52 protein-coding genes and 1 pseudogene (2 of these 53 cut by a window edge) are annotated in these 57,671 nt (G+C 70.9%); 39 read left to right on the top strand and 14 right to left on the bottom strand.

Annotation, left to right across the window (positions count from 1 at the left end):
• The 4 genes from HCK04_RS11660 to HCK04_RS11645 all read left to right on the top strand — a co-directional run.
• Positions 1-1,040, top strand: partial view of a hypothetical protein gene (locus HCK04_RS11660; protein WP_142647186.1) — the 3' portion only. The gene continues 37 nt to the left of window position 1, outside the view; 1,040 of the gene's 1,077 nt are visible here — the last part of the coding sequence; the start codon falls outside the window, past its left edge; it ends in the stop codon at positions 1,038-1,040.
• An 89-nt stretch (positions 1,041-1,129) separates the two neighbouring features.
• Positions 1,130-1,312 carry a hypothetical protein gene (locus HCK04_RS11655; RefSeq protein ID WP_142647185.1) on the top strand — a complete coding sequence of 61 codons (183 nt, stop codon included), beginning with the start codon at positions 1,130-1,132 and terminating at the stop codon, positions 1,310-1,312.
• A gap of 58 nt (positions 1,313-1,370) precedes the next feature.
• The gene (locus HCK04_RS11650) at positions 1,371-2,312 is read left to right on the top strand and encodes a hypothetical protein (protein ID WP_142647184.1); all 942 of its coding nucleotides are present in this window, start codon (positions 1,371-1,373) and stop codon (positions 2,310-2,312) included.
• Between the two features lie 419 nt (positions 2,313-2,731).
• Positions 2,732-3,274: an MOSC domain-containing protein gene (locus HCK04_RS11645; RefSeq protein WP_142647182.1), complete on the top strand. Its 543-nt coding sequence runs from the start codon at positions 2,732-2,734 to the stop codon at positions 3,272-3,274.
• A 421-nt stretch (positions 3,275-3,695) separates the two neighbouring features.
• Here the strand turns inward: HCK04_RS11645 and HCK04_RS11640 are convergent, their stop codons facing one another.
• The 6 genes from HCK04_RS11640 to HCK04_RS11615 form a co-directional block, all read right to left on the bottom strand.
• Positions 3,696-4,040 carry a hypothetical protein gene (locus HCK04_RS11640; protein WP_142647181.1) on the bottom strand — a complete coding sequence of 115 codons (345 nt, stop codon included), beginning with the start codon at positions 4,038-4,040 and terminating at the stop codon, positions 3,696-3,698.
• A 24-nt stretch (positions 4,041-4,064) separates the two neighbouring features.
• Positions 4,065-4,745 carry a uracil-DNA glycosylase gene (locus HCK04_RS11635; RefSeq protein WP_142647180.1) on the bottom strand — a complete coding sequence of 227 codons (681 nt, stop codon included), beginning with the start codon at positions 4,743-4,745 and terminating at the stop codon, positions 4,065-4,067.
• Between the two features lie 184 nt (positions 4,746-4,929).
• Complete coding sequence (locus HCK04_RS11630) at positions 4,930-5,817, bottom strand: carbohydrate ABC transporter permease (protein WP_142647179.1); 888 nt, start codon at positions 5,815-5,817, stop codon at positions 4,930-4,932.
• On the bottom strand, positions 5,814-7,442 hold the full coding sequence (locus HCK04_RS11625) for an ABC transporter permease subunit (RefSeq protein ID WP_312845731.1): 1,629 nt from the start codon (positions 7,440-7,442) through the stop codon (positions 5,814-5,816). Before HCK04_RS11625 ends, HCK04_RS11630 begins: the two co-directional genes overlap by 4 nt.
• Positions 7,443-7,455: 13 nt before the next feature.
• Positions 7,456-8,781, bottom strand: coding sequence for an ABC transporter substrate-binding protein (locus HCK04_RS11620; protein ID WP_142647177.1), 1,326 nt, complete (start codon positions 8,779-8,781; stop codon positions 7,456-7,458).
• Positions 8,782-8,783: 2 nt separating this feature from the next.
• Positions 8,784-10,046, bottom strand: coding sequence for an ABC transporter substrate-binding protein (locus HCK04_RS11615; protein WP_142647176.1), 1,263 nt, complete (start codon positions 10,044-10,046; stop codon positions 8,784-8,786).
• A 136-nt stretch (positions 10,047-10,182) separates the two neighbouring features.
• Here HCK04_RS11615 and HCK04_RS11610 point away from each other — a divergent pair, with 136 nt between their 5' ends.
• The 3 genes from HCK04_RS11610 (at position 10,183) to HCK04_RS11600 (ending at position 13,945) form a co-directional block, all read left to right on the top strand.
• The gene (locus HCK04_RS11610; RefSeq protein ID WP_142647175.1) at positions 10,183-10,689 is read left to right on the top strand and encodes a PadR family transcriptional regulator; all 507 of its coding nucleotides are present in this window, start codon (positions 10,183-10,185) and stop codon (positions 10,687-10,689) included.
• A 147-nt stretch (positions 10,690-10,836) separates the two neighbouring features.
• Entirely contained in the window at positions 10,837-11,586 is a 750-nt protein-coding gene (locus HCK04_RS11605; protein ID WP_142647174.1) for an ABC transporter ATP-binding protein, read from the top strand.
• A gap of 85 nt (positions 11,587-11,671) precedes the next feature.
• Complete coding sequence (locus HCK04_RS11600; protein WP_142647173.1) at positions 11,672-13,945, top strand: FtsX-like permease family protein; 2,274 nt, start codon at positions 11,672-11,674, stop codon at positions 13,943-13,945.
• A 169-nt stretch (positions 13,946-14,114) separates the two neighbouring features.
• On the opposite strand, the gene HCK04_RS11595 is transcribed toward HCK04_RS11600, so the two are convergent.
• From HCK04_RS11595 to HCK04_RS11585, 3 genes are all read right to left on the bottom strand, one after another.
• Positions 14,115-14,696 carry a superoxide dismutase family protein gene (locus tag HCK04_RS11595; protein WP_142647172.1) on the bottom strand — a complete coding sequence of 194 codons (582 nt, stop codon included), beginning with the start codon at positions 14,694-14,696 and terminating at the stop codon, positions 14,115-14,117.
• 169 nt (positions 14,697-14,865) lie between these two features.
• A complete protein-coding gene (gene treS / locus HCK04_RS11590; protein ID WP_142647171.1) occupies positions 14,866-16,596 on the bottom strand; it encodes a maltose alpha-D-glucosyltransferase in 1,731 nt (576 codons plus the stop codon).
• A 217-nt stretch (positions 16,597-16,813) separates the two neighbouring features.
• Positions 16,814-18,493, bottom strand: a complete 1,680-nt coding sequence (locus tag HCK04_RS11585) for an asparagine synthetase B family protein (RefSeq protein ID WP_142647170.1) — start codon at positions 18,491-18,493, stop codon at positions 16,814-16,816.
• 459 nt (positions 18,494-18,952) lie between these two features.
• Here HCK04_RS11585 and HCK04_RS11580 point away from each other — a divergent pair, with 459 nt between their 5' ends.
• Complete coding sequence (locus HCK04_RS11580) at positions 18,953-19,465, top strand: hypothetical protein (protein WP_142647169.1); 513 nt, start codon at positions 18,953-18,955, stop codon at positions 19,463-19,465.
• A gap of 100 nt (positions 19,466-19,565) precedes the next feature.
• Here the strand turns inward: HCK04_RS11580 and HCK04_RS41000 are convergent, their stop codons facing one another.
• Positions 19,566-19,874, bottom strand: a complete 309-nt coding sequence (locus HCK04_RS41000) for a DUF4143 domain-containing protein (protein WP_205830109.1) — start codon at positions 19,872-19,874, stop codon at positions 19,566-19,568.
• Positions 19,875-20,098: 224 nt separating this feature from the next.
• Between HCK04_RS41000 and HCK04_RS40995 the strand changes: the two genes are divergently transcribed.
• From HCK04_RS40995 to HCK04_RS11545, 7 genes are all read left to right on the top strand, one after another.
• Positions 20,099-20,320 (top strand): hypothetical protein, encoded by a 222-nt coding sequence (locus HCK04_RS40995; protein WP_205830108.1) that lies wholly within the window; start codon positions 20,099-20,101, stop codon positions 20,318-20,320.
• 307 nt (positions 20,321-20,627) lie between these two features.
• Positions 20,628-22,649 carry a glycosyltransferase family A protein gene (locus tag HCK04_RS11570; protein ID WP_142647168.1) on the top strand — a complete coding sequence of 674 codons (2,022 nt, stop codon included), beginning with the start codon at positions 20,628-20,630 and terminating at the stop codon, positions 22,647-22,649.
• Positions 22,650-22,711: 62 nt separating this feature from the next.
• Positions 22,712-23,596 (top strand): DALR anticodon-binding domain-containing protein, encoded by an 885-nt coding sequence (locus HCK04_RS11565; RefSeq protein ID WP_142647294.1) that lies wholly within the window; start codon positions 22,712-22,714, stop codon positions 23,594-23,596.
• A gap of 176 nt (positions 23,597-23,772) precedes the next feature.
• Positions 23,773-25,131 (top strand): diaminopimelate decarboxylase, encoded by a 1,359-nt coding sequence (lysA, locus tag HCK04_RS11560; RefSeq protein ID WP_260617217.1) that lies wholly within the window; start codon positions 23,773-23,775, stop codon positions 25,129-25,131.
• Positions 25,132-25,173: 42 nt separating this feature from the next.
• Positions 25,174-26,481 carry a homoserine dehydrogenase gene (locus HCK04_RS11555; protein WP_142647167.1) on the top strand — a complete coding sequence of 436 codons (1,308 nt, stop codon included), beginning with the start codon at positions 25,174-25,176 and terminating at the stop codon, positions 26,479-26,481.
• Positions 26,482-26,811: 330 nt separating this feature from the next.
• Positions 26,812-27,408, top strand: coding sequence for a hypothetical protein (locus tag HCK04_RS11550; RefSeq protein ID WP_142647166.1), 597 nt, complete (start codon positions 26,812-26,814; stop codon positions 27,406-27,408).
• The gene (locus HCK04_RS11545; protein ID WP_142647165.1) at positions 27,401-28,417 is read left to right on the top strand and encodes a peptidase; all 1,017 of its coding nucleotides are present in this window, start codon (positions 27,401-27,403) and stop codon (positions 28,415-28,417) included. The genes HCK04_RS11550 and HCK04_RS11545 overlap by 8 nt, the downstream gene beginning before the upstream one ends.
• A 155-nt stretch (positions 28,418-28,572) precedes the next feature.
• Here the strand turns inward: HCK04_RS11545 and HCK04_RS42200 are convergent, their stop codons facing one another.
• The 3 genes from HCK04_RS42200 to HCK04_RS42190 are packed head-to-tail and all read right to left on the bottom strand — an operon-like array spanning position 28,573 to position 29,474.
• Positions 28,573-28,935, bottom strand: a complete 363-nt coding sequence (locus tag HCK04_RS42200) for a GntR family transcriptional regulator (RefSeq protein ID WP_142647164.1) — start codon at positions 28,933-28,935, stop codon at positions 28,573-28,575.
• Positions 28,929-29,264 carry a hypothetical protein gene (locus HCK04_RS42195; RefSeq protein ID WP_142647163.1) on the bottom strand — a complete coding sequence of 112 codons (336 nt, stop codon included), beginning with the start codon at positions 29,262-29,264 and terminating at the stop codon, positions 28,929-28,931. The genes HCK04_RS42200 and HCK04_RS42195 overlap by 7 nt, the downstream gene beginning before the upstream one ends.
• 12 nt (positions 29,265-29,276) lie before the next feature.
• On the bottom strand, positions 29,277-29,474 hold the full coding sequence (locus HCK04_RS42190) for a hypothetical protein (RefSeq protein ID WP_142647162.1): 198 nt from the start codon (positions 29,472-29,474) through the stop codon (positions 29,277-29,279).
• A gap of 215 nt (positions 29,475-29,689) precedes the next feature.
• On the opposite strand from HCK04_RS42190, the gene HCK04_RS11525 reads away from it, so the two are divergent.
• The 4 genes from HCK04_RS11525 (at position 29,690) to HCK04_RS11510 (ending at position 34,987) form a co-directional block, all read left to right on the top strand.
• Positions 29,690-31,171, top strand: coding sequence for a glycosyltransferase family 39 protein (locus HCK04_RS11525; RefSeq protein WP_260617206.1), 1,482 nt, complete (start codon positions 29,690-29,692; stop codon positions 31,169-31,171).
• Between the two features lie 216 nt (positions 31,172-31,387).
• Entirely contained in the window at positions 31,388-32,098 is a 711-nt protein-coding gene (locus tag HCK04_RS11520; protein WP_168065840.1) for a polysaccharide deacetylase family protein, read from the top strand.
• 115 nt (positions 32,099-32,213) lie between these two features.
• A complete protein-coding gene (locus tag HCK04_RS11515) occupies positions 32,214-33,329 on the top strand; it encodes a family 2 glycosyl transferase (RefSeq protein WP_205830106.1) in 1,116 nt (371 codons plus the stop codon).
• Positions 33,326-34,987 (top strand): glycosyltransferase family 2 protein, encoded by a 1,662-nt coding sequence (locus HCK04_RS11510; protein ID WP_142647159.1) that lies wholly within the window; start codon positions 33,326-33,328, stop codon positions 34,985-34,987. The genes HCK04_RS11515 and HCK04_RS11510 overlap by 4 nt, the downstream gene beginning before the upstream one ends.
• 51 nt (positions 34,988-35,038) lie before the next feature.
• Here the strand turns inward: HCK04_RS11510 and HCK04_RS11505 are convergent, their stop codons facing one another.
• Positions 35,039-36,607 carry a glycosyltransferase gene (locus HCK04_RS11505; RefSeq protein ID WP_240971310.1) on the bottom strand — a complete coding sequence of 523 codons (1,569 nt, stop codon included), beginning with the start codon at positions 36,605-36,607 and terminating at the stop codon, positions 35,039-35,041.
• Between the two features lie 187 nt (positions 36,608-36,794).
• On the opposite strand from HCK04_RS11505, the gene thrC reads away from it, so the two are divergent.
• The 20 genes and pseudogenes from thrC to HCK04_RS11410 form a co-directional block, all read left to right on the top strand.
• Entirely contained in the window at positions 36,795-37,853 is a 1,059-nt protein-coding gene (gene thrC / locus HCK04_RS11500) for a threonine synthase (RefSeq protein WP_142647158.1), read from the top strand.
• Positions 37,854-37,894: 41 nt separating this feature from the next.
• Positions 37,895-38,821 carry a homoserine kinase gene (gene thrB / locus HCK04_RS11495; RefSeq protein ID WP_142647157.1) on the top strand — a complete coding sequence of 309 codons (927 nt, stop codon included), beginning with the start codon at positions 37,895-37,897 and terminating at the stop codon, positions 38,819-38,821.
• A 413-nt stretch (positions 38,822-39,234) separates the two neighbouring features.
• Positions 39,235-41,208, top strand: a complete 1,974-nt coding sequence (gene rho, locus HCK04_RS11490; protein ID WP_142647156.1) for a transcription termination factor Rho — start codon at positions 39,235-39,237, stop codon at positions 41,206-41,208.
• Between the two features lie 298 nt (positions 41,209-41,506).
• On the top strand, positions 41,507-41,725 hold the full coding sequence (rpmE, locus tag HCK04_RS11485) for a 50S ribosomal protein L31 (protein ID WP_079317149.1): 219 nt from the start codon (positions 41,507-41,509) through the stop codon (positions 41,723-41,725).
• A 107-nt stretch (positions 41,726-41,832) separates the two neighbouring features.
• On the top strand, positions 41,833-42,879 hold the full coding sequence (prfA, locus tag HCK04_RS11480; protein WP_221889899.1) for a peptide chain release factor 1: 1,047 nt from the start codon (positions 41,833-41,835) through the stop codon (positions 42,877-42,879).
• Positions 42,880-43,062: 183 nt separating this feature from the next.
• A complete protein-coding gene (gene prmC / locus HCK04_RS11475) occupies positions 43,063-43,917 on the top strand; it encodes a peptide chain release factor N(5)-glutamine methyltransferase (protein WP_142647155.1) in 855 nt (284 codons plus the stop codon).
• Between the two features lie 88 nt (positions 43,918-44,005).
• Positions 44,006-44,653 carry an L-threonylcarbamoyladenylate synthase gene (locus HCK04_RS11470; protein WP_142647154.1) on the top strand — a complete coding sequence of 216 codons (648 nt, stop codon included), beginning with the start codon at positions 44,006-44,008 and terminating at the stop codon, positions 44,651-44,653.
• Positions 44,654-44,797: 144 nt separating this feature from the next.
• Positions 44,798-48,352: a hypothetical protein gene (locus HCK04_RS11465; protein WP_142647153.1), complete on the top strand. Its 3,555-nt coding sequence runs from the start codon at positions 44,798-44,800 to the stop codon at positions 48,350-48,352.
• 227 nt (positions 48,353-48,579) lie between these two features.
• Positions 48,580-48,969: a hypothetical protein gene (locus HCK04_RS11460; protein WP_142618972.1), complete on the top strand. Its 390-nt coding sequence runs from the start codon at positions 48,580-48,582 to the stop codon at positions 48,967-48,969.
• Positions 48,970-49,010: 41 nt separating this feature from the next.
• Positions 49,011-49,514 (top strand): annotated as a pseudogene (locus HCK04_RS42185) (hypothetical protein); the annotation flags it as partial.
• 199 nt (positions 49,515-49,713) lie between these two features.
• Positions 49,714-49,803, top strand: a complete 90-nt coding sequence (locus HCK04_RS44145) for a hypothetical protein (RefSeq protein ID WP_312845730.1) — start codon at positions 49,714-49,716, stop codon at positions 49,801-49,803.
• Between the two features lie 327 nt (positions 49,804-50,130).
• Positions 50,131-51,609, top strand: a complete 1,479-nt coding sequence (locus HCK04_RS11450; RefSeq protein ID WP_260617205.1) for an MraY family glycosyltransferase — start codon at positions 50,131-50,133, stop codon at positions 51,607-51,609.
• Between the two features lie 275 nt (positions 51,610-51,884).
• Positions 51,885-52,307, top strand: a complete 423-nt coding sequence (locus tag HCK04_RS11445; protein WP_142647151.1) for a hypothetical protein — start codon at positions 51,885-51,887, stop codon at positions 52,305-52,307.
• A gap of 62 nt (positions 52,308-52,369) precedes the next feature.
• The gene (locus HCK04_RS11440; RefSeq protein WP_079320510.1) at positions 52,370-52,585 is read left to right on the top strand and encodes a hypothetical protein; all 216 of its coding nucleotides are present in this window, start codon (positions 52,370-52,372) and stop codon (positions 52,583-52,585) included.
• A gap of 132 nt (positions 52,586-52,717) precedes the next feature.
• The gene (gene atpB / locus HCK04_RS11435; RefSeq protein ID WP_260617204.1) at positions 52,718-53,506 is read left to right on the top strand and encodes a F0F1 ATP synthase subunit A; all 789 of its coding nucleotides are present in this window, start codon (positions 52,718-52,720) and stop codon (positions 53,504-53,506) included.
• A gap of 84 nt (positions 53,507-53,590) precedes the next feature.
• Positions 53,591-53,812, top strand: a complete 222-nt coding sequence (gene atpE / locus HCK04_RS11430) for an ATP synthase F0 subunit C (RefSeq protein ID WP_030510489.1) — start codon at positions 53,591-53,593, stop codon at positions 53,810-53,812.
• 29 nt (positions 53,813-53,841) lie between these two features.
• Complete coding sequence (locus tag HCK04_RS11425) at positions 53,842-54,387, top strand: F0F1 ATP synthase subunit B (protein WP_142618976.1); 546 nt, start codon at positions 53,842-53,844, stop codon at positions 54,385-54,387.
• Complete coding sequence (locus tag HCK04_RS11420; protein WP_142647150.1) at positions 54,387-55,196, top strand: F0F1 ATP synthase subunit delta; 810 nt, start codon at positions 54,387-54,389, stop codon at positions 55,194-55,196. The genes HCK04_RS11425 and HCK04_RS11420 overlap by 1 nt, the downstream gene beginning before the upstream one ends.
• 24 nt (positions 55,197-55,220) lie before the next feature.
• The gene (gene atpA / locus HCK04_RS11415; protein WP_142647149.1) at positions 55,221-56,870 is read left to right on the top strand and encodes a F0F1 ATP synthase subunit alpha; all 1,650 of its coding nucleotides are present in this window, start codon (positions 55,221-55,223) and stop codon (positions 56,868-56,870) included.
• 3 nt (positions 56,871-56,873) lie between these two features.
• Positions 56,874-57,671: the 5' portion of a F0F1 ATP synthase subunit gamma gene (locus tag HCK04_RS11410; RefSeq protein WP_142647148.1), read on the top strand. 102 nt of this gene lie beyond the right edge of the window; the window shows 798 of its 900 coding nt (coding positions 1-798); the start codon lies at positions 56,874-56,876; the stop codon falls past the right edge of the window.

Here is a 57,671-nt window from a genome sequence, read left to right as displayed (position 1 = left end):
CGGTCTTCGTCGTCGTCACGGACCGCACGCCGACCGATCTCACGTCGATCGTCCCCTGGCGGATGGGGCCGTCACACCGGCGCGCCGCCAGGGACGCGCTCGGCACGCCACGGCTGAGGCTGGAGGCGTTCCGGTCGACGCGCTCCCCGTGGCGGCGCATGGACCTGAGCACCGAGGACCTCAAACGGGTGAGACGGGCCCGCCACCATGTGGTGGTGACGAGCACCGCACCCGTCGAGGAACAACCCGAGGCCGCCCAGGTCGCCCGGGCGGCCGCGCGCGGCATCGCGGAGGCCTACCACGGCGTGTTGTACGACCCGCTCACCGGAGCGGCCGTCTACCACTGCGCCGAGTGCCCGGGGGAACGGCGCGACTTCGACCTCGGCGACGACTGGCTGGGCTGGAGGGTGTCGTGCGCCGACGAGGAGCACGCCTGTGTCCTCGGCCTCGGTACTGCCGCACCCGTGGGAGCCGATGCCGGCGGGGGTTGCTCGTGCCTGGTCACGATCTCGCGCGGCCTGCGGCGTTTCGGCCTGCCGGAGATCGCGTTGACCGGCCTCGCCTGCGCGCACAGCCTGTGTGCGGTGACCGTCCTGCGGGCCGTGGCAGAGTCGCTGCTCGCGGGTCACTTCGCCTGGCTGTCCTCCGGCTCCCGGTGGCAGACCGAAACGCCGCCGCCCTGCCGCGCCGTCGCCCGCCGCCTCCGGATGGCGGGCATCGACTACGCCGTGCTGTCCGGCGGAGCGGGGCCAGACAGCTCCGCCCAGGTCCCCGGCACCGAGCACGGGGCTGAGCCCGGCATGTCCGAGGGGTTGCGTGGGCGGCTCGTTGTGTGGGCGGGTCGGCCGGATCGGGAGAGCGGCCGCATGGCGAACGCCGAGCACGAGGCCGAGCCCGGCACCGTGCACGAGGAGAACGGGCTCCTGCGCGTGCGTCTCACACCGGCCGCCGCCGCGCGCTCGTGCCTCAAGCTCGGCCTGCCGGGCGGTCACGGCGGGAACCCTCACCCGCACCACACCGCGGGGCTGCTGGTCGCCTGAACCGCCTGCCCGGGCGGCGTGCCGGGGGCAGGGGGCGTGGCGTCCAGCGCACAAGTCAGGCGTACGGCACACGAGCCGGGGGAGGGGGCGTGGGATCACCGGCACCGATGGGGCTGGAGGCCGGCAGGACCATCGGCACGATGGGGGCTGGGGCAGGGCCGCGCGGGACCATCGGCACGATGGGGGCTGGGGCAGGGCCGCGCGGGACCATCGGCACGATGGGGCTGGGCAGGGCCGCGCGGGACCACTGGAACGATCGGCTGGTCCCCTGACCAGGTGATCAGGCGGCGGCGCGGGAACGTTTGGACCACCATGGGACGTCTGTAAGGTGTGACCCTTTTCGCTGCCATAGATGACGAGATACGGGACGCGCGGGATCGTGCCCGACGCCGCGACCAGCTCACCCGGCAGCGTGCCACTCTCCTGACGCAGATCGAGGAGGTGCGTGGCATGCTCGCCGATCTGGAGCGGCAGCTCGCCAAGGAGGATCGCGACGTCGCCAAGCTGGAACAGGGCGGCTTCGCCGCCTTCCTGGCGGGACTGACCGGCGACAAGGAAGAACGCCTGGCACGAGAACGGGCCGAGGCGGCGGCGGCCCGCCAGCGGGTCACCGGTCAGCGCACCCGCCTGGAGTGGCTCGCCGGCGATTTGCGGACCACCGACCAGGCCCTCGCGGAGCTCGGCAACCCGCATCAGGAGCTGGAGGTGCTGCTCGCCCGCAAGGAACGGATGCTGGTCGAGTCCGGGGACCCGCGCGGGCGGGAGCTGGCCGACATCGCCGCCCGGCTGGCGAACGTCAGCGCCGACCTGCGCGAGCACCAGGAGGCGCAGCAGGCCGGAGCCGCCGCGGGCCAGGCGGTCGGCTACGTCCTGCGGCACCTGAGCGGCGCCCGCGGCGCCTCGACATGGGACATGTTCAGCAGCGGCGGCTTCGCCGACATGGTCGAGCACGGACACCTGCGTCAGGCCGACGAGGCGGCGTGGCACGCGCAGGGCGCTCTCGATCGGTTCTCCCGCGAGCTGGCCGACATCGGCGTCGTCGCCGCACCCCGGTTGCCGAAGGTGGACACCCGCTGGTTCGCCGACGTCTTCTTCGACAACATCATCACCGACGCCATCAAGCACCAGCGGATCGCCCGTACGGCGGAGGCCGTCCGCGAGGTGGCCGAGTGGGTCGCGGCCATGGTCGCCCAGGTGTCCGTTCGCTGCGGTGAGCTCACCCGTCAGCAGGACTCCCTCGCCCGGCGGCGTGAGGAGGTCCTGAGCTCCTGACCCGTTCCGCCCGGCCAGGCTGTCGAAGAAGTCTTCGGCGGAGGTGCGCGTCCTCGGGCGGCGCCGCACGCTTCGCGCCGTGGCCGACATGAGCGGATCCGGGTCTGCCGGGCTGTTCGCGCTGATGCTGCTCGCCGACGCCCGACGCCCGACGCCCGACGTTCGACGTTCGACGTTCGACGCCCGACGTTCGACGCCCGACGCCCGGCGTCTGACGTCCGGGGCGCCACGCGTACCGCTCCTGACGGCACGCGCGTGCACGGGACGGCGGGGTGCCCGGCGCTATAGAGATCGCCGGCCTCTTTCCGCTGGTCAACGCGTCGCGCGGGTCGGCGAGCAGGCCCCGTGTGACGAATATCCACTTGCCGTCTTCTCACCTTCGTGCACGGAATGGAGCCGTTGCCCTAAGAGGAGAAGACATGACGAGCAGAGTGATAGCGGTAAGCCGCAGCGCCACCCACACCTTCAGCAAGACCCCTCTGGAGTCGATCCGGCTGCTGGCCGGCCTCGGTGTCGAGGGCGACGCCCACGCCGGAGTGACCGTGAAGCACCGGTCGCGGGTCGCCCGTGATCCCAGCCAGCCGAACCTGCGCCAGGTGCACCTGGTGCACGCGGAGTTGCACGACGAACTGCGCGAGGCGGGCTTCGCCGTACGGGAGGGGGACATGGGGGAGAACGTCACCACCAGGGGTGTCGATCTGCTCGCGTTGCCCACGGGGACACGGCTGCGCCTCGGCGAGACCGCCGTCGTCGAGGTGACGGGCCTGCGCAACCCGTGCGCGCAGCTCAACGGTTTCCAGGACGGGTTGATGAAGGCCGTGCTGGATCGGGATGAAGAGGGCAATCTGGTGCGCAAGGCGGGGGTCATGGGCATCGTCATCGAGGGCGGCGAGGTCCGGCCCGGCGACCCTATCTACGTGGAGCCTCCGGCCGGACCGCACGAGCCTCTTCGGCCGGTGTGAGCGGCGCTGGCGCCTGCCCGCGGTCCCCTGACGCCTGCCCGCGGCCGTGTGGCACTTACCTCGATCCCGTCACGCATGGCCGCGACGATGTGGCTTACCCGCGGTCCTGTGATGGTTTTCGCCGTTTCATCCCGAATGCCTGAGGCTTTGTGACGCTTACCCGTGGTCGTCATTCGGCCGGGTAAGGGGCCGGCGCGGAAGCGTCGGCCCGGCAGGCGGCCGGCCCGACGCCCTCCCATGGGCCGGTCTCAGCAGATCTGGACCGGCCGCAGCGGACGGGTCTCAGTGGGCGGGTATCAGTGGGTGTGGCCCGGCCTCAGCAGACCCGGCTTGAGGTGGATGCGGCCGGCCACAGCAGACCGGCCTCAGCAGACCGGCCTCAGCAGACCGGCCGCAGCAGACCGGCCTCAGCGGACGGGAATCAGTGGGTGTGGCCCGGCTCGTCGTGGTCGTGGTCGTCCTCGTCCTCCAGGACGCCCTCCGACGGCTCCACGCCGAGCATCGCCTCGCGCGGCTCGACCTCGGCGACGTGCTCGACCAGGCCCAGCACGTGGTCGGGCTCGATCAGCCACTGCAGGGCGGCCGCGCCCGTCTCGTCGGAGTTGACCAGCTCGATCTGTTCCTGCCGCTCGGCGTCGTTCAGCTCGGCCTGGGGGTCGCGGATCTCGGCGAGCGCCGCTGCCTGCAGCGCGTCGACATCGAGGACCTCGACCACCAGGTCGACGGTGAGCCGCAGGTAGCGACCGGTGTCCGTTCCATCGCTCATGGTGGTGATCCTATCGGCTAGCCGTTACGGCAGTTTCCACTCGACCGGCGCCGCGCCCTGCTGCTCCAGCAGGGCGTTTGCCCGGCTGAACGGACGGGAGCCGAAGAACCCGCTGCGCGCCGACAGCGGGCTGGGGTGGGCCGACTCGATGCACGGCACGTCGCCCAGCATCGGCCGCAGGTTGCGGGCGTCGCGGCCCCACAGGATCGCAACGAGCGGCCCGCCCCGCGCGACCAGCGCCTTGATGGCCTGCTCGGTCACCTCTTCCCAGCCCTTGCCCCGGTGGGAGGCGGGCTTGCCCGGCATCACCGTGAGCACCCTGTTGAGCAGGAGCACGCCCTGCTCGGTCCACGGGGTGAGGTCGCCGTTCGAGGGCGGGGTGGGGTGGCCGAGATCGGCCATGTACTCCTTGAAGATGTTGACCAGGCTGCCCGGAAGCGGCCGTACGTCGGGGGCCACGGAGAAGCTCAGCCCGACGGGGTGTCCGGGGGTGGGGTACGGATCCTGACCGACGATCAGCACCCGGACCTCGCTCAGCGGCTGCTGGAACGCGCGGAGGACGTTGTTCCCCGCCGGGAGGTACTGGCGGCCTTCCGCGATCTCCTGCCTGAGGAAGTCGCCCATGGCGGCGATCCGCCCGGCCACGGGTGCGAGGGCCTCGGCCCACCCGGCTTCCACGAGTTCGTGCAACGGACGTCCTGACATGTCCGCGCACTCTATCGGCTTTTCGGCCCCCGTACGGCCCGGCAGCGGAAAGATCGGATGCCCGCTTACCCCCGTAAAGCGGGCATCCGACCCCCTTTCTGTACGGTGCACCACACACGGGACATTTCCCGTGGTGACCGCGGTGATGCCGGAGGCCCCGGGACGATCCGGGGCCTCCGGCCGGTCACTTGACCGAGCCCGCGAGCATGCCCTGCACGAAATACCGCTGGAAGGCGAAGAACAGCACCAGCGGGATGATGAGCGACAGGAACGCGCCCGGCGCGAGGATGTCCACGTTCGTGCCGAACTGCCGCATCTGGGATTGCAGTGCCTTCGTCATCGGCTGGTTCTCGGTGTCGGCGAACACCAGCGCGACGAGCAGGTCGTTCCACACCCACAGGAACTGGAAGATGCCGAGCGACGCGATCGCGGGCTTGGCCAGCGGGAACACCACGGTGGCGAAGATCCGCCACTCCGGCGCGCCGTCCATCCTCGCCGCTTCGAGCAGCTCGCGCGGAATGCCCACGAAGAAGTTGCGCAGCAGGAAGATGGCGAACGGCAGACCGAACGCCACATGGAACAGCACGACCCCGAGGATCGAGCCGAAGATCCCGAGGGCTCCGTACAGCTTGGCGATGGGGATCAGCGCGATCTGCACCGGGACGACCAGCAGGGCGATGACCACGAGGAACACCAGGTCCCTGCCGGGGAACTCGATCCAGGCGAACGCGTACGCCGCCATGGCCGCGATGCCGATCACCAGCAGCGTCGCCGGCACCGTGATGAGCACGGTGTTCCAGAACGACGAGCCGAAGCCCGACGCGAGCAGGCTCGAGTAGTTGTCGAACGTGAGCTGCGCGGGCTTGGTGAACAGCGTCCACCAGCCGGAGGAGTTGTTGTCGGTCTCGCCGCGCAGCGAGACCACGAGGAGCCCCAGGGTGGGGAGCAGCCAGAAGAGCGCGACCAGGATCATGAAGACCTGGACCAGGCCGCCGCCGAGGCGGTCGACCACCCGTGCGACCACGTTGCGCTGGATCGGCTGCGCGTGCCGGGGTTCGGCCAGGGTCGTCATCCCTCGTCCCTCCTGAACCGGCGGATGTTGAAGATCATGAACGGCACCACCAGCACGAGCAGGAAGATCGACAGCGCGCTTCCCAGGCCCTGGTTGCCGCCGCCGCCGAACGACACGCGCCACATCTCCAGCGCGATCACGTTGGCCTGCGGCTGCACCGAGCCGGGGGCGATGATGAACACCAGGTCGAAGACCTTCAGCACATTGATGATCATGGTGACGAAGACGACGAGCAGCACCGGCGACAGCAGCGGCACGGTGATCCGGCGGAACACCTGCCACTCGGTCGCGCCGTCGATCCTGGCCGCCTCCAGGGCGTCACGGGGGATCGCCGACAACCCGGCCGCGATCAGCACCATCGCGAATCCGGCCCACACCCAGATGTACGCGCCGATGATCGCGGGAGTGATCAGCGACGGCCCCAGCCAGGTGAGCCCGTTGAAGGGCGCCGTGAAGTTCGACTGCGGCAGCCGTACGACATAGGAACCGGCCTGGAGACCGGAGAAGCGGAACGTGCCGTCGGCGGCCGTCTCGGTCGTCGCCTTGACCGCGCCGCCGGAGACCGCCTCGACCGTGATGCCGCCGAGGCCCTTCTCCTGCGGGTCGATCTGGTTCAGCGTGCCTCCGCCGCCGCGGACGACGTCGAGCCAGACGGTGCCGCTCAGGCCGTCGCCGCCGGGGGCGGCCTTGGCCGGTGCGGCGTCCTTCACGGCGTCCTGGGTCAGGCCGACGAGCGGGATCAGCACCGGGGTGCCCGCCTGCGCCTCCTGCCTTGTCACCACGGCGCCGTCCTGCACGACCGCGGGCGCCTGGTCGTTCTCCCGCGGCCGGGCTCCGGGGTAGCTCGCGCTGGTGGAGAAGGCGTCGTGGACGGTCGTGATGATGGCGTTGGCGACGCCCTTGTCGGGGTCCTGCTCGTACACGAGGCGGAAGATGACCCCGGCGGCGAGCAGCGAGACGGCCATCGGCATGAACAGCACGAGCTTGAACGCCGTCGACCACTTGATGCGCTCGGTGAGCACCGCGAAGACCAGGCCGAGCGCGGTGACGATGATCGGGGCCACCACGACCCAGATGATGTTGTTCCTGATCGTGGTGAGCGTCGAGGAGTCGGTGAAGATCGAGACGTAGTTGCCCAGTCCGACGAAGCGGTCGCCGGTGGCGTCGAAGAGGCTGCGCCAGATGGAGTAGACGACCGGATAGATCATCCACGCGGCGAGCAGCAGCGCCGCCGGCAGCAGGAACATCACCGCGAGTCTCGGCGGCGGGCCGAGGCGCGGGGACGCCTGCGCCGTGCCCGCCGCCGTGCCCGCCGTGGCGACCGCGCCGGGCGGGGCCGCCGTCGCGGACCCCGCCGCGGCCGGACCCGCCGCCGGCTCACCGGAACCGGCAGCGGAAACGGGCTCGGCACCGGAACCGGCACTGGAGCCGGAATCGGCAGGGGACTCGGAAACGGTCAGGGATTCCGAGGCGGCCGGGGTGTCGGCCCCGGCATCGGAGTGGGCCGCTCCCGCCTGGGGGGAGTCGGAGGAAGGATCTGCGAGGGGTTCGCGCGGGCCGGAGGAGGCCCCGGCGACGGCTTCTCCGTCGCCGGTGGCCTGCTGGCCGTCCAACCGATCGGTCACGGCCGTACTTCCTTTACTTGAAGGCCTTGGCGGCGTCCGCCTCGAGCTTCTCCTGTGCGCCCTTCACGTCGGAGGGGTTGCGGAGGAAGTCCTGCAGGTCCTTCCACTCGCCCTTGCCGTCGGTGCCGCCGAAGGCGCTGGGGGCGAGGTCGGACATGTCATACCGCACCGACTCGCCAGCCGAGATGATCGTCTGGGCGAGCTGCTTGGTCAGCTCGTCGGGGTAGTTGTCGGGGGAGACGTTGCGGTTGGGGGACAGGTAGCCGGGCTGCTTGGCCCAGACCTCGCCGCCCTCCTTGGACGCGAGATACTCCACCAGCGCCTGCGCGCCCTTGTTGTCCTTCATCACGACCGCGACGTCACCGCCGAGGACGACCGGAGCGGTGTCGCCGGCCTTCGGGAACGGCATGATGTTGGCTTCCTCGCCGACCTTGGCGCCCGACTGGCCGAGGGAGGCGGCGACGAAGTCGGCCTCGATGACCATCGCGGCCTTCTTCTGGGCGTACACCTGGGTGACGCAGGTCGGGAAGTCGGTCTGCAGCGCACCGGACGAGCCGCCGAGCATGAACTCCTTCTTGCCGAAGATCTGCGCCATCTTCTCAAGGGCGGTCGCGACCGTGGCGTCGGTCCACGGGATCTCGTGCTTGGCGAGCTTGTCGTAGTTCTCCGGGCCCGCGGTGGACAGGTAGACGTTCTCGAACAGGTCGGTCAGCGTCCAGCCGGAGGCGGCGCACAGCGCGAACGGCGGGACGCCGGAGTCGGACAGCGTCTGGGCGTTCTTGATCAGGTCGTCCCAGGTGGACGCGGGCTGCGCGCCGGCGTCGTCGAAGGCCGACTGGCGATACCAGACGAGCGACTTGTGCGCGGCCTTGACGAGCACGCCGTACACCTGGCCCTTGGCGGAGCCGAGCTCCTTCCAGTAGGGGGTGTAGTTCTGGTCGATCTGCGCCTGCACCTCGGGGGCCAGCGGCTTGAGCGCGTTCTCGTCGGCGTACTGCTGCACCAGGCCCGGCTGCGGCAGGATCGCGACGTCCGGAGGGTTGCCGCCCTGGATGCGGGGGCCGAGGTAGGCGCCGGTGTCCTCACCGGTGGACGCGTAGGTGACCGTGGCGCCGGTCTTCTCCTCGAACGCCTTGAGCACCTTCTCGAAGTTGGCCTGCTCGTCGCCGGTCCACTTGGCGGCGACCTCGACCTTCACACCCTCCAGGGGCTTGGCCGCGGCGCTGTCGGCGGCCGGGGCGCTGCCCGAGGCGGCGGGCTCGCTGCCGGAGTCGCTGCCGCACGCGGCCGCGGCGGCGAGAGCGAGGCACGCGACCATGATGGGGGGAAGTTTCCGCATATCTATCCTCCGAACTGGATGACCTCGCCGAGTCCCTGTTTCAGGTCGGCGACGGTCTCGTCTACGGGTTTTGCGAGGGTGAGCGCGCCGGAGACGGCGCTGGAGATCAGCAGGCTGATCTGGTTGTAGTCGGCGGTGACCGGCCTCGGCCGGGCCGAGACGATCGCCTCCTTGAGCGCGGGCAGATAGGGGAACCGCCTGATGAGCTCCGGGTCGTCGTACAGCTCCGCCCACACCGGCGGGAACGAGCCCTCGGTGAGCACGAGCCGCTCGTTGTCGAGGCCGGTGAAGTAGCGGATGAAGTCGAGCGCCGACTTCTGCCGCTTCGAGAAGGCGCTGATGGCGAGGTTGTAGCCGCCCAGTGAGCTCGACCCCGGCCCGTTCAGGCCGGGCAGCCGGGCCACCGAGAACTTCCCGGCCAGCTTCGAGTGGGCGGCCGGTCCGTACGCGTGGGGCCAGTTGCGGGCGAACAGCAGCCGCCCCTCCTGGAAGGCGAGCCGCGACTCCTCTTCCTTGTACGTCAGCGCCTCGCGGGGGATCCACCCCTCCTTGATTCCGCCGACGAGGAAGTCGAGCGCGGCTCGTGCGCTGCCGAGGTCCATCGTGACCTTGCGGGCGTCCGGGCTGAGGATCGACCCGCCCGCCGACTGGACGGCCTCGGCGAAGTTGACGGTCAGCCCCTCGTACGGCAGGAACTGCCCGGCATATCCACCGATGTGATACTTCGCGCTCAGGCGGGAGGCCTGGTCGCGCAGCTCCGCCCAGGTCTTGGGCGGCTTCAGGTGCTCCTTTTTCAGGATGTCGGACCGGTAGTAGAGCAGGCCGGCGTTGCTGGTGTAGGGCGCGGCCCACAGCCTGTCCCGGTAGATGGCGGTGTCGGCGACGCCCTTGAGCAGCTTGTCCAGGGGGAACAGGCTGCGGTCGAGCGGTACGATCCAGCCGGCGTCGGCGAACTCCGCCGTCCACATCACGTCGAGCGCGAGCACGTCGTAGACGTCGTTGTGCGCCTGCAGGTTGGCCACCATCTGTGCGCGCTGCTCGTCGGCCGCCTCGGGCAGTTCGAGCAGCGACACCGGCTCGTCCGGGTGCGTCTGGTTCCACCGGTCCAGCAGCGGGCGGAGGTAGGCGGTGGTGTCCCTGCCGATCGCCAGTGTGATCGGCCCGGTGCCGTCGCTGCCCACCGTCGACTGGGCGCCGGTGTCGGCGAGCCCTGCGCAGCCGGCCGCCAGGAAGACGGCCAGGGCGGCGAGAGCTCGGCGAACCATGTGGCCTCCGTATGAAAAGCCGGTTACATACGTGTTAGGTAAGTGCATGCATGTTATGCATAGCGATAATGTGAGCGTCAACGGATGAGCTCGTAACGCTCCGATAACTGCTCGATACGGCTGGGGGGGTGGGCGCGTGCGGCAGTCGCTGCTGGCGCTCCTTGCGAAGGAACCTGCCCACGGATACGAGCTGAAACAGGCGCTCGAAACGATCTTCGGAGGCGCCTACCCGTCGCCCAACATCGGCCAGATCTACGTGACCCTGGGCCGGCTGGAGAAGGACGGGCATGTCCGGTCGGTCGACGTCGAGCAGGCCAACCGGCCGAACAAGAAGGTCTACTACATCACCGCCAGCGGCAGGGAAGCACTGGAGAACTGGGTCGAGGAGCCCACCGAGGGCCCCCGGGTGCGTGACGAGTTCTTCATGAAGCTCGTGCTGGCTCCCATGACCGGGCTCTCCGACCGCATGGCGTTGGTGAACCGGCAGCGACGGCACTACCTTTCGCTCATGCGAGATCTCCGCGAGCTGGCCGAGCGCACCGATCCGGCCAACCGCGTCGCGCTGCTGCTCATCGAGGGAGCCATGCTCCACCTGCAGGCCGACCTCGACTGGCTCGAACGCTGCCAGGAGGAACTGCCATGAGCGAGCGGAGCGAGCGAATCGATAGGCACAGGGCGTTTCGCGAATGCGACCCCGAGCCGTCAGGCGAGGGGGCGGCATGAGCGAGCGAACCGACAGGCGCAGCGCCCTGGACTTATGTGGCCCCAAGCCGCACGGCGAGGAGGCGGAATGAGTGCCGAGGCGCCCGTCGTACGGGCCGTCAACCTGGTGAAGATCTACCAGACCGGCGGGCTGCCGGTGCACGCCGTACGCGGGGTCGATCTGACCGTCGAGGCGGGAGAGTTCGTCGCGGTCATGGGCCCGTCCGGGTCGGGCAAGTCCACCTTGATCCATATGATCGGCGGCCTGGACACGAGAACGAGCGGCGAGATCTGGCTGGACGGCAGCCGGGCCGACACGCTCTCCGAGAGCGGGTGGGCGGTGCTGCGCCGGCAGAAGATCGGCTTCGTCTTCCAGTTCTTCAACCTGGTCGCGAACATGACCGTGGCCGACAACGTCGAGCTGCCCGCGCTGCTGGGCGGCGTCTCGCCCCGGCAGGCCAGGGAACGGCGCGAGTATCTCCTGGGCGAGCTCGGCCTGGCCGACCGCGCCGGGGCGTCGCCGGCGCAGCTCAGCGGTGGCGAGCAGCAGCGGGTCGCGCTGGCCCGCGCGCTCGCGAACCAGCCCCGGCTGCTGCTGGCCGACGAGCCGACCGGCAACCTCGACAGCCGCAACACCCGCGACGTGCTGCGCCTGCTCGGCCAGGTGCACGGGCAGGGCCAGACGATCGTGCTGGTCACCCATGACGCGCGGGTGGCGAGCATGGCCGACCGCGTCGTCAGCCTGCTGGACGGCCAGATCGTCGACGACGGCGCGATCCCGAAGTCGCGCCGGCGCCCTCTGGGAGCGGCCGGCGACGTCGTGGAGCTGCGCAGTTGAATCCGTCCCGCCGCCATGCCTTCCCGGTGACCCCTCCGCAGAGCCCGAAGAGCCGGCAGTGCCCGGCTCGGCGCGAGGGGGCCGCGTGATCACGACGAGGACCGCGGAGCTGCGCTGGATCCGCGCGGACCTGCGGGCGCGCCGGGGCCAGGCGGCGCTCACGGTCCTCGCGGTGGCGGGGATCGTCACCGCGCTGATCATCGCCGCCACGCTGCTCGAGGACGGCACCAATCCCTGGCGCGGCCTGTTCCAGCGCAGCAACAGCGCGCACATCTGGATCCACAGCAAGGACGTGCCCGACGTGTCAGCGCTGCGCCAGTTGAAGGGCGTGACCGACATCGCCGGGCCCTACCGCAGCGCGCCCGCCACGCTGGTCGCGCATGGCCGCCGGGTGCCGATCACCTTGCAGGAGACGCCGGCGGCCTTCCCCGCCGTGGCCCGCCCGCTCCTGCGCGAGGGCCGCTGGCTCGACGTACGCACCCCGAACGCCGTGGTCGTCGAGCGGTCGTTCGCCCGCGCTCTCGGCCTGCGGCCGGGCAGCCCGTTCACCGTCACCGGACTGAACGGTGCGACCCACAATCTGACCGTCGCCGGGCTGGCGGAAAGCGGCGACCAGGGGTTCTATCCGGAGTGGACCCCGGGCCTGGCCTGGACGCTCGCGCAGACGCTGAACGTGGTCGAGCCCGCCCCCGGCCGCACCGAGACCGTGACCGGGCTCCGCCTCGCCGACCCCGCCACCACCGATCTCGTCGTCCAGCGGGCCGTCTTCACGATGCGCAACCAGGTGCAGCGGGTGACGACCTGGCGCGAGGTGCGGGCCTCCATGGAGCTCGACAACCGGCTGCTCGGCCTGCTGCTCGCGCTGTTCGGCGTCGCGGGCCTGGTCGCCGCCGCGCTGGCGCTCGCCAACGCCGCCGGAGGCCGGGTGCTGATGCAGTTGCGCGACATCGCCACGCTCAAGTCGCTCGGGTTCACTCGCGGCCAGGTGGTGCGGATGCTCGTCATCGAGCACGGCACGCTCGGCTTGCTCGGCATCGCCGCCGGTGCGCTCGTCGCCCGGCTGATCACGACGTACGCCATGGGGGAGTCGGTCGTCGTCCCGTTGTCGGCCGGACCGCTGTCCGCGATCCTCGTGGGGACGTCGCTGACGGTGCTGGCCGCGGTGCTGATCCCGGCCTGGCGCGGCGGGCGCACCCCGCCGATCCCGGCCGCCCCGGCGGCGCCGCCGCGCGGGCACCTGTCGCGGCTGGCCCGGGTCGCCCTGCTCGTACGGCTGCCGCCCGCGCTCGTCCTCGGCGCGAGGGACGCCTTCACCCGCAGGACGCCCGCCGCGCTCACGCTGTGCGGCATCGCCATCCCGATGATGATGATCACGATCGGGCTCGGTTGCTGGACGACCCTGGACGACTTCATCCGCCACCCGGAGAGCGTGGGCCAGGCGGCGGCCCTGACCGTACGGCCGGCCGAGCTGACCGCCGAGGAGGCGCGCCAGCGCGCGATGGCCGACCCGGACGTGGTCGCGGCCTATCCGGGCGCCGAGCTCGACGCGCTCGTCCCCTGGCAGACCAGGACCGTGCGGACCAGGGCGCTCGGCCTGTCCTCCGACCCCTACCCCTTCCCCGTCGTCGAGGGCCGGATGTTCGCCGACCGGGGCGAGGCGGTCGCCGGGCAGGGCCTGCTCGACCTCCTCGGCGTGCAGATCGGCGACCGGGTCCGCGTGACGATCGGCGGCACGCCGCTCATCGTCCGGATCGTGGGCCGCGTTGTCGAGCCGGAGCAGGACGGCGAGGTGCTGTCGCTGGGGTTGGACAGCCTGGCGGCCAAGGACGCGGAGCCGCCCCAGTTCTACGCACTCGTGCTGCGACCCGGCGCCGACGCGGCCCAGGTGAGGGCACGCCTGCAGGGGCAGGGGCTTGAGGTGGCCCAGGCCGTGAACCCGGCCGACCGGCTCGCGGTCATCCGGGTGATCATCATCGCGCTGGTCGCCGTGCTGGCCCTGATCGGGCTGGCCAGCCTGTTGACGGCGAGCGCGCTCGGGCTGCGCGACCACGTCCTCGACCTGGCCGTGCTCAAGGCGATGGGGCTGACCCCACGCCAGGTGATGGCCACGCTGGTGACCGCCACCGGCCTGCCCGCGGCGGTGGGGGTCGTGCTGGGGGCCGCGGCTGGGGCGTTCTGGTCACGGTGGCTGATCGACCTGGAGGGCCGCGGCAGCGGCGTCGGCGCCGGCATCGGCCGCGCCCCCACGCCCGGCATGCTCGCGGCCGCCCTGCTCATCGCGATCGGCGCGGCGTTGCTGGTGGCGCTGATCCCCGCCAGGCGGGCGGCGCGGGCGCAGGTGCCCGTCACCGCCCGCTGAAGGACCGGCGAACTCGCCCCGGACGTCCGCCGGTCTTCCCCGCCCCCCCCGGCTGCCCGGCCATTCCTGATGACGCCGCGCACCGCTGCTGAAACGCCGTTCAGCCGCTCCCGAAAGGCCACTCGATCCCGCCTCGGAACGTCGCTCGGTCCTCTTGAGGACGCGCCGGTCAGTCTCTCCTGAACACGCCGCAGGCGATCCGGCCGCCCGAGTCGCCGGCCTTGAGTGTCTCGGCGTCGGGCCCTGAACGGCTGTAGCGGCCGGGGATGTTCGCGTGGTTGTCCGGTTTGGCATGGATGATGATCGAGCTGCCGTCGCCGCTCAGCAGGTCCTCCACCGTGAACCGGTCGGTGACGTACGAGGCCTGCCCGACGCCGTCGCCGCGGACCAGGAGATCGGGCAGGTCACCCGCGTGCCCGGGATGGGAGCCCGAGCCGAGATGCGAGCCCGCGCTGGAGAAGGGGCTGCCGGTCGCCGGGTCCTTCGCGTTCGGGTCGCAGACGGCCTTGTCGTGGATGTGCATGCCGTGGAACCCGGGCGGCAGGGCCGTGACCCTGATCTTCACCTCGGTCCCGCCGTTCTCGTCGTTCTCCACCTGGACCGTCCCGACGTTCTGCCCCTGCGCGTTCGTGAGAGTCGCGGTGGCGTCGACGTCGCGCGGCACCATCGGCGCCTGTGCCGTGGCGGCCCCGGAGACGGCCGCGCCCGCGACCACCGCGGCGGCCAAGGACAGGTAGGTGTGCCGGAGCATGAGGCTCCCCCTCTCGCCGATGCGAGAAATCCGCCCGTTCACGTCACGGTAGGCACATCGGGCGAAAGGGGTGGGCCAAGGCGGCGTCAAGTCTGCCGTGAACACGACGACGCCCCGTCCAAGGCCCGTGGAAGGGCCCGGGACGGGGCTCTTTGCCACGCCGGCCGGATCAGGACCTGCGCAGGGACAGCCAGTAGAAGCCGTAGCCCGGCAGCGTGAGCAGGTACGGCAGCTCGCCGACCGTCGGGAAGGGGACGCCGCCCCGGCACTCGACGGGCGTCACCCCGGCGAAGCGCCGCAGGTCGAGCTCGACCGGCTGGGCGAAGCGCGACAGGTTGTTGACGCACAGGACCACGTCGTCGCCCTCCTCCCGCAGGAAGGTCAGCACGCTCGGGTTCGGCGACCACAGCTCGGTGTAGCTGCCGGTGCCGAAGATCGGGTGCTCCCGCCTGATCTGCAGCATCCGCCGGGTGAAGTGGAGCAGCGACGACTCGCTCTTGGTCTGCGCCTCGACGTTGACCGACTGGTAGCCGTACACGGGGTCCATGACCACCGGCAGGTAGAGCCGGCCGGGGTCGGCCTCGGAGAACCCGGCGTTGCGGTCCGGGGTCCACTGCATCGGCGTACGGACCGAGTCACGGTCCTCCAGCCAGATGTTGTCGCCCATGCCGATCTCGTCGCCGTAGTACATGACCGGCGAGCCCGGCATGCTGAGCAGCAGCGCGGTGAACAGCTCGATCTGGTCCCTGTCGTTCTCCAGCAGGGGCGCCAGGCGCCGCCGGATGCCGAGGTAGGCGCGCATGCGCGGGTCCTTGGCGTACTCCTTGTGCATGTAGTCGCGCTCTTCCTCCGTCACGGTCTCGAGCGTCAGCTCGTCGTGGTTGCGGAGGAAGATGCCCCACTGGGCGCTTTCCGGCAGCTTGGGGGTACGCGACATGATCTCGGAGATCGGCTCGCGGCTCTGCCGGCGTACGGCCATGAAGATGCGCGGCATCAGCGGGAAGTGGAAGGCCATGTGGCACTCGTCGCCGCCCGTGGTGGGGTCGCCGAAGTATTCGACGACGTCCTCCGGCCAGCCGTTGGCCTCGGCGAGCAGCACCCGGTCGGGGTAGAGCCGGTCGACCTCGGCGCGGACCTTCTTGAGGTAGGCGTGCGTCTCCGGCAGCCCGGCGCAGGAGGTGCCCTCGCGCTCGAACAGGTAGGGCACCGCGTCCAGCCGGAACCCGTCCACACCGAGGTCGAGCCAGAAGCGGATGACCTCCATCATCGCGTTCTGGACGTCCGGGTTGTCGTAGTTCAGGTCGGGCTGGTGGTGGAAGAACCGGTGCCAGTAGTACTGCTTGCGCACCGGGTCGTACGTCCAGTTCGACTCCTCGGAGCCGACGAAGACGATGGGGACGCCCGAGTATTTGTTCGGGTCGTCCGACCAGACGTAGAAGTCTCCGTACGGGCCGTCCGGGTCGCTGCGGGACGCCTGGAACCAGGGGTGCTGGTCGCTGGTGTGGTTCATCACGAGGTCGGTGATGACCCGCAGGCCGCGCTCGTGCGCGGCCTCGATCAGCTTCACGAAGTCGCCGAGGTCGCCGAACTCCGGAAGGATCTTGAGGTAGTCCGAGATGTCATAGCCGCCGTCCTTGAGCGGGGACTGGTACAGCGGCAGCAGCCAGAGGCAGTCGACCCCGAGCCACTTGAGGTAGTCGAGCTTCTCGATCAGCCCGCGCAGGTCGCCGGTGCCGTCGCCGTTGGAGTCCTTGAAGCCGCGGACCAGTACCTCGTAGAAGACCGCGCGCTTGTACCAGCGGGGGTCCTGTGAGGTGAAGTCGGTGATCTCCGGGAGATCGCCGGTGGTGGCGCCGAATGACCCGGAAGCCGAGTCAGGGCAGGGCGCAGCAGCGTTCATCTGGTTCTCGCTTGAGGAAGGAGGAGCGTGTTGTCAGGTCACACCCGAGCTTTTGAAGCTCTCGCCATGATGTTTGGCTCTATTTGACCAAAACTACCACCAGAAGTGGTCTGACCGAAAAGGCTGACGCCGGTTTGACATGCAGTTTTTACCTGTTTCCAGGTGATCACGCAGAGCTACCGCACAGCCGCGCTCCACAACTGTGCGGACTGCCGGCCTACGCCGCGGACCAGGGCGGAGTGAGGTCGCCGAGCACGTCCTCGTAGTCGGCCAGCCACGCCCCGAACGCCACCAGCGCCCGCAGCCAGAACCGCGAGTTCCACGACCCGAAGGCGGTCAGCGCGTCCGGCCCGCCGGCGATCGCGTCCAGCATCTGGGGCGACATCAGCCCGGGGATCTGCGCGGCCCTGACCAGCATCCGGTGGTTCCACTCGCGGGCGACCGGCCCGTTCGAGCGCAGCGGCACCCGGCGGTTCGGCAGCAGCGGGGTGTTGGTCGAGGGCAGCGCCGCCACCCGAGGGTTGGCGGCCCGCAGGACCTCCCGGTAGAACTTCCCGCCCTCCTTGCGGACGACCGGCACCGACAGCGCCGCGTCGAAGAACTCCGGGTGCAGGAACGGGAAGACCGGGGTCGCCTCGGGGCCGACGAGGTTGATCGGCGACCGGGCGATGCCGCGCACGGTCCGGGTGTGCAGCACGCTCAGCGGCAGCTCGGCCCGGTGCCCGTGCAGCATGGAGGTCGCCCGGGTGAACGCCGTACGGACCCGGTCGTCCATCCACGCGGCGGCGGCCTCGCCGAGCACCGGGATGTGGGCGTCGCCGGTCGACAGCGCCTTCAACAGCGCATCGCGGCGGGACGCGCCCGTCCCCGCGCCGACGGCGTCCGCCGTGATGAGGAAGTTCTTCATCAGCGGGCCGCCCGCCAGGCCGTCCACCAGCGCCCGGCCCGCGCCGTGCACCTCGCGGGCGAAGGGGGAGTACCACGCGTGGTGGCTGGTGAGGAACTCCAGGCGCCGGGCCGCCCACAGCGCCTCCTGCGGATAGGCGGCCGGGTCCTGCGGCATGATCCGGTGGGGGACGCCCAGCTCACGGGTGATGTAGCGGGCGAAGTCGATGTCGTTGTCCAGCCCGTCGTCGGGGCTGGTGGTCCACGACTCGATGTCCATCTTCCTGGCCACCGCCACGCTGGCCAGGAGCCGCGAGTCATACCCGCCGCTCACCGGCACCAGCACCCGCTCGTACGGCTTGAGCGCGTCGTGCAGCAGCGCGACCAGGTCGCCGCCGGTCACGCCCCGGTCGACCGGCTCCTCCCGCACCCAGCGCGGGGCCCGCCGGTCCACCCTCAGCCTGCGCTCGCGACGCGACCAGGTCAGCGCGGTCGCGCCGGGCAGGCGCCGGATCTGGCGGTAGGGCGTGTCCTCGAGGAGCGGATAGGTGAGCATGAGGATCGCCGCCCATGCCTCCCAGTTCACCTCGTACGGCCGCCGGGCCAGCGCGAGCAGCGGCTCGATCAGCGAGGAGAAGTAGACGGCGTCGCCGTCCTGGAGGTAGTAGACGTCGATCAGGCCGAGACCGCCCGTGTGCAGGCTCACCGCGTCGGGCTCGTCCACCAGGCCCGGGGTCTCGTAGGTCTCCGCGACCCGCAGCCAGGCGTTCGCCCGGGGCTCGCCCCCGGTCTCGGGCTGCCGGCCGCCCCACGCGTACGCGGTCGTCCGGGCTCCCGTGGCGTACGGCGCCAGGGGGGCCGACGTGAGCAGCGCGGCCTCCGGCGCGGAGTGCACGGCCTGCACGGCCGGCCCCGACCGTGCCAGCAGGTCGAGCGTCGCCTGCTCGAAGGGCCCGATGGCCCCGCAGACGTACGGCCTGGCCTGGAATCGCGGCCACTCACCCTTGCGCACGGTTTGCCCTCCCTTGAACCCCAGCCGAGTCTACGGACCTCGGGGCCGGCAGGGGGACCGGAGCCAGCCCCTGCGGCAGGCGAGGTCGCGGTCAGATAGCGGGCCGTCACAAAAGCTGTTGCGGGAGGTGTTTTTACCTGATGACCCCGACGGAAGTTCTTTTTATTTCTTGCGGGGGCGGTCATCATCGCGCTCCGTGGTGACGGAGTGTGTAATTCCGCATGCGAGCGCGTATCTGAACAAAATATAGACGCATCCCTTGATCTTTGGCTCGGCGGTGTTATACGTTTCTGCACGTTTGCCAATCTTTGCCTGCGAAATTTTGTTTTGCGGGGCTGCTCCATCGTGCTTCGAGTGTGACGACGATGTTGCGTAGAGAGGGCGTTCTCCCCGCTCACGCGAGTGTGTCTGGAGTGTGACGAGCCATGCGGCGCAGCCGTGGCGTAAGAAGATGGAGGCATGGCAGTGGCCGGCAGGCGGCTGAGAAAGGCTCTGCTCCTGTTTATGATTCCCCTTGCGCTGCTGATCCTCGCGGCGCTATTGGTGAATCTTGTCGCATCCTCTTGGGCTGGCAGGCCACTCATTGTGGACGAGAGGGCGGTGCGCCAAGTTCAGGGGATCGGGCGGCAGATGGGGGAGGCGACGGCGCAGCGTACGCAATCCGACTACATGATCTCGAGGAGGTATCTTTTCCTGGCTGTCGATGGGATGAACATGTCAGATGCTCTAGAGCGTCGCGCCGATCTCTTGGTCTCTCGGGGTTGGAAAGTGGAGAATGACCGGACTCCTGATGCGATTCATCTCGAGTCGGATGAATTAGAGGCTTATCTGACCCTGTCGCCTCTCGATGCTTACCTGGCACAAGTAGGTTTCGATGACTACAGGGTGAAGGAGGTCGCCACTCGTGTCCGGAAGCAGTCGGGACCGTCGGCGACGATACTCGTCGCTGTGTTGGAGCACACGTGGCCCTGAGTGATGGTCATGGGGCCATCATGGACGGTTCGTAGGCGGCTCGGCGTGGTCTATCCGGGCGACTGTTCTCAAATATCGGGCAAAACGTTGTTGTGGCGTTCTATCCAGCCTCAAACCTGCCACAGGGCGCTGACGGGCATGGCGCGCAGACGGGGGCCGAAGGGGAGGGGGTCTGGGTGCCGGTGTAAAGGACGATCCCCGCCACGAAGTCGTCGCCCAGGCGGTCGGCGAGGTGGCGCAGGCCGCGGAAGTCGTCGGCGCGGACCGTGGAGGAGGCCTTGACCTCGACGCCGACGACGCGGCCCTGCCGGTTTTCCAGCACCGCGTCGACCTCGACCTTGTCCTTGGTCCGGTAGTGGAAGAGCTCCACCCGCTCGTCCGACCAGGTGAGCTGCCGGGCGAGCTCCATGAGACGAAGCCCTCCAGCAGCGGTCCGAACTGGCCGTCGGGCCGCACCAGGCTCCTCGCGTCGGCGCCCAGCAGGTTGGCGGCCACGCCCGAGTCGACGAGGGCCACTTTGGGGGTGCCGACCGCGCGGTTGCTGAGGTGCGTGACCAGGCGGGGATGCGCTTGATCAGGAAGACCTCTTCGAGCAGGCCGAGGTAGCGGTTGACGGTGCTCCCGGACAGTCCGATGTCCGCTCCGAGCGCGCTGGCGACCAGCAACTGTCCCGACCGGGCGGCCACCGACCGCACCAGGGCTCGCATCTCGGCCATCCGCTCGATCTCGGACAGCCGGCTCACGTCCCGCGCGATCAGATCGGAGACGTACGAGTCGAAGAAGCGCTCGCGTCTGCGCGGGTTCGTCCGGGTCACCGCCTCGGGAAAGCCGCCGCGCACGAGTCGCTCGGCATAGTCGGCACGCGACAACGAGGACGTGTGATGGAGGTTCTCGCCCTCGGCGAAGATCGCGTCCACGAACCTGTCCGGGGTGGCGTCGATCTCCCCCTGGGAGAACGGCCACAGCTCGATCGTCTCCATGCGTGTCGTGGTGAATCGGTCGCAGGGCACGTGGTGAATCGGTCGCGGGGTACGTGAGCCGTTGGTCGCCGAGGGATGTGGCGGACGAGGTGCACGAGGTCTCGGCTCCAGCTGAGAGCGATCAGGGCGTTCTGCGAATATTGTGACTCTGGTCCTGAAGGTCTACCGCGGAGTCACCCCCTATGAGCGAGCTAAGCGAGCCGGCAGCCGTACAGCCCGAGCGGAGCGACCCGGCGGCGCTGCGGCAGGCGCTGGCGGAGGCGGTGGAGCGGGCCTCCGGCGCGGCGGAGCTGGCCCGGCTGATCACGGACTACCAGCGTCGGCTGGAGGAGGCGGCGCGCTCGGAGGCCGAGGCGCTGACGAAGATGCGTGAGGCCGAGGCGCGGCTGAAGACCGTCGAGCGGCAGAACGCGCAGCTCGCCAAGCAGCTCGCCGAGCAGAAGTACCAGACCGAGGTCGCCAACTGGAAGCTCGCCTCGCTCCAGGAGAACCGGTGGATCAAGCTCGGCGACGCGATCCACAGCAAGAACCCCGGCACGGTGGCCAGGACGCTCAAGGCGCCGGTCAGGAAGCGCCCCGCGCCCAAGCGCTCGGACTTCAAGCCGGAGATCCCCGCCGTCCCCGAGGTGAAGGCGGCCCCCGCCGCGCCCGAGCCCAAGGCCCCGCAGGTCTCCGCGCCGCTCGCCGAGTCGTTCACGGTGCCCAAGGGCCCGACGGCCCGGCCGTACATGACGGTGGCCGCGATCGTCGACCGGCAGACCGAGGCGCTGCTGCGCTACGAGTGGCGGCTGGTGACCAACTTCGGCCCCGACAACTGGGAGGCCATGCTCGACCAGCAGCAGCCCCACGTGCTGTTCGTCGAGTCCGTACGGCCCGGCCCCCGGCAGGGCAACGGCGGGCGCTGGCTGGAGGCGCTGGCGGGCGAGACGCGTGCGCTGCGCGACCTGGTGGCGGCCTGCCACAAGCGGGGGATCAAGACGGTCTTCTGGCACTCGGGCGGCGCGGTGTCGCGGGCCGTCCCTGCGGCCGAGCACTTCGAGTACGTGCTGGCCACCACCGAGGCCCGCGCCCGCGAGTGGCGCTCCGCGCTGCGGCACGAGCGGGTCGGCGTGCTCCCGCACGCCATCCAGCCGCGCGTGCACAACCCCATCCCCGCCGAGGGCGGCAGGACCGGGGAGATCGTCACCCTCGGCACGGTCACCCCGCCGGCCGGCGGCGCGGCCTGGCAGCCGCTGGCCGGGCAGGGCGACGACAAGACGTCGTACGACGACGTGCTGACGGCCTACCGGCGGCCGGCCCTGGTGATCGCGGGCGCCGACGCCGAGCCGAGGGTGATAGGAGAGGTCGCGGCCTGCGGCACCCCGGTGCTCCAGGTGCGGGCCGGGGCCAAGGGCGAGGAGATCCTCGCGGCGGCGGAGATCCTCATGGCCGACGAGGGACGGCTGGCCAGGGAGGCCCACCTCGCCTGGCGGGCCCGCACCAGCGTCACCCCGCTGCTCGACCCGATCCTCGACACCCTCGGTGTGCCGAGCGTGCGCGGCAGCGGCGTGATCTCGGCGATCACCGCCGTCTCCGACCCTGCGGAGCTTGACCGCCTGCTCGCCCAGATCACCCGTCAGGTCGAACGGCCCGGCCAGATCGTGATCGTCGCGGACGGCCTCGACGCGGGCCTGGTGGACAAGACCGTCCGCCAGTCGTGCCCGGACATCGACGTCGTGGTCCGCACCACGGGCGAGCCGATCACCCGGGGCGCCGCCCTCGACCGCGCGGTGCGGCTCGCCGACGGCGACTACGTGGCCGTGCTCGATGCCAGGGACCTGTACGGCGAGCACTACCTGGCCGACCTCGTCCGCCACTTCGCCTCCACCGACGCCGAGGTGCTGGGGAAGGCGTCGTTCTACGCCCACCTGCCGGCGACCGGCGCGACCCTGCTGCGCCAGCCGGAGGCCGAGCACCGGTTCCTCCCCGAGGTGGCCGGGGGCACCGTCCTGGCCCGCCGCCAGGTGCTCACCGAGCTCGGCTTCGGCGACGTCTCGGAGGAGTGGGGTGAGGTCCTGATGCGGCAGTGCCGTACGGACGGGGTGCGGGTCTACTCGGCCGACCGCTACTCCTACGTGTGCGTCCGCGACTCGGCCGAGGGCTCGCTGCTCGGCTCGGCGCGCATGGAGGGATTCGTCCCGGCCGAGCCCCTCGCCTTGCTCTGACCTCACCGGCGAGGTCGGCCTAGACTGGCCGCGATGACCACCACAGCCGTCCCGGCAGCGTGATGATCGAGGAGCTGCGCGGCGTTCTCGGCGCCGCGCCGGTGCCGCAGGGATCGTGGGAGCGGGACGCGTGCTTCGTCTCCACGGCCGCGCTGCGTAAAACGGCGCTGCGTAAAACGGCGGCGCTGCCCGGAACAGCGGCGCTGCGAGGAGCGGCGGCGCTGCCTGAAACGTCCGCGCTGCCTGAAACGTCCGCGCTGCCTGAAACGTCTGCGCTGTCTGGAACGGCGGTGCCGGGGGGAACGGCGGAGTCCCCTGCCGAGGCGGCGGAGCGGCTCGCGACCCGGCTGCGCGCGGTGCCCGGCGTCCGTCGGGTGGACGTCCGGCCGAACGGCTTCCTCGTCATCGGCGTCGCCACGCCGGGACGGATCGTCGAAGACGTCCTGGCCTCGCCCCGGCGGCCGGGAGCCGCCCCGGTCGCCGTGCCCCGACCGGGAGCCGTGCACTCGCAGCCGGGGGCCGCCGTGTCCCCGCAGCACGCGGCGCCGTGGCCGGACTTCCCCCGCACCTGGGACAACCCCGGTTTCGCCGTACGGTACGCGTACGTGCGGGCGGGAGCCGTACGGCGATGGGCGGGCGATCTGGGGGTGCGGACCGGCGTGGCGGCGCGGCCCGAGCTGCTCGACGGCCCGTTCGACCGGGCCGTGCTGCGGGTGCTGGCCGAGCTGCCGAGCAGGCGGGAGAGCCGCGACCCGGGATGGGCGGCGTACCTCGAACGGCTGGCCGAGGCCTACCACACCGCCGTCGAGCGCGCGTCCCCGATTCCCATGGGCGATGAGCCGCCGTCGGAGGTCCACGCGGCCCGGGTGCGGATGGGGGAGGCGGTGCGCCTCGTGCTCGGCGAGGGACTGGTGGAGCTGGGTGTCACCCCGCCCGGCAAAATCTGAGTCAAACCCGCCGATAGCCGGAAGCAATGCCGTCAACGACCTGCGGACCTGAATATCTTCCTTCCGGGCCGTCTCGCAGGGTGAACAGCAGGCGCGAGTGAATCGCAGGGTCGGCTAGCCTCGTTCGGGTGAGTCGATTCGCCCACCCAGCCGGCGACCTGCACGCCGCTTCATCTATCGTCGCCGTGACCGCCGGACTGCCAGAGGAGCGTCCGCAGCACGTGCCCGCTGACCTCAACGCGCTCGAACCGGCCATCTGGCCGCGAACGTCCGGCAGGGCCGACGGCGCCGTCACCATCGGCGGAATCGACGTACGCGACCTGGCGAAGGAGTTCGGCACGCCTCTGTACGTCATCGACGAGGAGGACTTCCGCTCACGCTGCCGTGAGTATCGATCCGCCTTCCACGACGGCGAGGTCCACTACGCCGCCAAGGCGTTCCTGTGCCGCGAGGTCGCCCGCTGGATCGACCAGGAGGGCCTCGGCCTCGACGTGTGCAGTGCCGGTGAGCTCGCCGTGGCGCTCAGCGTCGGCTTCCCGCCCGAGCGGATCACGATGCACGGCAACAACAAGTCGCTCGCCGAGCTGGAGAGGGCCGTCCAGGTCGGCGTGGGCCACATCGTGGTCGACTCGTACGAGGAGATCGCCCGCCTCGGCTTCCTCGCGGACAAGCACGGCGTGCGGCCGAAGGTGATGATCCGGGTGACCGTGGGCGTCGAGGCCCACACCCACGAGTTCATCGCGACCGCCCACGACGACCAGAAGTTCGGCCTGTCGCTGAGCAGCGGCGCCGCCGCCGAGGCGGTGCGGCGCATCCTCGCGCTGCCGCAGCTCGAACTGGTCGGTCTGCACTCGCACATCGGGTCGCAGATCACCGACACCGGCGGGTTCGAGGTCGCGGCCCGCCGCCTGGCCAGGCTGCTGGTCGAGATCAAGGAGGAGCACGACGTCGTGCTCCCGGAGCTGGACCTCGGCGGCGGATACGGCATCCCGTACGTGGTGGGCGACGAGTCCCTGGACGTCAAGGTCATCGCGGACAGCCTGCGGGAGATCGTCACGAAGGTGTGCGAATCGGCCGGGCTGCCCGTGCCCCGGCTCACGGTCGAGCCGGGCCGTTCGATCGCCGGGGTGTCCGGGGTGACCCTGTACGAGGCCGGTACGGTCAAGGACGTGGAGGGCCTGCGCACGTACGTGAGCGTGGACGGCGGGATGAGCGACAACATCCGCACCGCCCTCTACGGAGCCGAATACACGGCCGTGCTCGCCTCCCGAGTGAGCCAGGCGGCGCCGATGCTGTCGCGCCTGGTCGGCAAGCACTGCGAGAGCGGCGACATGGTCGTGCGCGACCTCTACCTGCCGGGCGACCTGGCCCCCGGAGACCTGATCGCCGTCGCCGGCACCGGCGCCTACTGCCGGTCGCTGGCCAACAACTACAACTATCTGCCCAAGCCCGCCGTCGTCGCGGTGTCCAACGGCCAGGCGCGGGTCATCATCCGCAGAGAGACCGAGGACGACCTGCTCAGGGGGCAGCTGTGACCGCCCGCCCCGAGCAGTCCGGCGGCGAAGCGAGGAGGCATCGTGAGTAAGGCCAAACCGGCGCTCAGGGTCGCGCTGCTGGGCTGCGGCGTCGTCGGTTCGCAGGTCGTGCGCCTGCTCCGCGAGCAGTCCGACGACCTGGCCGCCCGTGTCGGCGCCCCACTGGAGCTGGCCGGCGTGGCCGTGCGCAGGCTGGGGCGCAAGCGGGACACCGACGTGGACCCCGCCCTGCTCACGACCGACGCGGAGGCCCTGGTCACCCGCGACGACGTGGACATCGTGGTCGAGGTGATCGGCGGCATCGAGCCGGCCAGGTCGCTGATCCTCGCCGCCATGGCGCACGGCAAGTCCATTGTGAGCGCCAACAAGGCGCTGCTGGCCGAGGACGGCGCGACGATCCACCGGGCCGCCCGCGAGAACGGCGCCGACCTCTACTTCGAGGCCAGCGTCGCCGGGGCGATCCCGCTGCTGCGCCCGCTGCGCGAGTCGCTGGCCGGCGACCGGGTGCGCCGCGTGCTGGGCATCGTCAACGGCACGACGAACTACATCCTCGACAAGATGGACTCCACCGGCGCCTCGTTCAACGACGCCCTGGAGGAGGCCCAGGCGCTCGGGTACGCCGAGGCCGACCCCACCGCCGACGTCGAGGGCTTCGACGCCGCAGCCAAGGCCGCGATCCTGGCCGGCATCGCCTTCCACAGCCGGGTGACGGCCGCCGACGTGCACCGCGAGGGCATCACGGAGATCACCGCGGCCGACGTCGCCTCCGCCAAGGGCATGGGGTACGTCATAAAGCTGCTGGCCATCTGCGCCCGCTCCGACGACGGCAAGACGGTCGGCGTCCGGGTGCACCCCGCCATGATCCCGAGGTCGCACCCCCTGGCCGGGGTGCGCGAGGCGTACAACGCCGTCTTCGTGGAGGCCGAGTCGGCCGGGCGGCTCATGTTCTACGGCGCGGGCGCGGGCGGCGCGCCGACCGCCAGCGCCGTGCTGGGCGACATCGTGGCCGTGGCGCGCAACCGCATCGCGGGCACGCGCGGGCCGGAGGAGTCGACGTACGCCGATCTCAAGGTCCACCCGATGGGCGACAGCATCACCCGCTATCACGTGTCGCTCGACGTCGCGGACAAGCCCGGTGTGCTCGCCCGGGTGGCCGAGATCTTCGCGAGGCACGACGTGTCGATCCAGACGGTGCGGCAGGAGGGGCGGGGCGACGACGCCCAGCTCGTGCTGGTGACCCACCGGGCCAGCGACGCCGCCCTGTCGGCCACGATCAAGGACCTGCGCGACCTGAACATCGTCCGCGCGGTCGCGAGCGTCATGCGGGTCGAGGGCGACGACACGCCCTGACACCGAAGGCGGAAACGTGCGCTGAAGGGACTCCCGGGTGCTCCACCCGGGAGTCCCTGTCACGTCTGCCGATCATGCCCGTACGGGTCCCGCGTCGCCGTGCGGCGGCTCCAGCGGCGTACGGCAGGCCCCCGGCACGGGCTCTTGCCGCCGCCACGCCATAACCAGCCGCAACCGTGGACGACGGGCCGCGCGTCTCCGGCCGTCGTCATCTGATCACAAAGGGTCTCCAGACACCGGCGGAATAACCCTGCCGCACGCCTCTGACCAGCCAGGATGTCACCCGTAATGCCTTAACGGGGACACCGCACGGATGGAGGAGATCGGCAGATGGGCAAGAGGAGCGTCGCCGCACCGGCGGCGGCTGTCGCAGGACTGGCGCTGGTCGCGGCGCTCATGGTCGCGTCCACGACGTCACCCGCCGGGGCGGCGGAATGTCCGGAGTCGACCACCTGTCCGACGACCATGACCTTCACCGTGAACGCCCCTGACGGCCTCACGATCACCGTGCCGAACGGACCCGTGAGCACCGGCAGCGGCGTGCCCGGCGACCCCATCAGCGGCCAGCTCGGCGCGGTCACCGTGTCCGACGAGCGAGCCGCGCTCACCGCGACATGGGTGGCCACGGTGTCGGCCGCGGCGGGAGGTTTCACCACCGGTGGCGGCACCGCCCCGGAGACCATCCCCAACAGCGACGTCCTCTACTGGTCCGGCGCGGCGACGGCCACGACCGGCACCGGAACCTTCGTGCCGGGACAGGAGGACGCGGGTGATGCCGAGTCGCTCGACGAGACGCGCACCGCGTTCAGCAAGACGACCGGCTCCGGCAACAACTCCGCCACGTGGAACCCCACCCTTGTCGTCAACGTCCCCGACGCGGCCGTCGCGGGCACCTACACCGGCACGGTGAACCACTCCGTTGCCTGACCGCACAGCCCGCAGGATCATCGCCTCCGGCCTGCTCGCGCTCGTGTCGTACGCCGCGGCCGTCTCACCGGCGGCGGCGTACGACCATGAGGGAGAGCAGGGGCGGTTCGGCATCCGGCTGCTGGAGATCCCCGAGAACCGGCTGGACGACCCGCGCTCGCACGCGTTCATCGTCGACCACGTGAACCCCGGCACCACCTTCACCCGGCGTCTTGAGGTCTTCAGCACCTCATCCGAGCCGCGGCACGTGACGGTGTATCCCGCCGCGGCACGGGTCGGCAACGGCGGGTTCACCTTCGCCCCCGGCCGTGCCGGCAACGAGCTGACCTCCTGGATCACGCTCGACCGTACGGAAGTGGACGTGCCGCCGCATGGTCACGTCCCGGTGACGGCCACCGTCGCGGTGCCGCCCACGGCGTCCAAGGGCGAGCGGTACGCGGTCATCTGGGCGGAGATCTCCTCGGCCTCGCCCGGCCCGTCGGGCAACATCGCGCTCGTCAACCGGGTCGGCGTCCGCACCTACCTGGACGTGGGCCCGGGCGGCGATCCGCCGACGAGTTTCCGGATCGGCGAGGTGACCGCCGGGCGCACCGACGACGGACGGCCCCGGCTGGTGGCCGAGGTCGGCAACACGGGGGAGCGCGCCGTCGACCTGGAGGGTGAGGTGCGGCTGTCGGAGGGGCCGAGCGCGCTCAGCGCCGGGCCCTTCCGCAGCGCCGGCGCCACCACCCTGCCTCCCGGCGGCCATGGTCAGGTGGCCGTGCTGCTGGGTGGCGACCTGCCCGCCGGGCCCTGGAAGTTCCGGTTCATCGTGCGCAGCGGCCGCGTCAGCCGTACGACGACCGGGACGATCACCTTCCCCGCGGCCGGGGAACGGGCGGTGGCGAAGGGCGATCCCAGTGTGCCGGTCCTCGCCGCCTGCGCCGCCGCGGCCATCGCGGCCGCGATCCTGCTGGTCATGAACCTTCGCCGCTTCCGCCGCCGCCCCCTGGACGGCGAAGCCGCCTGACCGGCGTAACGGCGAAGCCCGCGTGACCAGCCCAGCGGTGTCTGACCATCCCGACGTGAAGGTGCCAGACCTGCCCGGCGGCGAGGGTCGCGTGACCCGACAGCGCGTGATCGGCCCGGTGGCGTGGACGTCCTGGACGTTGCGCGAGGGGCGGGTCAGTGCTGCGCCAGGGCCCTGCGGACCGCGTCGAGGGCCTCCTCCTCGGAGGCCCCGAGATGCCGTACGGCCGCGGCGAACGCCTCGGCGGCCTCACGCAGGCGCAGCCGTCCGCCCTCGGCCGCGAGATCGGTGATCGTCGCCGCGCGGCCCCGGCGCAGCTCGACCAGGCCCTCGTCGCGCAGTTGCTGGTAGCCCCGCAGCACGGTGTGCAGGTTGATGCCGAGCGCGGCGGCGACGGCCCGCGCCGACGGCAGCTTGTCCCCGGGACCCGCCGCACCCCTGGCGACCGCCGAGCGCACCGAGGCCGCCACCTGGTCGGCCAGGGGCTGCGCCGAGGACGGATCGACGACGATCAGCACCCGGCGTCTCCCCTCGCGCGGGCGAGGGACGCGTTGACCAGCGCGGCGGCCGTCTCGGCGTCGCGGGTCGAATACAGGAACTCCCGCCCGTCGGGGAGCCGCAGCGCCAGCACCGGCTCCCGTCCGCTCACGTATCCCCACCCCCTGCTGCCGCCGATTATGCCGAGCCCCCTGCCGGACGCCTCCGGCCGCACCGACGCGAAGAGCACCGTGTCGTACGGCACGACCCGCCGCAGGCCGCCGAGCCCCGGCAGGCTGACCTCGACGCCGCCGTCGATGCGGAGCCGGGTGCGCGCCGAGAGGATCGCGGCGAGCCCCATCAGCGCCATGAGCGTCGCCCCCTACCAGGAGCGGGAGAGGTTGAAGAGCCCGAACCAGCCGAAGGCGAGCATCGCCGCCCCCAGCAGGAGCGAGCGCGGATACCAGGCGGACGCGGCGTAGACGGCCCGCCGGCCCGGCGCGAGCGGCAGCAGAGGCACTCCCAGGGGCGGTCGTGCGGCGTCCTGCTGAGGGCCGTGGTGCTGGGGGGAGTCGTACACGAGCCACCTCCCAAACTGTTTGCATGTCACTATAACAATCAAACAGTTCCGTGAGGAGTCCCCGCCGAGATCTCGTACGGTGGAGCCCGGCATGTCCGGAAGGCGGGGCGGTCGCGGGCAACGACTCGATCGGATAACGGCCCGCCGATCCGCGCGCCGGTGCGTGTTCGATGTCCTTTGACGTCGCCGAAATGATCAGATTCGTAGGGGGAAGCGTGGTTACGGGCGAGGCGGTCCGGACGTCCACTCACCGGGCGGATGCCGAAGCGAAGGACTGGCCTCGCTGGACACCGCTGCTCGCGGGCCTGCTGACCACCTGTGTCGCGATCTCCGGCACCACGGCGTCGCTGTCGGCCGACGAGGTGGCGACCTACAGCGCCGCGGTGGCCCGGCCGCTGAGCGGGCTGTGGGGGCTCGTCCAGCAGATCGACGGCCACTTCCTGCCCTACTACCTGCTCATCCACGTCTGGTCGTGGCTGGGGGAGGCCGAGTGGTGGCTGCGCCTGCCCTCGGCCCTCGCGGCCGGGGTGGCGGCGGGTTTCCTGGCCGACCTCGGCCGCCGGCTGGCCGGTCCCCGCGCGGGCGTGCTGGCCGCGGCGCTGTTCGCCATATTGCCGTCGGTGTCCTACCACGGCGCGAACGCCCGGCCGTACGCGTTCGCGGCGGCGGCGGCCGTCATCTCCGCGTGGACGCTGCACCGGGTGGCCGAGGCGCCCACCGGCTCCCGGACCCGCTGGTACGCGGCGTCGGTGGCCCTCCTCGGCTGCACCCACCTGTTCTCGGTGCTGGTGCTCCCGGCCCAGTTCCTGGCCGCCCTGCTGGTGCTGCCCCGCCGTACGTTCCTGACCAGGATCGTTCCCGCGACGGCGGTGGGGTGCGTCCCCCTCGCGATCCTCGCGCTGGTCGGCTGGGGCGAGCGCCACGCGATCAGCTGGATCGCGCCGCACGGGCCCGACGTGCTGCTGAAGTTCCCCAAGCACGCGGCGGGCTCCGACCTCGCCGGGCCGCCGCTGTTCGCCCTCGCCGTCGTGGGGGTGGTGATCCTGCTGCGCAGGTCGGTGCCCTGGGGCGTCCTCGCAGGCGGCTGGCTCGTCCTCCCGCCCGTGCTGCTGCTCATGGTCGACATGCTGGTGACCCCGGCCTACGTGGACCGTTACGTGTTCGTCGCGGCACCTGCCCTGGCCCTGGCGGCAGGCGTGGCGCTGGCCTCGGTGCGCCTGGCCCCCGTCCCCTTCGCGCTGGTCAGCGTGCCCGTCGTGCTGGCCGTCGCGGCGCTGGGGCTGCCCGCGCAGGCCGACTATCGGCAGCGCAACGGCCACTACGACGACTTCCCCGGCGCGCTCGGCGTGATCCAGGCACGGGAGCGCCCCGGCGACGCCATCGTGTACGGCCAGAGCCGGCTGCGCACCGGCTTCGTTTACTACGGCCGGGAGAAGCTGCCCGACGACGTGCTTCTCAAGGGGCAGGGCCCCGCCTTCGAATACGTGGAGCGGGACGACCTGGCCGAGGCCCTGGCCGGGCACCGCCGGGTCTGGGTGGTCTGGCGGGGGACGAAGCAGGCCGGGCTGACGGGAAAGAAGATCCCAAGGGTGGCCTCCGTACGCGCGGCCGGATACCGTCTTTCGACGGCCTGGCATTCCGCGGAGCTGCCGGGCCTCACCGTCGCACTGTTCGAGCGCGCTCGTGGCAAGGGCTGAGCGATGTGGACCGTTTCATTACGGTTGGACATCGCGTTCAAGAGCGGTTGCCGTGAGTGAGTAAAGTTCTTCTCCATGCGACTTACGGTGAAGAGACTTATTCCGGCCTGTCTCCTAACCGCGGCGTCGATCGCGGGACTCCAGCACACTGCCGTCGCGGCGGCAGGATCGGCCGTCCCGGCGCACGTGACACAACAGGGAGCGCGGGCGGCCGGGGTGCCGACAGTGGTCCTCACCTTCGACGACAGCACGGTCGACCACCTCGCCGTCGCCAAGATGCTGAGCAGGCGCGGTCTCAAGGGCACCTTCTACGTCAACAGCGGCCGCCTCGGCAAACGCGGCTTCCTGAGCGTGGCCGCGGTGCGGGCCATCGCGAAGCTGGGCCACGAGATCGGCGGGCACACCCTCCATCATCCGCATCTGCCGGAGGCGTTCGACGCCGCCCAGCAGGCGGAGATCTGCGACGACAGGCGGGCGCTGCTGAAGATGGGGTTCGCCGTGCGCTCGTTCGCCTATCCGTTCGGGGCCATCGACGAGTCGAGCAAGCGGATCGCGATGGGCTGCGGCTACAACAGCGCGCGTGACATCAACGGCCTCTACCGGCCCGACAGCTGCCGTGCCTGCCCGGTCACCGAGACGATCCCGCCCGCGGACCCCGCCGCCGTACGGGCCACGAGCCAGTCGCGCCTGCCGCGTACCGCCCGCACGCTGCGCGAGTTCGTCACCCGCGCCCAGCAGGAGAAGGACCCCGGCATGGTGACCTTCGTCTTCCACGAGATCAAGAACGAGCCGCGGGACCAGTACGCGACGGCGCCCAAGGAGTTCGCCGCCTTCATCGACTGGGTGGCCAAGCAGCGGAAGGCCGGGAAGATCGACGTGCGGACGATGGGCGACGTGGTCGGCGGGGGAGTGTCGCCCGTGCCGTGATCCCGTCGCGCCGCGTCACAGCCAGTGGTCAGGTGACCTTCACGGTCACAGGGATTCACAAGGTTCGGCTGATACAAGTTGACGAGCCTGTAAACGGACGCGCAGGAGGGACACCGTGACGGTGACGACCGGCATCTGCTCGCCGTACGGCTTCACGCGCGGCCCGACCGAGGAGACCGCGACGCTGTCCTGGGACGACGGGCGGTGGTCGGTGGGAGGCCGCCCGCTGGCCGTCCCCCCGGAGGCCGACGACGTCGCAGCCCTCCGGCCGCTGCGCGGGCTTCGCGTGGAGTGGCCGGAGCGGCCCGCCGCCGGGGCGTTGGAGGCGGTCGCCGCCCTGGCCGCCGCGGGGGTGCCGCTCACCGGCCAGGACCCGCCGGGGTGGGTGCGGGATGCCGATCCCGTGCTCGCCGGCCTGATCACGGCCTGGACTCCCGAGGCCGACGACGGCAGGCCCGACTCGGTCGCCGACCTGCGCAGGGAGGAGCACAGCGTGCGCCTGCGCAGGCACGCGCTGCGGGCCGCGGGCGTCGGCACCGGCCTCGCCCCGGTGACCGTCGTCATGGCCACGCGGCGGCCCCACTACGTGGCCCACGCGCTGCGGCAGCTCGCCCGCCAGCGCGGCGTCGGCCTTGAGGCGATCGTCGCCCTGCACGGGTTCCCGGCCGCGCGGGTGCGGGAGGCGCTCGCGGAGTTCCCCCACCCGATGACGGTCGTCGAGGCCGATCCGGACGCGCCGCTCGGGGCCGTGCTCAACATGGCGGCGGCACGGGCGTCCACCGGCATCGTCACCAAGTGGGACGACGACGATTGGTACGGTCCAGAGCACCTGGCCGACCTGCTGCTCACCATGGCCTATTCCGGCGCGGAGCTGGTCGGGACCGCTCCGGAGTTCTTCTACCTCCAGCCCCTCGACGCGACGATCCGCCGCGTCGACTACAGCAGCGAGGTGTGGGCCGACCACGTCGCGGGCGGCACGATCATGCTCGGCCGTGAGACCTTCGAGCAGGCCGGCGGCTTCGGGGAGCTGGACCGCGGCGAGGACGCGCACCTCCTGCGGGCGGTCGCGGCGGCCGGCGGCCGGGTCTACCGCACCCACGGCCTGGGCTACGTCCTACGGAGATCGGTCGGCGCCGAACACACCTGGAACCTTCCTCTTGCCCACTTCCTGCGAGTAGCCGCGAACCAGTGGCGCGGCTTTCGCCCAAGTGTGATGTTGGAAGCACCATGACGCCACGCATAAGGGGAAACGACTACACCGTCCTTCGGCCGCCGGCCCTCGGGTCGTCGTGGACACCCCGTCTGCGGGTCAGCGTGGTGATCCCCGCCTACGCCGATCAGGCCAAGCTCGATCTCACGCTCGCCGGGCTGGCCAGGCAGACATATCCGGCCGACCTGCTCGAAGTGATCGTGGTCGACAACGGCACCGAGCCGCCGCTGCGCCTGCCGGAGATCCGGCCCCGCGACACGCGGCTGCTGGTCTGCGCGGCGCCGGGCCGGGCCAGGGCCCGCAACACCGGCCTGGCCGCCGCGACGGGCGACGTCATCCACTGGATGGACTCCGACGTCGTGCCCGAGCCGGAGGAGGTGGAGGCGCACATGCGCTGGCACCACCTCGCGCCCTATCTGTCGGTCACCTCCTACCTGCGCTTCACCACCGCCCCGCTGCCCGGCCCCGCCGACGTCGCGCGTACGGACGACCTGGCGAAGCTCTTCGAGCCGGCCGAGCCGCACGCCTGGATCGAAGACCTGGTGGAGCGGTCGGACGGGCTGGTCAACTCGCCGCGGCCGTTCAGCATCCACATCGGCGGCGCGTCGTCGGTCTCCGCCCGGCTGTTCGAGCGGGCCGGGCCGATGGACCCGGAGATGATCCTCGGCCAGGACACCGAGATGGGATACCGGCTCGCCCAGGCGGGCGCGGTCTTCATCCCCGACCCGCAGGCCAGGGCCTATCACCTCGGCCCGTCGATGCGCATGCGCGACAGCGCGCCGATCAGCCGGGTCAGCCACGCCCTGGTGACCGATCGGGTGCCCGGCTATCGGTGGCTGCGCACCCATCCCTCCCGCCAGTGGAAGGTCCCGCAGGTGGAGGTCCTGGTGGACGCCACCGCCGGGTCGTACGACGAGGTCAGGGCCACTGTGGACGGCGTGCTGGCAGGCACGGTGACCGACCTCGCCGTGGTGCTGACCGGCCCGTGGGACGAGCTCGCGCCCGAGCAGCGCGCGCCGCTCAAGGACCCGAACCTCGACCTCGTGCTGCTGCGGGCCCACTACACCCACGAGGGCCGGGTGCGGCTGGCCACCACGGTGCCCGACACCCAGTCGCCCTACCGCCTGCGCATCCCGCCCGGCTGGGTGCCCGAGGAGGACGGTCTCGGCCGGCTTCTCGACGTGCTGCGCGGCCGGGAACGCGGCCTGGTGAGCGTGCTCCTGGCCGAGAACGCCGAGGGCGTCACCGCCGCCCGGCTGGAGCGCACCGAGGCGTTCTCCCGCGCCGCACTCGTCGCCGAGGAGGGCGAGGACCTCGACGACGCCGTCGACGAGATGTTCGGCGTCTACTGGGTCGACGGCGAGACCTTCGGCTTCCGTACGGCCGAGGAGGCTCCGGCCTTCATGAGCGCGCGCGCCGCCTATCGCAAGCGGGTCAAGGCGGAGGCCGAGGTCGAGCGGCTGACCAAGGAGGTCGAGCGGCTGCGGGAACAGGTGACCAAATGGCGCGGCGAGGCCGGGCGGTGGCGCAAGTCCGCCGTCGAGTTCCGCCGTGAGATGGGCACCCTGCGGCGGCAGGTCTCGGTGCTGCGCGGGCAGGTCTCGGCGCTGCACCGCACCCGGGGCCTGCGCGGCATCGCCCGCGGCCTGCGTCGCCCTTTCACGTTCAAGAAGACCTGACCCCGCCCCCGCCACCGCTCAGGGCGGGGCAGCGATCCGGGGCGCTGCGGGTCAGGAGCGGCGGAACAGGCCGCGGCGGCGCGGCGCCGCCGCCTCCGGTCGCGGGGCCTGGGCCGCGGCCGGTTTCGGGCTCGCCGTGGCCTGTGGCTTGCCGGCGTTCGGCGGGGTGGATTTCGGCGCGGCCTGTGGCACGGCCGGTTTCGCCGCCGCCGCGGGAGGCGTCTCGAACTCGCTTGCCGCGGCGTGCCGTACGCCGTGGGTCTGGGCGATCACGCCGGCGGGGTCCTCGCCCGGCGCGGCGAGCCGGCGGGCGCGCGCGACGGCCTCGGTCCGCTCCAGGGTGGCCGTGCCTCCGCCGGGCAGGTCGAGGACCAGCAGGCCGATGCGCTCCTCCAGCATCGCCTTGACCGCCCGCTCCAGCAGGGCCGGAGCCGGAGGGCTGCCGACGGGCGCGGTGTAGCGGAAGGGGACGGGCGCGGCGGTCGGCGCCGCCTGGTCCGCGAACCGCACCCGCGCGTCGTGCCCGAACGCCGCCTTGACCAGGGCGAGATCGAACGCTCCGGTCCCCGGCGCCCACCTGCCTCCGCCGTCGAGCGACGACCACGGGCCGGCCAGCGTGACCACGACGTCGGTGAGCGTGCCGCGCAGCACCGCGTCGACCGCCGCGACGATCGCCCGTTCGTCCGCCCCGGTGACGTCGAAGACGACCTCCACGTACGGCACGAGCCAGCGCCGGCCGGGCTCCTTGCGCAGGTCACGGCGGAGCGGGACCCGGTGTGCCAGGTGGGTCTCGACGAGCCGGACGATCGACTTGCCGTGCTCGCCACGCTGGGCCGGCAGGCCGAGATGCACGGCACGGGCCTCCATGTCGGGAACGAACACCGCCCCCGCCTGGGCGAGCCGGTAGGCGAACTCGGTGTCCTGGCCGCGCACCACCTCGGGATCGAAGCCCCGGACGTCGTCGAGCAGGGCCCGCCGCAGGGAGACCGTCGGGCCGGTGCACACCTGGTAGGGGTTCTTGCTGGCCCGCAGGCCGTCGAGGCGGCGGATGGTCTCCTCGGTCGAGCTGGACACCAGCGCGGACGGGTCGAACAGGTCCTCGGGCGAGCCGTGCCGTACGGCCTCGTGGACCTGCGCCGGAGTGAGGGCGGGCTCCTCGGCGAACTTCTTGCCGCCGATGGTGACGAGATAGTCGGTGAGGTGATGCCAGCGGAACAGCGCCTCCAGGTGCTCCCGCGAGATCACCATGTCGGCGTCGAGACGCTGCACGATCTCGCCCTCGGCCGCCGCGATGCCGGCGTTCATCGCGTGTCCGGCGCCCCATCCGCCGGGCGGCACGACCACGACGCGGGTGTTGTCGGGCCGCAGGTCGGGCAGGCGCAGCGGAGGGTCGCTGCGGTCGTCCACGACGATCACCTCGATGAGGTGCGCGGGATAGGTCTGCGCGGCCAGCGCGGCCAGCGTCAGGTCGAGGCGGTGCTGCCCGCCGTGCGCGGGGATGACGACACTCGCGCTGAGCGTGGGCGTCCACTCGCCGATGGGCGGTGGCGTGAGCGGAGAGTAGTCGTTGTGGCGAATCCGCGGCCGGGGCTGGGGCTCCATGCCCGTCAGGTGGGCCAATCCTCGTCCTTCACAGCGTTGGTCAAAAGGTTGCTCCACCCTAGCGAAAGCGGCCGACGGTTCCCTAAGGTGACGCCCAATATGTCCATTTGGTGGACAACGGAGTCCGCACGTCAGACGGTTGGCCGTAGACTCGGTGACCGATACCCCTGGTGACACGCGTACGCGCGCGTGGGAGGAGCGACCAATGTTCAGGGCTTGGCGTGGCCTGATCGAGGAGTACCGTGACCGTCTGCCGGTCTCCACGACGACGCCAGTGGTGACCCTGCTCGAGGGCGGCACGCCGCTCGTCCCGGCCAGGCGGGTGTCCCAGATCACGGGCTGTGACGTCCACCTCAAGGTCGAGGGTCTCAACCCGACCGGCAGCTTCAAGGACCGCGGCATGACCGTGGCGATCAGCAAGGCCGTCGAGGAGGGCGCCCAGGCCGTCATCTGCGCGTCCACCGGCAACACCAGCGCCTCGGCCGCCGCCTACGCCGTACGGGCCGGGCTGACCTGCGCCGTCCTCGTGCCGCGCGGGAAGATCGCGATGGGCAAGCTCGCCCAGGCGCTGGTGCACGGCGCCAGGCTGCTCCAGGTCGAGGGCTCGTTCGACGACTGCCTTGAGATGACCAGGAAGCTCGCGGAGACCTACCCGATCGCGCTGGTCAACTCCGTCAATCCGCACCGCCTGCAGGGTCAGAAGACGGCGGCCTTCGAGATCGTCGACGCGCTCGGCGACGCGCCCGACGTCCACTGCATCCCGGTCGGCAACGCCGGCAACATCTCGGCCTACTGGATGGGCTACAAGGAGTACGCCGAGGACGGCCTGGCCACCAAGCGCCCGCGCATGCTGGGGTTCCAGGCGAGCGGCGCGGCGCCGCTGGTCGGCGGCAGCCCCGTGACCCACCCGCAGACGATCGCCACGGCGATCAGGATCGGCAACCCCGCCTCGTGGCGGCTCGCCGAGGCCGCGCGCGACGAGTCCGGCGGCGACATCCAGGCCGTGACCGACCGCCAGATCGCCGCGGCGTACAAGCTGCTCGCGCAGGAGGAGGGCGTGTTCGTCGAGCTCGCCTCCGCCGCGAGCGTCGCCGGCCTGCTCCAGGCGCACGAGCAGGGCCTGCTCACGCCCGGGCAGCGGGTCGTGTGCACCGTGACCGGCAACGGCCTGAAGGACCCCGACTGGGCCATCTCCGGCGCCCCGGCGCCGGTGACGATCCCGATCGACGCCTACGCCGCCGCGGCCGCGCTCGGACTTGCCTGACCGGCCCCTATTCCCGCCCATAAAAGGGTTCAGGTGACGAATTGACGGACAGTCACGGCGTCGTCGTACGCGTGCCTGCGACGAGCGCCAACCTCGGCCCCGGTTTCGACAGCCTCGGCCTCGCCCTCGACCTGTACGACGAGGTGGAGGCCGAGATCTCCGGCTCGCCCGGCGTGCGGATCGAGGTGGAGGGCCAGGGCGCCGGTGAGCTGGACGAGGGCGAGGGCCACCTCGTCGTCAGGACGATGCGGGCGACGTTCGACCGCATGGGGTTCGCCCAGCCGGACGGCGTCGCGCTGCGCTGCCGCAACCGCATTCCGCACGCGCGGGGGCTCGGCTCGTCGTCCGCGGCGATCTGCGCCGGCATCCTCGCCGCCCGCGAACTCGTACGCGCGCGGGGCGCGGGGGATCTGCCGGACGCGGAGGTGTTCGCGCTGGCCACGGAGCTGGAGGGGCATCCCGACAACGTGGCGCCGTGCCTGGCGGGCGGACTCACCATCGCCTGGACCGACCAGTCGGGGGTGGCGAGTATGGTGAAACTGAGTCCGCACGAGGACGTCCGGCCGGTGGTTTTGATCCCGGATTTCCGGTTGTCCACGGAGGAGGCTCGGGGGCTGCTGCCGAAGGACGTACCGCATTCCGACGCGGCGGCCAACGCGGGGCGGGCGGCTCTGCTCGTCGCGGCGCTCACGCAGAGACCGGAACCGGATCTCCTGCTCGCCGCCACCGAAGACCGTCTGCACCAGTGGTACCGCGCTCCCGCGATGCCCCGCACCGCTGAACTGGTGCGACGGCTCCGCGAGGCCGGGGTGCCCGCCGTCGTCTCGGGGGCCGGTCCGACGGTTCTCGCACTGACGACACGGGACACCGAGGATTTGATCGCGCCAGAAGTGGGTAATGACTGGCACATCCAGCCAATGAACGTCGACCCGCTTGGTGCGTACGTTCGGTTTCCCGAGACACGCTGATGCTTCTTCGACCTTCAGGGAATAGCTGTGCGCGCTGGTGATGTTAGGCTGATAGCCGCACCAGGTGCCCCCGTGTTGGGTGCGTGCTTGTCATTCGCACATCGCTGCACTTCGCCTCGCGTCCTTCGACGCGGGCAGGGCGATTTCCCCGAAACCGTTTCCTCCAGTCGGCACACCTCCGGGTGGCATGACCAGAGGCGGCGTTCTCGGAGACATGCGCGTTCGAACCACCAAGACATCTGGTCGGTGGCGGCAATCCGGGGGATCGCCCCCGGGCACCTACCGCTCGCGGATCCCGAGGGTCATCGACACATGAGATTCGCGAAGCCCGACCCGGTCTGTCCCGCCGGGTCGCATCACCGGGACGCCTGGACGCACGATTCTGGCGCCCGACCCCTGGGAAGGACCCTTAGTTGAGCGACACCACCGAACTCCTCTCCGACGGCCAGGCCGCCGGCGACACCCCCACTTCCGCCCCGGCCCGTCCGCGACGTCGCTCCGGCACCGGCCTGGCTGGCATGGTGCTCCCCGAGCTTCAGGCCCTGGCGACCAGCCTCGGCATCACGGGGACCGGACGGATGCGCAAGAGCCAGCTCATCGCGGCCATCCAGGAGAAGCAGGGCGGATCGGGAGAGTCCGCGCCCGAGCCGAAGGCCGCCGCAGAAGCGCCCGCCGCCGCTGAGCGCCCCGCCCGTGGCCGCCGGGAACGTTCCCGCGCCGCCCAGGCTTCCGCGCCCGAGCCGGCGCCGGCCGCCGAGCCCGTCGCCGCGGCTCGTGAGGAGCGTCCCGTGGTCGAGGCTGCGCCCGCCGTGGCCGCCGAGGCCGCGCAGAACGGCGCCGCCACCGTCGCCGAGCCGCAGGCCGAGGCCGCCGCCCAGCCGGAGACCCGCAGCGAGCGGCCCGAGCGCGGCGACCGCCGCGAGCGCCGCACGCGCGGTGAGCGTGGCGAGCGGGGCCGTGAGCGCGACGGCCGCGGTGACCAGCGCGGTGACCAGCGCGCCGCCGACGCGGGAGACGGCGGCCAGGGCCGTCGTGACCAGCAGGGCCGTGGCGACAATCGTGGCGACAACCGTGGCGACAACCGCTCCGACGGGCGTGACGGCCGCGGCGACAGCCGTACGGACGGCCGCGCCGACGGCAAGGGCGACCAGCAGGGCGAGGACGGGCGTGGGCGCCGTGGCCGCTTCCGGGAGCGCGGCCGCCGCGGGCGCGACCGTTTCGAGGGCAACGAGCCGGTCATCAGCGAGGACGACGTCCTGATCCCGATCGCCGGCATCCTGGACATCCTCGACAACTACGCCTTCGTGCGCACCAGCGGCTACCTTCCGGGCGCGAACGACGTCTACGTCTCGCTCGCCCAGATCCGCCGCAACGGCCTGCGCAAGGGCGACGTCATCACCGGCGCCGTCCGGCAGCCGAGGGACGGCGAGCGGCGCGAGAAGTTCAACGCGCTCGTCCGCCTCGACACCGTCAACGGCATGGACCCGGAGCAGGCCCGTCAGCGGCCCGACTTCAACAAGCTCACGCCGCTCTACCCGCAGGAGCGCCTGCGCCTGGAGACCGAGCCCAACGTCCTGACCACGCGGATCATCGACCTCGTCTCGCCGATCGGCAAGGGCCAGCGCGGCCTCATCGTGTCGCCTCCCAAGGCCGGCAAGACGATGGTGCTCCAGGCGATCGCCAACGCGATCACGCGCAACAACCCCGAGTGCCACCTGATGGTCGTCCTCGTGGACGAGCGTCCGGAAGAGGTCACCGACATGCAGCGGTCGGTCAAGGGCGAGGTCATCCACTCGACCTTCGACCGCCCGGCCGAGGACCACACCACCGTCGCCGAGCTCGCCATCGAGCGGGCCAAGCGCCTGGTGGAGCTGGGCCACGACGTCGTCGTCCTGCTCGACTCGATCACCCGTCTCGGCCGCGCGTACAACCTCGCGGCGCCGGCGAGCGGCCGCATCCTGTCCGGTGGTGTCGACTCGACCGCGCTCTACCCGCCGAAGCGGTTCTTCGGCGCCGCCCGCAACATCGAGAACGGCGGCTCGCTGACGATCCTCGCCACGGCGCTGGTCGAGACCGGCTCCAAGATGGACGAGGTCATCTTCGAGGAGTTCAAGGGCACCGGCAACATGGAGCTCAAGCTCAACCGGTCGCTCGCGGACAAGCGCATCTTCCCGGCGGTGGACGTGGACGCGTCCGGCACCCGCAAGGAGGAGATCCTCATGGCGAAGGAGGAGCTGTCGATCGTCTGGAAGCTCCGCCGCGTCCTCCACGCCCTCGACATGCAGCAGGCGCTGGAGCTCCTTCTCGAGAAGATGAAGGAGACCAAGTCCAACGCCGAGTTCCTGCTCCAGGTGCAGAAGACCACGGTCAGCAACGACCGCGACTGAAGCCCTTCCGACCGACGCCCCGGACGGCCCGTGCCGTACGGGGCGTCGGCGTGACCCGCCGATCCGTGCCCGAAGACCACCGCACCCCGCCCGCCGCCTCCCTCGCCGCCGCCCCGGTCACCACGATGCCCGGCCTGGGAATAGCCGATGGCCTGGGATGGTTGGTGGATCTGGCACACTGGTAGCCGAACCGCAGCGGTACCGGTTCCCGCAGCCGCGCATCACAGGTGTGCCGATGCGCGCAGGCCGTGACAGGCGAAAGCGACCCGGCGACCGCGCCTAGCGTTAGGACTGAGACATGAAGCCCGACATCCACCCGGAGTACGTGGTCACCCAGGTGACCTGCACCTGCGGGAACACCTTCACCACGCGTAGCACCGCCAAGAACGGCGTGATCCACGCCGACGTCTGCTCCGCCTGCCACCCCTTCTACACGGGCAAGCAGAAGATCCTCGACACCGGTGGCCGGGTGGCGCGCTTCGAGGCGCGCTTCGGCAAGAAGGCCCAGAGCAAGTAGCTCCTCCAGGACGCCGGCTCGGGGGCGCCCCTCTCGCGGGGCGTCTCCGGGTCGGCGTTCTTGGTGATTACGGCCTTTACCGAGGAGCTTGAGCAAAGGAGCGTGCGGTGAACCTCGACGAGATCATGAGTGAGTACGCGGATCTGGAACTGCGGCTCGCCGACCCCGCCGTGCACGCCGACCAGAGCAAGGCGCGGACGTACGGCAAGCGTTACGCGGAGCTCACGCCGATCGTCGCGACCTACCGGGAGCTCGAAGGCGTACGGCAGGACCTCGCTGCCGCGCGTGAGCTGGCGGCGGAGGACCCGGCGTTCGCGGAGGAGGCGGCCGAGCTCGAAGGCCGCATCCCGGTGCTGGAGGAGAAGCTCACCCGTCTCCTTGTCCCGCGCGACCCCAACGACGACAAGGACGTCATCATGGAGATCAAGGCGGGCGAGGGCGGCCAGGAGTCCGCCCTGTTCGCCGGAGACCTCCTGAGGATGTACCTCAGGTACGCCGAGCGGATCGGGTACAAGACCGAGATCATCGATGCCCAGCACTCCGATCTCGGCGGCTACAAGGACGTCACCGTCGCCATCAAGGGCAGGGAGGGCGTCTGGTCGCGGCTCAAGTTCGAGGGCGGCGTGCACCGCGTGCAGCGGGTGCCGGTGACCGAGTCGCAGGGCCGCATCCACACCTCGGCCGCCGGTGTGCTCGTCTACCCCGAGGCCGAGGAGGTCGACGTCCAGATCGACCCCAACGACCTGCGAATCGACGTGTTCCGCTCCAGCGGCCCCGGCGGCCAGAGCGTCAACACGACCGACTCGGCCGTGCGGATCACCCACCTGCCGACCGGTGTCGTCGTCTCCTGCCAGAACGAGAAGAGCCAGCTCCAGAACAAGGAGTCGGCGCTGCGCATCCTGCGCGCCCGGCTGCTCGCGATGGCGCAGGAGGAGGCCGAGGCGGCGGCGATGGCCGAGCGCAAGTCGCAGGTGCGCACGGTCGACCGCTCCGAGCGCATCCGCACCTACAACTTCCCGGAGAACCGCATCTCCGATCACCGGGTGGGCTTCAAGGCCTACAACCTGGACCAAGTCCTGGACGGCGATCTCGACGCGGTGATACAGGCTTTGCTCGACGCGGAACTCGCGGAGAAGCTGTCCGCTCATTCGTGAGCCCGCGGCGAGCCTGATGAGGGGACGATGAGAGAAGCGGTGATGGACGTGGGACGTCGAACGACGATGGGCCGTCCCGGCCGCCCGTCTGCTCATGAGCGACGTCTCCCCGGCTACGGCGGCTCGTCTGCCCACGACCGGCGTTTCCCCGGCCACGCCGCGAGGACCGTGCTGTAAGAGACCATGACCTTCCTGCTCGACGAAATCGCCCTCGCCACCGCCCGGCTCGCCGAGGCGGGAGTGCCGTCACCGCGCACGGACGCCGAGGAGATCGCGGCGTTCATCCACGGCGTCCCGCGGGGCATGCTGCACACGGTCAAGGACGCCGACTTCGACGCGCGGTTCTGGGAGGGCATCGCCCGGCGCGAGGCACGCGAGCCGCTGCAGCACATCACGGGCCGGGCCTACTTCCGCTACCTCTCCCTGGAGGTCGGCCCCGGCGTGTTCGTGCCCAGGCCGGAGACCGAGGTCGTGGCCGGCTGGGCGATCGACCGGCTGCGCGAGATGGACGTCGCCTCTCCGGTCGTGGTCGACCTCGGCACCGGTTCCGGGGCCATCGCGCTGTCGATCGCCCAGGAGGTCGCGCTGGCGCAGGTGCACGCCGTCGAGATCGACCCCGTGGCGTACGGCTGGGCCAAGCGCAACATCCTCGAACACGGCCAGGGCCGGACGACCCTGCATCCCGAGGACCTGGCCGACTGCCTGCCGGAGCTGGACGGCCAGGTCGACCTGGTCATCTCCAACCCGCCGTACATCCCGCCCGGTGCGATCCCGCGCGATCCCGAGGTGCGCGACTACGACCCCTCGCGGGCCCTCTACGGGTCGGGGGAGGACGGGCTCGACGAGGTGAGAGCCGTCGAGCGTACGGCGCGACGGCTGCTGCGGCCGGGCGGGTTCGCCGTGGTCGAGCACGCCGACCAGCAGGGCAACGCCGTCTATTGGCTGTTCGCCGAGGAGAACGGCTGGCGCGACGTGTGGTTGCGCCAGGACCTGACCGGCCGGGACAGGTTCGTCACCGCCCGGCTGAGCATGGACTGATTCCGGGCCGACCCCGGACTGACGCGAACGGCCCGGGCCGTGGCCACGCGGCGGCGGATTCGGACGGGACACGTGGAAGGATGGCTTCGTGAGCCGACGGTTTGACTGTGCCGACCAGACGGAGCGGATGACCGGATTGGCGGAGGCGATCTCGACGGTACGGCGGGGCGAGCTCGTGGTGCTGCCCACCGACACCGTTTATGGGATCGGCGCCGACGCTTTCACCCCTTCCGCCGTCAACGCCCTGCTGGAGGCCAAGGGCCGGGGCAGGGACATCCCCGTGCCCGTCCTCGTGGGCACCGTACGGGCCGCCAACGCCCTCGTGGAGAGCCTCGGGACGTACGGGCAGGACCTGGTGGACGCCTTCTGGCCCGGGCCGCTCACACTCATACTCAGGGCCAACCGGTCGCTGTCGTGGGACCTCGGCGACACCAAGGGAACGGTCGCCGTCCGCATGCCGCTGCACCCGGTCGCGCTGGACCTCCTCAAGGAGACCGGCCCCATGGCGGTCTCCAGCGCCAACCGGTCCGGCAACCCGCCGCCCACCACGGTGGACGAGGCCGAGGAGCAGCTCGGCGACGCGGTGGACGTCTATCTGGACGCCGGCCCCTGTGCGGACTCCGTTCCGTCCACGATCGTCGATCTCACCACGGCCGTGCCCCGGGTGCTGCGCAAGGGCGCGATCCCCGTGGACAAGATCCGCGCCCTCGTGGGATACCTCGCGACGGAGGAGTGACCGCGATCCGGGCGTACGTCTCGCATATCGAGATGTCGTCACGGCTCTGATCAGGGCGATCGATGCCGTCTGGCTATCGGGCTTCTTTACCGATGCCACCCCGGCTACCGTGAAGTGCGCCGATATCTCTGTGGAGGCGCGCCCATGGCCAAGCTCGACGGGATGGATCCGAAGCTCGTCCGTGAGTTGCTGTCGGAGGTTCAGCACGCAGCGAAGCAGATGGACGGCATCGAGGCCCGGATCACCCAGTTGACGCGTACGGCCGGCGTCTCGGTGCACGTGACCCACCGGCCGTCACAGGTCGCCGACGCGTGCACGACGATGGTCAAGGACGTCACCAAGCGCGTGACCCTGCTGGAGAAGAAGGAGAAACAGCAGAGCGCGGGCACGGTCCCGACGACCCGCGGGGCCTCCTTCACGGAGGAGCGGGACACCACCATGCCCGCCGACGATCCCGCGCCGTCCAGCACGCAGGGCGACAAGCCCGACCACAAGACGGATCACAAGCAGGACGGCAAGTCCGAGCACAAAGCCGACAGCGAGGCTGATCACAAGGCCGATGCGAAGCCGGACGCCAAGGGCGACGGCAAGGCGGACGCGAAGCCGGACGAGCACAAGTCCGACACCAAGTCCGACCACAAGACCGACAGCAGGTCCGACCACAAGGCGGACCCGAAGCCGGAGGCCAGGCCCGAGGGCAAGGCGGTCCACGACACGCAGAACGCCCACAAGACGTCGTCGCACGGTTCTGGCGACTCCGGCGCGGCGAAGGGGGAGACCTCCCACCGGGCGCACGGCGCCGCCGACGGCGCGGCCCGCGCGAGCAGCGGCGGAGGAGGCCAGGGCGCGGCCGAAGCGAAGCTCGCGGACAAGCCCGCTTACGGCACCATCGAGGGTTCCCTCCCTCAGATGCCATCCTCGACGCACGGTCCGGCCCACCCCGCCGCCGACGCCGGTACGGCCACAGGCGCGGGCACGTCCACGGGCACGTCCACGGGCACGGCTACAGGTGCAGGCCCGGGTGCGAGCACGGGCACTGGTTCGGGCACGGGCACGGGTTCGGGCACGGGGACGCCTCCGCCCACGAGTGCGAGTGGCGACAGCGGCGGTACGCCTGGATCCGGCACCGCGACCGGGTCCGGCGTATCTGCCGGCTCCGGTGCGGGCCAAGCGGGCGCCAACGGCGCCGTAGGCGGCACCGGCGACGCGGGTGCGAACGTCGGCTCCGGCCAGGTTCACCACCCCATCGGCTCGGGTCAGCCGACCGGCGACAACCCGGGTGTGGGCCAGGGCATCGGCCAGGGCACGGCACAGAGCGCAGGACAGGCCGCGGGACAAAGCGCGGTGCAGACGCCGCCGACCGGCGACAGCCAGACCGTGGGTCAGGGCATCGGCCAGGGCGCGGGCCAGGACATTGGCCAGGGCGCGAGCCTGGACCGGCCTGCCGCCCCGGGTCAGCCGGTCGGCGGCGATCAGGTCGTTGGTCAGGATCAGGGAGGCACGGGCCACGTTCAGCCCGCCGGCGACAATCAAAGTGCCGCTCAGAGCCAGTCCGACGGCGGTTGGCAGCAGCGGCCCGTCGACCAGGGACAGGGAAATACCCAGAATCCGGGCCAGAACCCGGGATCGAGCGCGGGGCCGAGCGCGGGGCAGGGGACGCCGGTCGACCCGGGACAGGGACAGACCCAGAACCCGGGCCAGAACCCGGGATCGAGCGCGGCTCAGGCGACGCCGGTCGATTCGAAGGCGGCGGGGGAGCAGCCCCCCTCCACGGGCGGAAGCGACTCCGCGATCTACGACACCCCCGGCAAGGACCACCCCGACGACATCGACCCCGCCGGTCGGCAGGTGACCGTAGTCGACGGTGTCAAGGTCGTCAGCACCCCGTTGATCCAGCCCGGCGCCGAGCAGGCGCAGGGCGTCCAGCCGATCGACATACCCGGCGCGGACGCGCAGACGGCGAGCGCCACCGGTGCGCACCCGGACGGGCCGCCCGGATTGGTGCCACCCGCCGAGCCGACCAATCCGGCGGCGAACAAGCCTCCGCAGCCCGGCCTCGCGCCTGGCGATCCCATGGGCGCATACGTCGGCACGCCTGCCGACAACCTCTCCGTTGATCCGTTCGCGACGGGCGCCTCTGACACCGTGCAGGGGACTTCCGCCGGCCACACTGTGGTGGCGGCGAGCGGCGGTGGTCATGCGTACACGGGCGACACGGTCGTAAGCGGCACTGCGACCGGGACCTCTCACCCGGGCGACGCGGTCGGCGCGAGCGGTGCGACTGGTGCGGGCGGAGCGCCGCAGACGGCAGATACGACCGGCACGGCACAGTCGGCGGGGACCGCTAGTACGGCACAGACAGCAGGTACGCCCGCCACGGCGACCGGAACCCCGCATCAGGCACCCGCCGCGACCACGGCGGGCACGGGCGATACGGCGATCGGAACTCCGCATCCTGCGCCCACGGCGACCACGCCTGATACGGCGACCGGAACCTCGCATCCTGTGACTGCGGCGGGTGCCACGAGTACGGCCGGCGCGACCCCTGCGCCTGTGCCGACCGTGACCGCCCAGCCAGCCGGTGTGGCCGACGCCACCCCTGCTACTCCCACGGTGCCCGGGGCGACCGCGCCCGCTCATCCGACTGGCGCGGCCGATGCCACTTCTGCCACTCCTGCGGCGCCCGGGGCGGCCGTGCCTGCTCATCCGGTGGGCTCGGCGGCCGATGCGACGCCTGCGGCATCGGCGGGGACGAACGCGGCGAGCGGCGCGGCTCACGCGGCAGGATCGGCAGGTGCCACGGGCACGGCCGATGCGGCACCTTCGCAATCGCCTGCCGCGTCGGGCGGGACGGGGACGGTGACCGGCGACCTGCCGGCGGTGGGCACTTCTGGTGGCGGGCACGCCGCGGGTACGACCGGCACGGCGACCGGCAGCCTGCCCACCGTAGGGGCGGCCGGAGACGGCCACGCGGCCGGGACGGCGGGAACCGCGAGCGCGGCGGGTGCCGGTGGCGACGGCGCGACGGGTCACATCGGGGCGACCGGTGTGAGCGACAGGGCCGACGGCGCGCCCGACTCGAGCGGGCGACCGTGCGACAACGATGCCGGTACGCGCGCGACCGGGATGGCCGGAGGCGACGCGGCGACGCACAACCCGGGCGCATCCAGCGCGTCCCCGCATGGCGCGGCGACGCACAACCCCGGCACATCCGGCGCGGCGACGCACAACCCGGGGGCGTACGGCGCGGGTGCGCACGACGCGGCGACGCATGGCGCTCCCGGCCAGGGGGCGGCACATCACCACGGCGTGCACCATGCGGGAACGCATGATCATGGCGCACACCACGCGGCAGGGCACGCCGCGGGGACGAACGGCGCGGGGACGAACGGCGCGGAGACCCACGGCACGACGAGGACTCCGGGCCCCGGCCAGGCCCCGGCACCCGATGCCCGATCGTTCGCCGCCGCGCAGCCCGGGGACGTGCTCGGCTATCCCGCCCGCCACTCAGGCGACGAGGCCGTGCCGCGCATGCTGGTGGACCACCACCGGGACGTCGAGCCCGTGGACATGCCGGACGTACGTGTCCCGGAAGGGGAGTGGGGCAAGGGCGACTGGGTGGCGAGGAAGGTCGAGCCAGACGGACCCGCCGGCAGCGTCGAAGCCGTCGAGGTCATCATCCAGAAGCCGGAGAAGTGAGGCGTGCGAGCGACGTACCCGCGTGGACGCGCGGGGATCCGACCCCCGCGACACCCGGAAGCGGCCGTACTCACGCGGATCGGCAGCGCCGCGCGGCGGCCGGACGACGGTGCGGGGTGGTGCGACCCGGCGAGCGGAGCCGGGCGGCGGGCCGCCGGGGTGTCCGGGGCAGGACAGGCGACGACCAACGCCGGCGTGCTGGCCGGCTTCGCACAGGAGGCGCGATCGTGAGTTATGTCGACCCGCCGGCGCCGACTCCGCTGCAGCCGGGGGAGACCCCGCCGGCGCCGTCGAGCACCGACCTGCTGTCGCCCGGCGGGCAGCCGACGGGCTGGGTGTTCAACCCGGAATACCAGAAGCTCGTCGACCTGTGGCTGCAGGTGGTCCCGCTGATGGACCAGCTCACCAAGTCGCTGGACAAGCCGTACGAGAGGGCCCGGAGCAGGGACGTGTGGGACGCTCCGGTCGCCGAGCGGTACGTCCAGGACCTGGCGGAATGGCGCAACCGGCTCGGGATGTACCGCCAGGCGGTGCTCACGGCGATCAGCGATCAGGCCGCGGACACGCCGCGCTGGATCCCGGCCAAGGCCGGCGCGCCGCACGCCTTCACATCCTGAACGCACTCCCGAGCGGCCGCTGAACAGCCCTCTGACCCGCGATGTCTTCGCCTGGAGCGAAGACACGTGAGGCGGTTCCACGGAAGGTTCGGAGCCGTTCTACGGTCCTGACTTCGCCCGGTTCGCCGCGCAGGATCCGGACGTCGCCCGGGGTGCTGCTCGACGAGGTCGCCCGGCCGCGGGGCGGGTTCCAGCTCACCGCGGGCGAGAACCTGTCCTCGCCCGCTGTCCTCGCCGGGCTCGGCTCGGTGCTCAACGACAAGTACGCCGAGGGCTACCCGGGCCACCGGTACTACCGCGGCTGCGAGGAGGCCGGCCGCGCCGAGGAGATCGCCGTAGAGCGGGCCAAGCGGTTGTTCGGGTCGGATCATGCCAACGTGCAGCCCTACAGCGGCACCACGGCCATCCTGGCGGCGTACGCGGCCCTTCCGCAGCCGGGCGACACGGTCCCGGCGCTCGCCCTGGAGCACGGCGGCCGCATCACCCACGGGTCCAAGGCCGGTTTCTCCGGCAGACGGTTCGACGTCGTCTCCTACGGCGTGCGGCGGGACACCGAGACGATCGACTACGACGAGGTGCGGGACCTGGCGCTGCGCCACCGTCCCCCGGGTGATCGTCTGCGGCGCCACGGCGTATTCCCGGCTGATCGATTGCGTTCGGCGAGGCGCTGCGCCCCGAGTTCCGCGCCTACGCCCCGAGTTCCGCGCCTATGCCGCGGCGGCGGCGGACAACGCCAGGACCCTGGTGGAGGGGCCGGCGGCCGAGGGGCTGCGCCCGGTGTCGGGCGGCACCGACACCCACCTCGCGCTGGTCGACCTGCGCGGCGCCGAGTGAGCGGAGCGGAGGCGGAGCGGCGCTGCGCCGAGGCAGGCATCCTGCTCGATCACAACGCGATCCCGTACGATCCCGCGTCCGCGACCGCGGCCTCCGGGATCAGGGCCGGCACGCTCTGCACGACCATCCAGGGGATGGGCCGCGGCGGAACTGAGAGAGACCGCGTCTCTCATCGTCCGGGCCATCCGGCGCCCAGGTGCGATAACGTCGGTCCTCGAACGGGTAAAGGGGCTGACCGCGACGCATCCGGCATATCCCCGTCAGGGATAGGGCGATCTATGTCTTTTGCCCGTCACAACTGATCCGCCTATCCAGGAAACTAGGTCCGTGCGCGAATATCTCCTCTTGGCGCTCGTGGCGGCTGCGGTGACCTATCTGCTGGTGCCGCCGGTCAGGGTGTTCGCGCTGCGCATCGGCGCGGCCCCCGAGGTGCGGGAGCGGGACGTGCACACGGTGCCCACCCCGCGTCTGGGCGGGCTCGCGATGTTCGGCGGGATGGTGGCGGCCCTGCTGGTGGCGAGCAACCTGCCGTACGTCGGCGGCGCGTTCGACAGCGGCCAGACGGGAAAGACGGTGACCGCGCTCCTCGCGGCCGGCGGCCTGATCGTCCTCACCGGGTTCCTGGACGACTGGCTCGGCATGGACGCGCTGGTCAAGCTGGGCGGCCAGATCGCAGCGGGCGGGCTGCTCGTCTACTTCGGCGTATATCTGCAGTTCCTGCCGCTGCCGCAGTCGATGGGCGGCTCCCAGGCCCTCGACGACACCCTGCACACGATCCTCACCATCATGATCGTCGTTGTCGTGATCAACGCGGTGAACTTCGTCGACGGTCTGGACGGCCTGGCCGCGGGCATCGTCGCCATCGCGGCGATGGCGACCTTCGCCTACTCGATCGTGCTGCAGCAGACCGCGAGCGGTTCGCGGATCAACGGGACGGCCGCCATCGCGGCCATCCTCATCGGGATGTGCGTGGGCTTCCTGCCGCACAACTTCAATCCCGCCAAGATCTTCATGGGCGACACCGGCGCCATGTTGCTCGGCCTGCTGCTCGCCACCTCGCTGATCACCAGCCTGTCGTCGGTCGAGCCGGACGCGGTGGTCGGCAAGCTCAACCGGTTCCCGGTGATCCTGCCCCTGATCCTGCCGATCGCGGTCGTGGTGCTGCCGCTGGCCGACCTGATCATGGCGGTCGTCCGCCGTACATCGGCGGGTATGTCCCCGTTCGCCCCCGACCGCGGCCATTTGCACCACCGGATGCTCGACATCGGCCACTCCCACCGGCGCAGCGTCCTGATCATGTACGCCTGGACGTTCCTGTTCGCCTTCGCGATCGTGGGCCTGTCGATCGGCCGCGTGCCGTTCATCGTGTTCCCCTTGACGATCGTGCTCGCCGTGGCGGTGCTGGTGATCATGGGCCTGCCGCGGTGGCGATCGCGCCGTACGGTGACGCATGACGACAAGGGAGACGGGAGCGGCCAGGGCGGCCAGAAGGCCGGGGTGCATGCGACGGGGAACCGTCCGCCCGCCACCGGTCCTGCCATTCGCGGGATCTCCGAACACGACACGCTCGTCTATCCCGTCGTCCCCCCGCCCGCCCCTCCGGTCACGCCCGGTGACTCCGCCGCGCCGGGTCAGGCCGCGCCGGGTCAGGCGGTTCCTGGACAGGCGGGTCCTGGACAGGCGGGTCCGGGCAGGCTTCCGGCGCAGGGTCGCAACCCCTACCCGGGACAGAGCGCCCCGGGTGGCCCGGGTGGTCCGGGCGTTCCCCCTACCACCTCCCGCGCCGACACCGGCACCTTCCGCTGAGCCCGTTCCCCAGGCCCGTTCCCCAGGCCCGTTCCCCAGGCCCGTCCCCCGAGCCCGTCCCCCGAGCCCGTCCCCCGAGCCCGTCCCCCGAGCCCGTCCCCCGAGCCCGTCCGCCGGGCCATCCCATGAGCCGTCCCCGCAGGTCGACGGCGACCCGAAACGGCAGGTAAAGGTGGCACTCCGGGGCTTGTGATAGCTTTCACTAGCAAGGGGCGAGGCCAACGACGTCCCGGCAGGTAGCAATCGCTCGTTTGACAACCGATTCTGGAGTCCCATTGCAGGCCAACGACGTGCGCGTTCTCAAGGGCGCCGCCGTGCCGACCTTGGTCGTCGGTCTCCTCGCCGCGCTCATCGCGGTGTTCACGACCGGGGCCAAGGGTGCGTTGGGCGCCGGCATCGGTCTCGTCCTTGTCGCGGCCTTCTTCACCATCGGTCTGGTCGTCGTCTCCTGGGCGGGCCGGGTCTCGCCGATGGCGATGATGGCGGCCGCCGTGCTGGGCTATGTCGTCAAGGTTCTGGCGATCATGGCGATGCTCAAAGCCTTCGAGGGCACCACCGCGTTCGACTCCCGCGTGTTCGCGCTGAGCGTCATCGGTTGCACGCTCGCCTGGACCATCGGTGAGATGCGCGGATTCATGAAACTGAAGATGCTCTACGTGGAGCCTGAGGCGAAGGTTCCCGGGCAGGGGCGCGGATGACCATGCGTACGGGGCAGCCCGATATGACTAGTCCGCATGGCTCCTGCTATCGTCGTGCCGCGATGAGCGAACAGGAGCGCAGGCCCGAGACCGACGGCCGCGACTTCGCCGACGCCGCCTGGTCGGTCCCGAGCTATCTGCTGTCCGGGATCCTGGTATGGGGCGGCCTCGGCTGGTTGCTGAGCTGGTGGACCGGCGTGCACGCGTTCATCCCCATAGGCGTCATTCTCGGGGTCGGGCTGGCTGCCTACCTCGTCTATCTGAAGTACGGCCGCTGACAGCCGGCCCGCTTCCCACGCTCTTCTGTTGATCCAATCGTTGAAGGGAACGCCCGTGCGCGAGCGTAGCGAACGGACGAACAAGCACATGCTTCGGGCATTCGGCCTCGAGCAGGTAGGCGAGGTGGCCAGGTGACCCCCCTCATGGTCGTCGCCGACGACTTCAAGGCGCCGGGACCGTCGATTTTCGACTTCCCTCCGCTCTATGACGGTGCGCCGTACTGGCTGACCAAGCCGGTGCTGATGGCGCTCTTCGGCGCCGTCGTGGTGTGCGCCCTCGCTTGGAGTGCCTTCGCCAACCCCAAGCTTGTTCCCCGGGGAATGCAGAACCTCGGCGAGATGGGTTACCAGTTCGTCCGCGATCAGGTGGCCCGGCCGTTCCTGGGCAAGGACGCCGAGCGGTGGATGCCGCTGCTCCTGAGCCTGTTCTTCCTGATCCTGCTGTGGAACTTCTTCGGCGTCATCCCGCTGATCCAGATCCCCGTGGCGTCGCACATCGCGTTCCCCATCGTTTTCGCGATCACCATCTACGTGATCAAGATCTACCTGGGCATCAAGCACCAGGGCCTCGGCGGCTACTTCAAGAACATGATGTTCCCGCCCGGGCTGCCCAAGCCGATCTACGTGCTGCTCGCGCCGATCGAGTTCCTGTCGAACCTGATCATCGCGCCGTTCACGCACGCCGTCCGACTCTTCGCGAACATGTTCGCCGGCCACCTCATCCTGGCCTTCTTCAGCATGGTCGGCTTCTGGTTCCTCTTCGAGAAGCCGACTCCCCTCGGTGCGGGCCTCGGTGTCGTCGGTGTGATCATGACGATCGCGATGACCGGCTTCGAGATGTTCATCGAGTTCCTGCAGGCGTTCCTGTTCACGATGCTGGCCGCCATGTACATCGGCAACTCGCTCCACGCCGAGCACTGACGGATCTCCCCAGACCCGACCTTTCGACGTAGACCAGACCGGTGAGAGCACACTCACCGGCCGACCAGTAAAGGAAGAACAGCAATGAGCGTTCTCGCTGAAGTCGCCGGCAACCTTGGCGCCGTCGGTTACGGCCTCGCCGCCATCGGCCCCGGCATCGGCGTGGGCATCATCTTCGGTCAGGGCGTGCAGGCCATCGCCCGTCAGCCCGAGGCGTACGGCCTCATCCGCCAGAACATGCTGCTCGGCTTCGTTCTCACCGAGGCGCTGGCCCTGATCGGCCTCGTCGCGCCGTTCATCTACTGACGTACCCACTCTGAAGGAAGGCTGCACCTATGACTCTGGCAGCTACGTTCCTCGCGGCGGAGGGCGAGAGCCCCCTCATTCCGCACGCTTACGAGCTGGTCGTCGGCAGCTTCGCCTTCCTCGTCGTCTTCCTCGTCGTCGGAAAGATCCTCACCCCGCGCATCCAGAAGACGCTGGCCGAGCGGACCGAGGCTATCGAGGGCGGCATCAAGAAGGCCGAGGACGCCCAGGCCGAAGCCCAGCGCACTCTGGAGCAGTACCGGGCGCAGCTCGCGGAGGCCCGCCAGGAGGCGGCCCGTCTCCGCGAGGAGGCCCGTGAGCAGGGCGCCGCGATCAAGGCCGAGCTCCGCGAGGAGGCCCAGGCCGAGGCGCGGCGCATCATCGAGGCGGCCCACGCCCAGATCGAGGCCGACCGTCAGCAGGCGTTCACGCAGCTGCGCGGTGAGATCGGGCGCCTGTCCACCGAGCTGGCGAGCCGCATCGTCGGCGAGTCGCTCGAGGACGAGGCCCGCCAGCGCCGCATCGTGGACCGGTTCCTCGAAGAGCTCGAGGGCCGTCCGGAGGCGGTCCGCTGATGCGCGGCCTCAGCAGGACCGCCCTGACGGAGGTCGAGGAGCGGTTCAACACCGCCGCCGCGACCGCCGACCTCGGTGCCCTCGCCGAGGAGCTGTTCGCCGTCGCCGACCTCTTCGACCGCGAGCACGGGCTGCGGCGGGGTCTTTCCGACCCTTCGCGCCCGGCCGAGCAGAAGGAGAGCGTCCTGCGCTCCCTGCTGCAGGGCAAGGTCGGCGACGCCGCACTGGAGATCGCGGTCGCCGCGGTCAGGGCGAAGTGGTCCAAGGCCGGCGACCTGCCGGACGCCCTTGAGCGTATCGGCGTGATGTCCGCGGCCGCCGAGGCCGAGTCGGACCGCCGCCTCGACGACGTCGAGGACGAGCTGTTCCGCTTCGGCCGCATCCTCGCCGCCAACCCGGAGCTGCGCCGCGCGCTCAGCGACCCGGCCGTACCGGCCGAGCGCAAGCGCGACCTGCTCGCCACGTTGCTCGGCGGGAAGGCCGCCCCCTCCACCGTCCGGCTCGTCACGCAGGCCGTTGTGCACCCGCGGGGACGTAGCCTGGAAACTGCGTTGGAGGAGTTCGGCTGGATCGTCGCGCGGGCGCGCGAGCGCCTGGTGGGTGTGGTCCGCAGCGCGGTGCCGCTCTCACAGCAGCAGAAGCAGCGGCTCGCGGCCTGGCTGCGAACCACCTACGGGCGAGACGTCCACCTGAACGTCGAGGTGGACCCGGAGGTGCTCGGTGGGTTCTCCGTCAGAGTCGGAGACGACTACATCGACACCACGATCGCCGGACGTATCGAAGAAGTCCGCCGCCGGTTGGCCGGCTGAGGCGAATAGGGAGACAAGAAAGAGATGGCGGAGCTTACGATCCGGCCGGACGAGATCCGGGACGCCCTTGAGCGCTTCGTCCAGGCGTACGAGCCGGAAGGTGCCGCGCGCGAGGAGATCGGGACCGTCGTCGACGCCGGGGACGGCATCGCCCATGTCTCCGGCCTTCCCTCGGCGATGGCGAACGAGCTGCTGGAGTTCGAGAACGGCACCCGTGGTCTGGCGCTGAACCTCGACGTCCGCGAGATCGGCGCGGTCGTCCTGGGCGACTTCAGCGGCATCGAGGAGGGCCAGCAGGTCCGCCGCACCGGCGAGGTCCTGTCGGTGCCGGTCGGCGACGACTTCCTCGGCCGCGTGGTCGACCCCCTGGGCAACCCGCTCGACGGCAAGGGCCCGATCGCCGCCGAGGGCCGCCGCGCCCTCGAGCTGCAGGCCCCCTCGGTGGTCCAGCGTCAGCCGGTGAAGGAGCCGCTGCAGACCGGCCTCAAGGCGATCGACGCCATGACGCCGATCGGCCGCGGCCAGCGTCAGCTGATCATCGGCGACCGCGGCACCGGCAAGACCGCGATCGCGGTCGACACCATCCTCAACCAGAAGGAGAACTGGCTCTCCGGCGACCCGAACCGCCAGGTTCGCTGCATCTACGTCGCCGTCGGCCAGAAGGGCTCCACGATCGCCCAGGTCCGTGGCCGCCTCGAGGAGGCGGGCGCGCTGGAGTACACGACCATCGTCGCCGCTCCGGCCTCCGACCCCGCGGGCTACAAGTACATCGCCCCGTACACCGGTTCTGCCATCGGCCAGCACTGGATGTACCAGGGCAAGCACGTGCTGATCGTCTTCGACGACCTGACCAAGCAGGCCGACGCCTACCGCGCCGTGTCGCTGCTGCTGCGTCGTCCGCCGGGCCGTGAGGCGTTCCCCGGCGACGTCTTCTACCTCCACTCGCGTCTGCTGGAGCGCTGCGCCAAGCTCTCCAACGAGATGGGCGGCGGCTCGATGACCGGTCTGCCGATCATCGAGACCAAGGGCAACGACGTGTCGGCGTTCATCCCGACCAACGTCATCTCCATCACCGACGGCCAGTGCTTCCTGGAGACCGACCTGTTCAACGCCGGTGTCCGCCCGGCGATCAACGTCGGTGTCTCGGTCTCCCGAGTCGGTGGTTCCGCCCAGGTCAAGGCCATGCGCAAGGTGGCCGGCACGCTCCGTCTGTCGCTGTCCCAGTACCGCGACCTGGAGGCCTTCGCGGCCTTCGCCTCCGACCTGGACGCGGCCTCCCGCGCCCAGCTGGAGCGCGGCGCCCGCCTGGTCGAGCTGCTCAAGCAGCCGCAGTACAGCCCGTTCCCGGTCGAGAAGCAGGTCGTCTCGGTGTGGGCCGGCACCACCGGCGAGCTGGACGACGTGCCGGTCGAGGACATCCGCCGCTTCGAGGCCGAGTTCCTCGACTACCTCGGCACCGCCCAGAAGGGTGTCTTCGACAGCATCCGCGAGACCAAGGAGCTGACGGACGACACGGTGACCGCCCTGAAGGACGCCATCACGGAGTTCAAGAAGGGCTTCACCACCTCCAGCGGTCAGCTGCTCGTCAACGACGAGCCGGTGGAGGCGCTGGACGCCAGCGAGGTCGGCCAGGAGAAGGTCGTCAAGCACGTCCGCAAGGTCGAGGCGAAGTAACCCATGGGTGCCCAGCTTCGACAGCTGCGGCGGCGGATCAAGTCGGTCAAGTCCACCGCGAAGATCACCCGCGCGCAGGAGCTGATCGCCTCGTCGCGCATCGTCAAGGCGCAGCAGCGGATGCAGGCGGCCGTGCCGTACGAGCGGGAGATCACCCACGCGGTGTCGGCCGTCCTGTCGAACACGACGAACGTCGACCACCCGCTCACGGTGGCCAAGGAGCAGCCGGCCACGGCCGGCGTCCTGATCGTCACCAGCGACCGCGGCTTCGCCGGCGGCTACAACGCCAACATCCTCCGTGAGGCCGAGGCGCTGAAGGGCCACCTCACCGGACGCGGCCTGGCCGTGAAGCCGTACGTCGTGGGCCGCAAGGGCATCACCTGGCACCGCTTCCGCAGCCGGGAGATGTTCGGCGAGTGGGACGGCTTCTCCGACAACCCGTCGTACGCCAACGCCAAGGAGATCGCCGACGCGCTCATCACGGCGTTCAAGGCGGAGGACGGGATCGACGAGATCCACGTCGTCTACACCGGGTTCGTCTCGATGCTGACGCAGAACGTGATCGTCAAGCGGATCCTGCCGCTCGAGGTCGAGGAGGCGGAGACGGCCCCGGAGGGCATCCCGCCTTACTACGAATTCGAGCCGACGGCGGGTGACGTGCTCGACTCGCTGCTGCCGCGCTACATCGAGTCGCGCATCTACAACGCGCTGCTCCAGTCGGCGGCCTCCGAGCACGCCGCCCGGCGCCGCGCGATGAAGTCGGCCACCGACAACGCCAACGAGCTCATCCGCGTGTTCACC

Origin of the sequence: Microbispora sp. CL1-1 (genome assembly GCF_012034195.1) — a bacterium.
Taxonomy (GTDB): domain Bacteria; phylum Actinomycetota; class Actinomycetes; order Streptosporangiales; family Streptosporangiaceae; genus Microbispora.
Note: the sequence above shows the minus strand (reverse complement) of the source record. Positions and strands in the feature narration are given on the sequence as shown.

Excerpts from the sequence above, each read along its gene's own strand:
- HCK04_RS42195 (WP_142647163.1), bottom strand. The coding sequence starts at position 29,264 with ATGGCGCTGATGGGGCTCGCCGCGATCCTCTCGGCGCGCACCCGGCTC.
- atpE (WP_030510489.1), top strand. The coding sequence starts at position 53,591 with ATGAGCGTTCTCGCTGAAGTCGCCGGCAACCTTGGCGCCGTCGGTTAC.
- HCK04_RS11630 (WP_142647179.1), bottom strand. The coding sequence starts at position 5,817 with ATGACGACCCTGGCCGAACCCCGGCACGCGCAGCCGATCCAGCGCAAC.
- thrC (WP_142647158.1), top strand. The coding sequence starts at position 36,795 with ATGTTCAGGGCTTGGCGTGGCCTGATCGAGGAGTACCGTGACCGTCTG.
- HCK04_RS41000 (WP_205830109.1), bottom strand. The coding sequence starts at position 19,874 with ATGGAGCTCGCCCGGCAGCTCACCTGGTCGGACGAGCGGGTGGAGCTC.
- HCK04_RS11570 (WP_142647168.1), top strand. The coding sequence starts at position 20,628 with ATGAGCGAGCTAAGCGAGCCGGCAGCCGTACAGCCCGAGCGGAGCGAC.
- HCK04_RS11635 (WP_142647180.1), bottom strand. The coding sequence starts at position 4,745 with ATGTCAGGACGTCCGTTGCACGAACTCGTGGAAGCCGGGTGGGCCGAG.
- HCK04_RS11615 (WP_142647176.1), bottom strand. The coding sequence starts at position 10,046 with ATGGTTCGCCGAGCTCTCGCCGCCCTGGCCGTCTTCCTGGCGGCCGGC.
- HCK04_RS11510 (WP_142647159.1), top strand. The coding sequence starts at position 33,326 with ATGACGCCACGCATAAGGGGAAACGACTACACCGTCCTTCGGCCGCCG.
- HCK04_RS11645 (WP_142647182.1), top strand. The coding sequence starts at position 2,732 with ATGACGAGCAGAGTGATAGCGGTAAGCCGCAGCGCCACCCACACCTTC.
- HCK04_RS11565 (WP_142647294.1), top strand. The coding sequence starts at position 22,712 with ATGATCGAGGAGCTGCGCGGCGTTCTCGGCGCCGCGCCGGTGCCGCAG.
- rpmE (WP_079317149.1), top strand. The coding sequence starts at position 41,507 with ATGAAGCCCGACATCCACCCGGAGTACGTGGTCACCCAGGTGACCTGC.
- HCK04_RS11465 (WP_142647153.1), top strand. The coding sequence starts at position 44,798 with ATGGCCAAGCTCGACGGGATGGATCCGAAGCTCGTCCGTGAGTTGCTG.
- HCK04_RS11550 (WP_142647166.1), top strand. The coding sequence starts at position 26,812 with ATGGGCAAGAGGAGCGTCGCCGCACCGGCGGCGGCTGTCGCAGGACTG.
- HCK04_RS11620 (WP_142647177.1), bottom strand. The coding sequence starts at position 8,781 with ATGCGGAAACTTCCCCCCATCATGGTCGCGTGCCTCGCTCTCGCCGCC.
- prmC (WP_142647155.1), top strand. The coding sequence starts at position 43,063 with ATGACCTTCCTGCTCGACGAAATCGCCCTCGCCACCGCCCGGCTCGCC.
- atpA (WP_142647149.1), top strand. The coding sequence starts at position 55,221 with ATGGCGGAGCTTACGATCCGGCCGGACGAGATCCGGGACGCCCTTGAG.
- HCK04_RS11605 (WP_142647174.1), top strand. The coding sequence starts at position 10,837 with ATGAGTGCCGAGGCGCCCGTCGTACGGGCCGTCAACCTGGTGAAGATC.
- HCK04_RS11595 (WP_142647172.1), bottom strand. The coding sequence starts at position 14,696 with ATGCTCCGGCACACCTACCTGTCCTTGGCCGCCGCGGTGGTCGCGGGC.
- HCK04_RS11580 (WP_142647169.1), top strand. The coding sequence starts at position 18,953 with ATGGCAGTGGCCGGCAGGCGGCTGAGAAAGGCTCTGCTCCTGTTTATG.
- HCK04_RS11420 (WP_142647150.1), top strand. The coding sequence starts at position 54,387 with ATGCGCGGCCTCAGCAGGACCGCCCTGACGGAGGTCGAGGAGCGGTTC.
- HCK04_RS40995 (WP_205830108.1), top strand. The coding sequence starts at position 20,099 with ATGTCCGCTCCGAGCGCGCTGGCGACCAGCAACTGTCCCGACCGGGCG.
- HCK04_RS11440 (WP_079320510.1), top strand. The coding sequence starts at position 52,370 with ATGAGCGAACAGGAGCGCAGGCCCGAGACCGACGGCCGCGACTTCGCC.
- HCK04_RS11640 (WP_142647181.1), bottom strand. The coding sequence starts at position 4,040 with ATGAGCGATGGAACGGACACCGGTCGCTACCTGCGGCTCACCGTCGAC.
- HCK04_RS11425 (WP_142618976.1), top strand. The coding sequence starts at position 53,842 with ATGACTCTGGCAGCTACGTTCCTCGCGGCGGAGGGCGAGAGCCCCCTC.
- treS (WP_142647171.1), bottom strand. The coding sequence starts at position 16,596 with ATGAACGCTGCTGCGCCCTGCCCTGACTCGGCTTCCGGGTCATTCGGC.